Origin of the sequence: Salegentibacter flavus, from assembly GCF_900115145.1 — a bacterium.
Taxonomy (GTDB): domain Bacteria; phylum Bacteroidota; class Bacteroidia; order Flavobacteriales; family Flavobacteriaceae; genus Salegentibacter; species Salegentibacter flavus.
On the sequence record NZ_FOVL01000004.1, the window covers coordinates 1 to 51,082 of the forward strand.

The window sequence follows — 51,082 nt, forward strand, 5'->3', positions numbered from 1 at the left end:
AAGGGTCATCGCAGAGACCTCGTAGCTTGTAAACTGGTAACGCTGAAAAAAGGCGATGTATTTAGTAATGGTGTTGCGTGATAAACCCAAACTTGAACTTATCTGGCGTTTACTGACGCCCTGGCTGTACAACCTAAAAATCTGTTTTATTTTTCGCATATCTATCTGTTTGTTGGCCATGGTCTTTTTTACAAAAAAAGACATTTGGCTTCTTACAAATAGAATCGATTTTTTAGTGGCTCAATTTACTCCGGCTAAAGTGGTTCACTTTGTCCCGGCCAAGGTGGTTCACTTTAATCCGGCCAGGGTGGTATACTATGACCGTTTTTTGCATCTTTGGTAAGCAAAATGATTGAATCTGCATATGCTAATGCAGCAAGATTTTCTGCTAAAGTTGTTTTATAATAATAGGCTCGAGCTTTTTCAAGATTATTGTTTTCTAAGGTAGCTTTTTTTAAATGTATTTTGATCAGCATTCCTAAAGCTGCACTGTCTTCTTCTTCTAACGCATCATATTCCAAATCCTGGATTTCTTCATAGGATAATTTTGTCGTTACTCTTTCTTTACTCATACTAGGCATATCCTGTGAATAGCCATAAAAAGGAATGGCTTCACTTAATGCTATTATTAAATAGACAATGATTGATTTATATGTTGTCGGAATTAGTGCCATACTTAAAATATATTAGGTTGTCCATAGCTGTCGGAACTGGTAAAAAACCCGCTCAAGTAATGTCACTTCCTCAAGTACTATTTCTGCTGTCCCTATTAATTCCTGATGGAGAATCAATTCTTTTCCATAAGAAGTTATTAAACTATCCACATTTAAATAAACAACGTAAGCTGGTACTGTCGCCCTGCTAGGCACCTCTGATATCGAGTTAACACTGGCCTTTATCATTCCCCATTCCCTGTAAGGGTAATTGTCTAATTTTAGATATACCTTTTGGCCTCTAATAATCTGTCCCGAATTTTGAACAGGAACGATACATTTGCCTAACAGATCATTCCTGGTAAATGGAACAATAGTGAATACAACCTCACCTTCTAGAATATTCTGATGTTCACCCCAAACCTGATTAATAGAAAGTCTTCCTGCAACAGGACTTTTTATGATATTTTCATCTTCCCATTCAGTAATACCGTTAAGAAGATTCTGCCTGGCAAAAACCAATTCCGCTTCCTGTATGCTTAATTTCCTTTCTTCCGAAGTCCTTAGGATATCAAGATCACCTTTTGCCTTGCTCTTGTTAGCTTGGATTTGGATCAACTGTTGTTTAAGTAAAGAGTATTGCCGATTTTTCTCTGTATATTCCAACTCCATCTTTTCTAAATCAAATTTTGAGATCACTCCTTTTTCATATAATTGACGATGGCGGTTTATGTTCTCTGCTGAAATAGAAAGACTGCTTTCCATTAAGTGAAACTCCTCTTCTTTAGAATTTAGAATTGATCCCTGGCTAAAAATATTTAGTAGCAACTGTTGCTCTATTGCTTCCTTCTGGCCGATTGTACTTTCTAAAATAAGGGTGTGATACTCTTCTAAAAACCTATTATAAGCTGCCTGCAAGGATGTTCCTAAATTTAAGGTTACCGGAAATTCTGTTATTAATGCTTCCAGAGATAATATCTCTGGAAAATCCTCCATTAATCTTTCTTTTAAGAAAGCAACATCTCTTTGGTTTGCTGGATTATCAAGAACTGCAACAATATCTCCTACTGCTATGGAATCTCCAGGTTTATAAAAAATAGCAGAAAACTTTCCGTCCCTTTTTGCTTTAATTTCAACAGGTGGATTCTTTGAAGTAACCGTTACAGTACCTTCTACTACCTGATTGAAAGAAATTATTCCAGCCAGAAGAAGTACCAGAAAGAAAAATAAAAACATATAGACTGTACCGTGGCGCAGTAAATAACCAGGTTCAATATCTAAAGGATTACTCCCCTTCTTATGATATTCTCTACTTTCCCTCATCTCAAATCTTTAATTGGTTTTTGATCAGGTTATGGTAAACTCCTTTATTTAAAATTAAATCCTGGTGATTACCACTTTCCACAATCTGCCCTTTATTCATAACCAGTATTTGATCAGCATTCATTACGGTTGATAGCCTATGGGCTATAATTACAACCGTTCTGTTTTTATAAAAAGAAGTAAGGTTTTCAGTAATTAATATCTCGTTTTCCGAATCTAATGAGCTGGTGGCTTCGTCCAGGAATAAGTAATCCGGATTTTTGTAAATTGCCCTAGCCAGTAAAATCCTTTGTCTTTCTCCGCCACTAAGGAGCTGTCCATTTTCACCAATCCGTGTCTGATAACCAAGAGGCAGTTTCTCAATGAATTCACTTAGGTTAACCATTTCCGCAGCTTTGCGTAACGACATACGGTCTACGGGAATATCTGGTTTTGATTCCGTAATATTCCTCTCAATTGTATCATTAAAAAGACTTCCGTCCTGCATTACAACTCCACATCTACTCCTCCACAGGGATGTATTAATATCTCTAAGATCTTCTTCTCCAACTCTCAGATAACCTTTCCAGGGTTTATAAAATTTTAGAAGCAATTTTAACAAAGTTGTCTTTCCTGAACCACTAGAACCCACAACTGCAGTGATCTTTCCTTTTGGAATTGTTATATTGAGATCATTTAGTAAGGGTGACAATGAAGGGTTTCCATATCCAAAACTAAGATTCCTTAGATGAAGATCGCCTTCGGGTTTAAAATTGTCGTACCTTCTCTTACTATCTTCAGGTATTTGATTATGTACCTCAGACAATCTGTTAAAAGAGAGTCTGGCACTCTGGTAATCTGTAAGAAAATTAATGATATTGGAAATAGGCAAGGAAAGACTTCCTATAATAAATTGAATGGCCAACATAGCCCCTAAAGTGATTTGACCTGTGATCACGGCTTTTGCAGACCAGAAAATTATCAAAATGTTGGTTAATTCATTTAGGAATAGCCCACCTTTGATTTGTGTCTGCCCTACACCTAAAATCTTTGACTTTAACTTAAAAAGACTATTTTGATTAATTTCCCACTCCCTCTTCCTCCTGTTTTCAGAATTATTTAATTTAATTTCTGAAACTGCTAGTATTATCTGTAGAAATAGAGATTGGTCTTTCCTGTTAAGATCGAAAAGCTGGTTATCCAGAAGTTCCTTTTTCTTCATAAATAACAGGGACCACCCGAAAAATAAAGAAGTTCCTGTAAAAAATATAAGTGCTATATAGGGATGGAAGTAGAACAAAACTATTCCAAATACAACAATAGAAAAGATATCAAAAGGGATATTTAATCCACGTCCGTTTAGAAAATCGTCTATCCTTTGATGATCATAAATTCTTTGCATAAAATCTCCTGTGGTTTTTGATTCAAAATATGCTATAGGAAGTTTCATTAATTTTCCCAAAAAATCTGAAAGCATTTGAATATTTACACGAGTACTTATATACAGCAGAATCCAATCTCTAATTACTTCTGATATTGAACGAGTTAAAAACAAAAAGAACTGTGATAATAAAATAAGGTTGATGAAACCAAAATCTTCATAATTTATTCCATAATCCACCAGACTCTGTGTAAGGAAAGGAAGCATTAATTGAATAGTGGCCGCAATTATTAAACCGAGGAGTAACTGGTTTATATATGCCTTATAAGGTTTGAGATATTCAAGAAGGAATCCTAAACCATCTTTCTTCTCCATTTCCGGAGGTTCCTCGTCTAAGAAATGATCAGTGGGCTCTACAAGAAGAAGGACACCCTGTTCATTTTCAGCCTCTGCCCATTTCCCGATGAATGCACTATGCCGGTATTTCAACCTGCCATAAGCCGGGTCAGAAACATAAATAAACTTGTTGCTAACTTTATAGATAATTATAAAGTGATTCCCCTCCCAATGGGCAATAGCAGGAAGAGGTACTTCTGAAATTAATTCCTGAAAATCTGCTTTTATTCCGACAGATTCTATTCCCAATTTACTTAATGCTTCAGAAAGCCCTTCCATAGAAGCCCCATCCCTTTGTAGAAAAGAGATTTGTCGTAAATATTCCAGATCATATTTCTTCCCGAAGAATTCCGTGAGCATCTTTATACATGATGGCCCACAATCCATCTGATCCAGTTGACGATATACAGGAAAATCGACAGTCCTAAACATAACAAATAAAACTAATTACACTTAAATTTAATTTGGAATTGAATAGGATTTATCTCAAATAAAAGCCGATTTATAAATCACGTTCTTTTGGAAAAGAATTAGGGGTGTATTCTTTTCTTTAATGTTGCCAAGGGTAGGTTAAATTAACCTTGAACAAATATTTGAATCCTCCAATCACTTGGGCTGCAGAAATTTAAGAAATAAAATTTAATATTTATAAAAAAAATCATCATCAAAAAGAGAAATTTTGAAACAATTAATATTTGAAAAATGGGGGTAAAATTAATATCGATTTCACCCCCTTATTTTCTGGTTATTCAAGATGCTGCATTCGGATTTTGAGAAGTATTTACTTCTTTCCTTTGTTTAATAATTCCTTTTAAAGCATTCATATCCTGACTCACCTTGTTTTCCAAAACTCTGGCATAAATTTGGGTTGTTGAAATTTTTGTATGTCCTAAAAGTCTGGAAACCGTTTCAATAGGCACCCCATTACTTAAAGTTACGGTGGTTGCAAATGTATGCCTGGCCATATGGAAGGTGAGATTCTTTTTTAAGCCACATAGAATAGCAACTTCTTTTAGATAGACATTTAATTTCTCATTAGTAATTACAGGTAATAGCGTACCAGAGACCATTGTCATAGGATGGTTTTCATATTTCTTTATCAGCTCTAAAGCAGGGTCAAGTAATGGAATCCTAATAGGTGTTTTAGTCTTCTGTCGCTGTGTAACAATCCAATTATTGCGGTCTATCCCAATAGAAATATGATCTAATGTGAGTTTCATTATATCAACATAACTTATTCCGGTATAACAGCTAAAGACAAAAAGGTCTCGTACACGTTCTAACCTTTCAACCGGAAATTCATAGGTTTCCAAATTTGATAATTCATTAGCTGATAAAAATTCGCGTTTCGTATTCTCAAAGGTGTTTTTCCAACGTCTAAAAGGATCTTTATCTATCCACTCCATATTATAAGCTAGCGTAACCATTTTTCGCAACCGCTGAATATGCTTCATAACGGTATTATGCTTCATGGCTTTTGGGTGACCTTTGGGATAATAGGAATTAAGAAAATTTTCAAAATCACATAGGAACTTATAATCAAGTTCTCTAAGATATACATCAGAAGTCTTTCTATCCACCTTTAAGAATTTTTGGATATATCCTTCAGTTATTTTGAAATTCTTGATAGTTCCCTGAGCTAAAGTATGTTCTGTTTTCCTGGAATGGTAGTCTATAAGGTTTTGAAGTGATTTAGATTCCTCAACTTCTCCCAGGTAGGTAGCCTTGATTAACTTTGCCGTAATTAGCTTACCCTTAAACAATAAATCCTGATAGCATTGGAAAAGCCTGGATTGAACTTGGTCCAAATACTGGTTTAATTGCTTTGCTTCAGTAGATTTTCCCCGTGCCCTTTTTTTTACGGGATCCCATAAATGAAAAGAAATTTTCCTTTTTAAACTGATGGTGGATCTTTTTTGGTTTACCGTAATTCTAACATATATAATTACCTTATCACCGATAATTTTTTTAGGGTTAACCAAAAATAGAATTGAAAATGTGTTTGACGTACTCATAGTTGTCATCTTTTTTAATTAAACAATTAATATTCAGATGAAGTCAAATCAACTATATAGTCCAACAAAAAATTTTCTCCAAAAGACACCTAAGGTGTCTTTTAAAAATTCAGGTGTCTTTTAGCTATCTTTTTAATTCAAATTACATCAAATTAAATGAATGCCCGAAACCTAAAAAACCACGCTAATCCTAAGATTTGCGTGGTTTTGATAAGATTTGTTAATCTTAAGAGTGACCTTGCCAGGATTCAAACCTGGAACCTCCTGAGCCGTAATCAGGTGCGCTATTCAGTTGCGCCACAAGGCCTTTTAATATTGCTTTTCCTACTTGGTTAAGCGGCTGCAAATATATTGTTTATTTTAAATTCTAAAAAAGAAACTATAAGTTTTTTTAAACTAAATTATCTCCGCGCTCAGTCCGGCATCAAGCAACTTGGAACATCGCGGTTTTAGATCTTCATATGATCCCGTTTTTACGGTACATTTCCCTTTGTAATGAACAAGTAGAGAACATTGTTCAGCTTGCTCAGGGGTATGATCACAGGCGTAAATGAGAGTTTCTATAACGTGATCGAAAGTATTATAATCATCATTATACAAAACGATCTCATTCTGCTTTTTCTTTTCAGATTTTCTAACAACTTTTTCTAAAACTTCTTCCTTAGTACTCATCATCATCAAATTTTAGGACCTCAAAGGTAATAAAAATCTCATTTAGAAAACTTTACCGCTACCCAGTTATTTCTCTCGAGATGCTCCACATATTTTAAACCAAGCTCCTCGCAGGATTTCCTGATAGCCGATACATCCTCCTCATAAAATCCACTTAGAAATAATTCCCCATTAGCTTCCAGGGATGCTACATAGACGGGAAGATCGCGTAACAGGATATTCCTGTTAATATTAGCCAGAATTATGTGGTATTTACGACCTTCCAGCAATTCGGCACCCCCTTCTTCCACACTAACATTATCGCAATTATTGCGTTCAACATTTTCCAGACTGTTTTGGTAGCACCAGTTATCAATATCGATGGCATCTACGATATGTGCCCCTTTCATACTGGCCAAAATGGCAAGTACTCCTGTACCACACCCCATATCCAGCACATTTTTATCGGTGAAGTCATTCTTCAGGATATGCTGTATCATCAAGTGGGTGGTTGCATGGTGACCTGTACCAAAAGACATCTTAGGATCTATTACGATCTCATATTCGGTTTCTGCGGAAGGGTGAAAAGTAGCCCGTATACTACAACGATCGTCTATCACGATAGGTGTGAAATTCTTTTCCCACTCTTCGTTCCAATTTACTTTTTCAATCTCGTTCTTTGAATATGAGATCTCCACCTCATCAGATTGTAGGATATGCACCTGGGCAAGCAAATCTTCTTCATATTCTTCTACCGGAATATAAGCGGTCACACCATCTTCTTCTTCCACAAAACTTTCAAAACCCAGGTAACCCAATTCGGCAATAAGAATCTCTGAACCCGGCTGAAGCGGCTCAATTTTGAACCTGAATTCGAAGTAATTCCCAACCATCTTAGAATGAATTAACTATTTCTATAAAATCTAAGGCTTTTAGGCTGGCTCCACCTATAAGTCCGCCGTCCACATCTTCCTTAGCGAAAATCTCTTTGGCATTGGCCGGCTTAACACTTCCTCCATAAAGGATAGATACATTTTCCGCGATCTCATCATTAAAAGCCTCGGCAATATTCTTTCTTATGAAAGCATGCATTTCCTGGGCTTGCTCTGGGCTGGCTGTTTCTCCTGTTCCAATTGCCCAAACCGGCTCGTAAGCTAATACTATATTTTTCCAGTTCTCCTCAGAAATCTGGTAAAGGCTTTCTTTAAGTTGTTTCGCAACAAGATCAAAATGTTTTTCGCTTTTGCGATCTTCCAATTCTTCGCCAAAACAGAAGATCACACGCATTTCCTGTTCCATGGCAGCGTTCACTTTTTTTGCAAGAATCTCGTTTGTTTCGTGGAAATGTGCCCGACGTTCGCTATGACCAAGAATCACGGTATTAATCCCAATACTTTTTAGCATTTTTGCTGAAACTTCACCGGTAAAGGCTCCGCTTTCTGCCTCATGCATATTCTGGGCAGCCACAATTACAGGAGTATCCTTTAATACTCTAAAAGCCGTATATAAATTTGTAAATGCAGGGGCTACCATTACTTCTGCTTCAGGCTCTTTTACCATTTGCATTTTCAGGTGTCCTAAAAGTTCTTCCGTTTCGGACAGATCATTATTCATTTTCCAGTTTCCGGCAACTATATTTTTTCTCATAATTTCTTGTTTTTCCTCCAGGGGATATTTCACATTCATTTTCTTCGGAAGCAAAACTTCCGCATATCACAAATATATCCAATAGACAGCACATAGGGGTGATGCTCCTGCTTTAATGAGGAGTTTTTAGCATTTCCTTAAAAATTATAGAGAATAACTTATAATTTTATATCGGCAGCATCATACCAATGCTTCTTTTGAGTGATCGTGCCCTGTTCCAGGGTAAGAATTCCTGGATTGGAACGCACAATTGCCTTGAGCGCAGTTTCATCGGTTTGGTAAAAGTCAAAGTTTAGATCGTATCTTTCAATTAGTTTTCGCCGCTCATCTTTTCCAGAAGCAGACAAGCCTACCACGCGATAACCCTTTTTTAAGGCTTCTTCGCTAAGGCTTTTCACTGGCTTGTAACCGTCCCTTTCCGTCTTCCGAAGATCGTAAGCAATTATAAGCAAGACTTTGTCTTCAGCAAGGATCTCATCGGTAATATCCTCTCCATCATCCTCTATCTGAAAATCGGTAACTGGTGGCACATAACCTTCGCTAAGCTGCTTGGTTTCCACGTCGATAAATTCGCCATCAATCTGGGGATATTCACCTCTATTGGTAATAACAAGCTCTTCCCCATCCTGAACGAATTTCCATTTATATTCAAAAACAGCCTTTGGCGCATCTTCCGGAACTTCCATCTGTTCCTTGATGTTATTACCCACTTTATAGGCCCGGAAATCGAAAACCGGCAGGTGCATCAGTACATAATAGGCAAACATAAAACTCAGCATAAAAAACAGGAAGATGATCCACCTGTGAGAAACCGGTGCCAGCACAGGAGTAAGATATTTTATTTTTACGAAGAGGAATATGATAAGCACCAACAGGATCACATCTTTATAGAAAGACTGCCAGGGCGTAAGCGGAATCGCATCCCCAAAACAACCGCAATCGGTAACTTTATTGAAATAAGCCGAATAAAAGGTTAAAAAAGTAAAGAAGAGGATCATCAATAGAAGACTCCACATCGTAAATTTGGGCAAATAGCCTATGAGCAGCATAATCCCCAAAACGAGTTCAAATACTACCAAAATGATCGCGATTACCAGCGCAAAAGGAATGAGAAACTCGAGATTGAGCACGTTCTCACCAAAATATTCCTGAAGTTTAAATGAAAAACCTACTGGATCATTGAGTTTAATAAATCCTGAAAAAATAAATAAAACTCCAACCAGTACTCTGGCGATTCCAACAAGTAATTTCATATCGATCTGTTTTTAATTGATTAGTTCCTCCCCGGCTTCAGCAAATAGTATAAGCGCAAAAACTGAATAATTGATCATATCCTGGTAATTGGCATCAATGCCTTCGCTAACGATAGTTTGGCCTTTATTATTCTCAATTTGTTTTACGCGAAGCAGCTTCTGGATAATAAGATCGGTGAGGGAACTAATACGCATATCGCGCCAGGCCTCCCCGTAATCGTGATTCTTATTTTGCATTAGCTGCCGGGTTTCGGCAATTTTTTCGTCGTAAAGTTGTACAGCAGTTTCTGCATCAAGATCGGGTTGGGTAGCCACTCCTTTCTCCAGCTGAATCAAAGCCATCACCGAATAATTAATGATGCCTATAAACTCAGATTTCTCATCTTCATCTACCTTCTTGACATTCGACTCCTGGAGCTGGCGGATGCGCTGTGCTTTGATAAAAATCTGGTCGGTAAGAGACGGGAGCCTCAGGATACGCCAGGCGCTGCCGTAATCTTTCATCTTGTTGGCAAACAACGCACGGCAGGTATCGATCACCGCGTCGTATTGTTTTAAGGTATGCTGCATTTAGAAATTCTAATTTGCGTAAATTTCGACAAATAATTCAGATAGCCAAAATTTAATGAATAGCTCTGGAAAGAGTGTATTTATAAAAATACCAAAAACTTAATTATTAATGACGATAAACTGCAAAGGCAACCTCATAGATCTCTCTAAGCCAAAGGTGATGGGAATTCTCAACCTCACTCCTAATTCTTTCTATGCTGAAAGCAGAATCGCGGAAGAACCTGTCCTTCTCAAGAAAGCAGAAAAAATGCTGAAAGAGGGTGCAACCTTCATTGATATTGGTGGTTACAGCAGTCGCCCGGATGCCGATGATGTTTCCAAAGAGGAAGAACTTAATAGGGTACTTCCGGCCATTGACCTTCTTATTGAAAATTTTCCAGAGATCATAATATCCGTAGATACTTTTAGGGCAGAGGTTGCAGAGAAAAGCATTAAAGCAGGAGCGGCTATTATCAATGATATTTCTGCAGGCAGCCTGGATGAAGAGATGATGACTATCGCAGCAAAGCACCAGGTGCCTTATATTATGATGCATATGCGCGGCACGCCAAAGACAATGCAAAGCCTAACCGACTACAATGACCTTACCCGGGATATCATTTATTATTTTTCAGAAAAAATTAAGCTCGCCCACCAACACGGCATAAACGATATTATTACCGACCCCGGATTCGGTTTTGCCAAAACCACCTCGCAAAACTTTGAACTCTTTAAAAATCTGGAACTCTTTAAAAACCTTGATCAGCCCTTCCTGGTAGGTATTTCCCGGAAGTCTATGATCTACAAAAGCCTGGGTATTAACGCACAGGAAGCCCTCAATGGAACCACTGTACTTAACAGCCTGGCATTGTCCAAGGGAGCTTCTATTTTGCGGGTTCACGATGTAAAGGAAGCCGTAGAATGTGTAAAATTATACTCGCAGGTGTGCTAATACTCCTTAATTTTCTATTTTTACACAAAAGCCCTTTAATTTGGATATTCTAAATCTGCGCATTCTTGATATTGTAGATATCGTTCTTGTCGCACTCCTGTTGTTCTATCTTTACAAGCTTATTAAGGGAACTGTAGCAGTAAACATCTTTATTGGGATCGTAATTGTTCTGCTTTTTGGAATGGTCACCCAGTTGTTGCAGATGGAACTTTTAAGCAGCGTGCTTGGAGAGTTCATTGGCCTGGGAATGTTCGCCTTAATCGTAGTTTTTCAACAGGAGATCCGGAAATTCCTTTTAATGATTGGCTCCACCAATTTCACTCAGAGAGGAAAGTTTTTTAAGAATTTACGTTTCATCAAGGATGACCTTGAAACCAGCACCAATGTTGAGGCCATTGTAAGTGCCTGCGAAAGTATGGGGCGCACTTATACCGGGGCCCTAATGGTAATTCAGAAAAGCACCAACCTTGATTTTGTAAAGAATTCAGGAGATGATATGTATATCGAACTCAACCAACCCATCATTGAATCTATCTTTTACAAAAACTCACCCTTGCATGATGGTGCGATGATTATTGAAGATAACAGGATAACCGCGACCCGGGTGATTTTACCGGTATCCAACGATAGAGCAATTCCCCTGCGTTTTGGACTGAGACACCGTGCAGCGGTAGGCATTACCGAAAAAACCGATGCTCTGGCCCTGGTGGTTAGCGAGGAAACCGGGCAAATCTCTTACATAAAAGACGGAGAATTTGTGATGTTCGAAAACACCAAAGAACTCACAGAAAAAATTAAGGAAGACCTTAGTTAACCCAGAGGCTCCTCAGCCATAAACTGCACCTCATAAAGATTTCGGTAATAGCCCTTTTCCTTTTTAAGCAATTCGGAATGTGTGCCTATTTCCACAATTTCACCTTCATCCATCACGATAATTTTGTCAGCCTTTTTAATGGTCGCCAACCTGTGTGCGATGACGATTGAAGTACGTCCCTGGGTGATCTTATCAGTAGCTTTCTGGATGAGAATCTCGCTATAAGTGTCTACAGAAGAGGTAGCCTCATCCAATACCAGTATACTCGGATTACTCATATAAGCCCGCAGAAAAGAGATTAATTGCCGCTGGCCGGAGGAAAGCATTATCCCTCGTTCCTTTACGTTGTAATGATAGCCGCCCGGCAGCGTATTAATAAATTCGTGTATCCCGATCTGTTTTGCGGCGGTCACCACATCTTCTTCCGAAATTTTAGGGTCGTTCAGCGTGATATTGTGCAAAATGGTATCTGCAAATAAAAATACATTCTGAAGCACTACCGCAATTTGTGATCGCAGGGATTTAAGATTTATATCTCTGATATCGGTCCCGTCAACCAGGATCTTCCCGCTGTCTATTTCGTAAAACCGGTTTAGCAGGTTGATTATAGTAGATTTCCCAGCGCCGGTTGCACCAACAATCGCGACGGTTTCTCCGGGTTCAGCTTTAAAGGAGATACCTTTCAACACTTCTTCATCGTCAACATAACTAAAGCGAACATCTTTAAATTCGATCTCGCCACTAAGATTTGTCACTTCTATTTTCCCTTCATCCTTAATAGAAGATTCAGTATCCAAAATTCCGAAGACACGATTAGCAGCGACCATTCCCATTTGCAGGGTATTAAATTTGTCCGCGATTTGCCGCAGCGGCCTGAATAGCATCTGGGAAAGTTCAATAAAAGCAACGATAATACCCAGGGTAATCACATCGCCTTCTACAGCCCTTAAGCCTCCAAACCATACAATAAGACCAATGGTAATAGAAGTGGCCATCTCGGCGATTGGGAAGAAAATAGAGTTATACCATACGGTCTTCACCCAGGCATTACGATGTTTATCGTTAATTTCTTTAAAGTTTTCATATTCGGCTTTTTCACGGGTAAAAAGCTGTACGATCTTCATTCCGGTAATGCGTTCCTGTACGAAAGTGTTCAGGTTTGCCACTTCGGTGCGCACTTCTTCAAAAGCCACTTTCATCTTACGCTGAAACACCCTGGTGGCGTACATAATTATAGGCAAAACGGTGAGAACCAGCAAGGTTAACTGCCAGCTCTGGTAAAACATAAACGCGACAACCACCAGCATTTTAAGAATATCGCTAATAATCATAAACAGTCCCTGGCTAAAGATGCTGGCAATAGTTTCAATATCGCTTACCGCTCGCGTTACGAGTCGTCCTACCGCAGATTTATCGTAGTAAGCCATTTTAAACCGAAGCATATGCCTGAAAAGATTCACCCGGAGATCGCGAACAACTTCCTGCCCCAGCCAGTTTGCGTAGTAGATAAAGAGAAACTGAAAAATAACTTCCAAAAGAAGTATCCCGGCCATAAGAGATACAAAGAATACCAGGTTCTCATATTCAGCCGGCATAATTGCATCATCAATGGTAACCCTAAGCAGATATGGCCTGAGCACCGCAAAGAAAGAAAGCAATACAGCGGCAACTCCTACAAAATAAAAGGTTATCTTATAAGGGTTGGTGTATTTAAGCAGGCGCTTAAACAAATTAAAATCGAATGCATTTCCTGAATTAGATGCCATTTACTCTACTGCTATTTTTGGATAAGTAACTTCTGTAAGATAAAGAGCCTTTGCAGGCACCGAGGTACCGGCCTTACTCCTGTCTTCACTTTTAATTATTTCGTGCAAGTTATCCACCGAGGTTTTCCCCAATCCTATTTCAATTAAACTCCCAACGATGGCTCGCACCATATTCCGCAAAAACCTGTCGGCCGTGATACTGAATTTTAAAACACCTCCATCCCACTCCCAATGGGCCTGCTCAATTTTGCAATTATAAGTTTTTACATCGGTTCTCGACTTTGAAAAACACTTAAAGTTAGTATAAGTTTTCAAAATCTCTGCGGCTTCATTCATTTTATCTACATCAAGACTATTCTTAATAAAGTACGCGCGATCCATCAAAAAAGGATCTTTTTTATTAATTATAAGATACTCATAGCTTCGGCTTAAAGCATCAAACCGGGCGTGAGCCAAGGGCTTAACCTCAAAGATATCATATACAGCAATATCTTTAGGCAACATAGAATTGAGTTTATGCTGAAGCTGTTTTGTATCTATTCTTTCCTGAATATCGAAGTGGGCAAAGATCTGCTTTGCATGTACTCCGGCATCTGTCCTGCCTGCACCGATTATTTCTATTGTCTTTTGAAATAATTTAGCAAGGGCTGTTTCTACCTTCTCCTGTACCGAAGCTGCATCAGGTTGGTTTTGCCAGCCGTGATACATTTTTCCAAAATATGCCAATTCTATAAAATACCTCAAGTGAATGCGATTATTTTTCTATATTTTCGAACTGCAAAGATAAGGCAATTATCAGAAGCTGAAATCTTCCCCACCCGGGGATTTAAATAAGTTTAAACCAGAAAAAATAGTTTTGAAAAAAATCCTGCTTTTAAGCGACACTCATACGTATATTGACGAAAGAATCCTCCACTATGCCACCCAGGCCGACGAAATTTGGCACGCCGGAGATATTGGAACCCTTGCAGTAACCGATGCCTTGCAAAAACTTAAACCGCTGAAAGCTGTATATGGAAATATTGACGGAGCTGAGATAAGAAGAGAGTTTCCGCTTCACCAACGATTTATGTGTGAAGGAGTAGATGTTTGGATTACCCATATTGGAGGATACCCAGGAAAATATTCTCCGGCAATAAGGGAAGAAATTGGAGAAAACCCTCCTAAACTTTTTATCTGCGGACATTCCCATATTCTGAAGGTGATGAACGACAAACAATTAAACTTGCTTCACATGAATCCTGGCGCAGCCGGGAAACAGGGCTTTCATAAAAAAAGAACGATGCTGCGGTTTAAAATTGAAGGAGAAAATATTTCTGATTTGGAAGTGATCGAATTAGAATAGAAAAAGTTGGCAGTTAGAATTGGGTAGTTTCAAGAAGACCATAAAATTATTCAAAAAGCGCTATTTACTAAATTCAGTATTTTTTCTACTGTAGAGTAGAATGATTGAATCCTTTTGCCTCACTATGGTGAGATCCTGAATCGAGTTAAGGATAACAAAAGTAATTGTGAAGTGAACGTCATACCGGGCCTGACCCGGTATCTCATCCTCATGATACTATTTTGCCTCGTCCACAACAAATAGGCTTGATCCGTTTTTTAATGATTAGTCACAGTGGGCAATGAGCGGTTTTAGTGATTATTATAAACTAAAAAACCCGAAGCTTTCGCTCCGGGTTTTCACGCACTAATACTACTAAGATGATAGGCTTATCGTAATCGGTCCACAGATTTTACGAGATCTTCGTCCTTTTTAATGGACTTATTAGCCAAAACAAGAAAAACGATAGAAATTATTGGAAGAAACATCCCAATATCCTTCTTTGAGATTATCACCTCTCCGGATAAACTTAGCGACCAATAAACAAACACTCCTAGTAAAAAAAAGTTTAAAAGTATATTTAAACGCCCCAGCACAAACTGAAGCTTTCTGTTTTTGAACATAAAAATACTCACCAGCGATAGCAATGCCGAGGAAATGAACATGATAAAAATCATAAGTTCATTGTTAGCATACACGGGAGCACCCTCTGAATTTTCCCAAAGCGGAAATAAAAAAATCAATCCGCCACTAATGATAGCAGCCAGTAATAAGTAAACAGTCTGTATTCTTTGTAGCATATCGGGGTTACAATTCGCCACAAAAATAACAGATTCTTTAGAAAATTCCACTTTAAATATTAAAATAAAGTCGTATAATTGCAGAAACAAATCGTAACCGGTTCTAAACAGGTTACTTAAGTCTCCAAATTTTTTTCGATTCTTCCACGAGAAGTTTTAATCAACCCAAATACAATTTTATTCTTAATTATTCATGTTTGAAATTTCAGAATTAAAAGCTAAAAAGCTACCTGAACTTCAGGAAATCGCCAAGTCATTGAATGTTCCTAAGTTTAGAAGCCTTAAAAAATCAGATCTGGTTTATCAAATCTTAGATCACCAGGCTGCCAACCCTGCAATCGTTAAGGAAGTTCTGGCCGAGGAGCGCCCAAAAAGCTCCGAAACTTCAGAAAAACCACAAAAGAAAAAAACAGGAAAAATAGGCAGCGAGAAAAAACCGCCAAGACACAGTCAAAAAGACTCTTCTCCAAAAGAAGAAAAACCACGAGCTAAAGCCCAGCCCGAAAAAGAAAAACCTCAGGCCAGGGAAAACAAAAGACCTGATAACCGCTCTTCCAAAGACTCGAGAGACTCCAGGGATGATAATCGCGGGAATCAAAGAGAAAAACAAGATAGCCGTAGTAAAAGTACTTCGAGCCGTGACAATGGAAATCGCGATAACAACAGTCGTGACAATAGTCGCGACGCTGGAAACCGTGACAGTCGCAATCGCTATCGCGAGCCCGATTATGAATTTGATGCAATAATTGAAAGTGAAGGAGTATTGGATATTATGCAGGATAACTATGGTTTCCTGAGATCTTCAGATTATAATTACCTTACTTCTCCAGATGATATTTATGTATCACAATCTCAGATTAGGCTATTTGGTCTTAAAACCGGAGATACGGTTTTAGGGCAGATCCGCCCACCGAAAGAAGGTGAGAAATATTTCCCTTTAATAAAGATCAATAAGATCAACGGTCTGGATCCACAAGTGGTGAGAGACAGGGTTTCTTTTGAACACTTAACCCCACTTTTCCCAAAGGAAAAATTCAATATCGCAGAGAAGCAGAGCTCTATTTCCACAAGAATTATGGACCTCTTCTCTCCTATCGGAAAAGGACAGCGTGGAATGATCGTTTCCCAGCCTAAAACCGGTAAAACAATGTTGCTTAAGGATATCGCCAACGCAATTGCAGCGAATCATCCTGAAGTATACCAAATCGTTCTGCTTATTGATGAACGCCCTGAAGAGGTTACCGATATGCAGCGTAATGTTCGCGGGGAAGTTGTCGCTTCAACTTTTGATAAGGAAGCTCACGAACACGTTCGTGTAGCGAATATTGTATTAGAAAAAGCAAAGCGCCTGGTAGAATGCGGTCACGATGTTGTGATCCTTCTGGATTCTATTACCCGGCTTGCCCGAGCCTACAACACCGTACAACCTGCCAGTGGTAAGGTACTTAGTGGTGGTGTAGATGCCAATGCTCTGCACAAACCAAAGCGTTTCTTTGGTGCTGCCCGTAATATCGAAAATGGTGGTTCATTATCCATTATCGCAACGGCACTTACCGATACAGGTTCCAAAATGGACGAAGTTATCTTTGAAGAATTTAAAGGAACCGGTAATATGGAACTCCAACTGGACAGAAAGATTGCTAACAGGAGAATCTTCCCTGCAATTGATCTTACTTCTTCCAGCACACGTCGCGACGACTTGTTACTGGACGAAAATACTATTCAGCGTATGTGGGTGCTACGTAAATATCTGGCAGATATGAACCCAATTGAAGCGATGGAATTTATTGAGCAACGTTTCAAACAAACCAGGAATAACGAAGAATTCCTGATTTCGATGAATACATAATCTTCAAAAAAAATATAATTTTACAAAAACCGGGATCTTAATTAGATTCCGGTTTTTTTATTTGCCTTTAAGAATCCTCTTCTATCTTGAATAATAATCAATTTTGGATTGATTCAGGATTCAGTAAAAGTTGATTTTCAAAATGATAAATGCTAAAACCGGTTATTTTGAGATAATTTTCTGAGGAATTATGGATCTAAATTCCAGAATTATTTGGAAATTGTTTCCCATTAAGATTATATTTGCATTCGTAATGCGGGAGTAGCTCAGTTGGTAGAGCGTCAGCCTTCCAAGCTGAATGTCGCCGGTTCGAACCCGGTCTCCCGCTCTAAGAAAACCTCTACATATTTTGTGGAGGTTTTTTTGTTTTAAAAAAATTATTTACCGGGTGAGAAGCATGTCCTGAGTGAGCTTGAAAAGCGAATCGAAGGGAACCCGGTCTCCCGCTCTAAGAAACCTCTACATATTTTGTGGAGGTTTTTTTGGTTACCGGGTGAGAAGCATGTCCTGAGTGAGCTTGAAAAGCGAATCGAAGGGAATCCGGTCTCCCGCTCTAAGAAAACCTCTACATATTTTGTGGAGGTTTTTCTGACAAATAAAAAATTGGAAATCCCAAAAACCTCTGCGATACAACTAATCAAATCTACCTTCCGGGGCTTATGTTTTTTGTTTCATCCATTTAGAGAGCAAACTTCTATAAAGTCTTGTTAAATGCCCCTGAAAAAAGAAGTTTTTCTATCAAAATAACCTTATTTTTAGCTTAACAAATAAAAAACCACTATTCAGTATTATGAAAGATAAACCCGGAAAGATTCAGGATTTAATAGATGCAAAATTTTTAGAAAAACGCAAAGTATTCCTTTGGGGCGATGTGAACGACAAAACCGCTAAGCATGTGATCGATAGGCTTTTATACCTGGACATGGAAAGCGACAAGGAAATTCAGTTTTTTATAAATAGTCCTGGAGGTTTTGTAACCGATGGATTTGCGATCTATGATACTATGCAAAGTCTAAGAAGTCCGGTGTCCACCATTTGCTCAGGCCTGGCAGCTTCAATGGGATCTATCCTTTTATCTGGTGGCACCAAAGGAAGAAGGCTTATTCAACCTCATGGAAAAGTAATGATTCATCAACCTATGGGAGGCGCACGGGGCCAGGCTTCCAATATTGAAATACAGGCGGCCGAAATCCTTAAAATAAAAGAACTGAGCGCGCGCATCCTTTCAGAAAACTGTGGGCAGCCTATTGAAAAAGTAATGAAAGATTTTAACCGCGATTACTGGATGAATGCAGAGGAATCTATTGATTACGGAATCGTAGATGATATTTTAAAAAAATAATATGGATATTAAACATAAAGAAACCGAAACTCGGGGAATGTTTTATCTGGAAAACAATGATGGTGTATATGCCGAACTCACCTATACACATAAAGACAACGGTATTCTCACCATAGACCATACTGAAGTTATTCAAAATATGGAGGGACAGGGTATAGCAGGAAAACTGCTTAAAAGAACTGTGGAATATGCACGGAAACAAGGACTAAAAATAGACCCACTTTGCCCTTATGCCGAGGTACAGTTTGAACGAAATGAATCTTACCAGGACGTAAAAGCAGTTTAGTTTGGGAAGCCTATCCCCTATTTCCTGATTTATCGCTCCAAAATAACCTACATGAAAATTTTTAGATTTTTCTTCTACTTATCTCTGATTGCAATTCTTGCGGTATCCTGTAAGAATAACAACAAAGAGCCTGGGATAGAGACCATAAACGCTCCAGATACCGAAGAGGTTAAAAAACTTTCTTCGGCAACAAATATGGAAGAAAAAATTCAGCAATGGCAAAAGGAGACTGCTAATTCGGGTATTCAGCTGGAAAACATACGACTGGTTGATAGTTTTTATTCTCAGCAGGAATATCAGCCGGTATGGAGCAATCGGGAATTACGTGAAGATCTCTACCGAAGTATTGAGAACGCTCCAAACCACGGGCTCCGGTTTAAAGATTACCATGGGGACTACCTGGAAATGGCCTTATCTAATCTTGCTACCCTTGATCAAGAGGAAAAAGTCCTATTGGAACTTGTACTCACCGATGCTTTCTTCACCTACGGAAGGCATCTGAATTCAGGAAAATTAAATCCGAAAAAACTCTACACCATCTGGGATATTGATAGCAATAAGACCGACTTATTCCAGCTGTTCGAAAAAGCTATTTCAGAAAACAGTATTTCTACTACCCTGGAAGACCTGGCTCCAAAACATATAGTTTACAAAGGACTTCAAAAATCACTTAAGGATTATCGCGCTTTAATAGAAATGGAGGAAAACTCAACACAGGCCCAAAACGGAGAAAGCATTAAACCGGGAGACACCAGTTCAAGAATGGCATTGATTGCGCTGCGGCTGCAGGAACTGAATTTTATAGACAGCATTCCACCGAATTCAACCCATGAGTATAACAAGAATTTACAGGAAGCTATACGGAAGTTTCAGGAACACCACGGAATAGAAACCGATGCTGTAATAGGCAGAGGAACAATCTCAGAACTCAATAAAACTCACAAAGAGCGTTACGAACAGATATTAGTAAATATGGAGCGCTGGCGATGGCATCCTCAGGACCTCGGTGATCATTATATTATCGTAAATATTCCTAATTACAGGCTACACTTAGTCAAAGGAAAAGATACGATTAGCAGTAACCGTGTGATGGTGGGAACTGAAGCTCGTAAAACCCCTGTTTTTTCAGATAAAATAGAACACATAGTCTACAACCCTACCTGGACCATCCCTCCTACAATAAAAAAGAATGATGTAATCCCGGCAGCGAAAAGAAACATTTCCTATCTCACCAGTAGAAATATGTCCGTTTTTGACGGGAGTGGCCGCAAATTAAATCCTTCAGAAATAAACTGGAATAGCCGGGAGGTGATGAATTATACCTACCGGCAGGAAGCCGGACCTGCCAATCCATTGGGGAAAGTCAAGATAATTTACCCTAACAGGTATTCTATTTACCTGCACGACACGCCGTCTAAAAAGCTTTTTGAGAAAAACTCCAGGGCTCAGAGCTCAGGTTGTGTTAGAGTTGAAGGAGTATTAGACCTGGCCGAATATTTATTGAACGACCAGGAAAAGTATACTTCAGAAAAAATTCAGGAGATTCTGGATTCAGGAAGAACCACGACCATCAAGATAACCAAGGATTTAAAAGTTTATCATCTTTACTGGACGGCCTGGCGTGAAGGCGATGAAACCCGATTTGCCGAGGACATTTACAAACAGGATAAAGAAATCATGCAGCTGCTTATGAATTAAGCAACTGGGAATTTTCCAGGTAATTTTTATCTTCTTTGTGAATGTAAATTACAGACTCTCCCTTAATTCTTTCAATAAGGGTTTTGGCAATAGTATTTGGAACCGCAGGGCAACCATAACTTCTACCTAAACGCCCAATCCTGTCTATGAAAGATGGCTCGGCATAATCTGCACCGTGAATCACAACATAGCGTTTTCTGGCGTTATGATTAAAACCTTTTTCCTGCCCGTCTAAATAAAGGGAAAGTCCGTTTTTCCCATAATAAGTTTTTCCGGTTACATAAAATCCAAGAGAACTTTGCAGGGAATTAACCGTATTAGAAAATTTAGTGGCAAATTCGCCCCCTGTATTTTTTCCGTGAGAAACGTAAGTGTGAAATACTACATTTTTGGTAGTCATATCAAGAATCCACATTCTTTTTGTGGTAGAAGAAAGACCAAAATCGATAACGGTTAGTAGTTGATTATCTACTTTACCTTTTTCCTCCAGTTTTGAATATCCTGTCATTGCTCTCTCAAATACATTTAAAGCAGGCATGCTTGCACTGTTTTCAGCAAATTCACCATAAACTGTTGCTACCTTTTCAGAAAAAGTTTCAATTTCATCGGAAGCCAATGCTGCGGAAGCAGGAGCTTCAGTATTGGAGTCTAAAGTTGTGGGTAAATTAGAGGAAGTTGTAAATGCGAAGGAAAATAGAAGTATTCCGGTAATGGTTAAGATCTTATGAATCATAGGCGAAATATAAAGTTTTTGTTGTTCTGTTAATTTATTCCAAATGATATGCCAAGCAAGGCATTTTTCGCGTTAATTGGCGTAAACAAAGCCTGAGAAGAAAATTTTAACATAATTAAGCAATATCAAGCTAATTTTCAATCAATTATAAGCCACTGTGTTAACACCTACAACGCAAAATAAAGAGATGTAGTATGAAAATCACTAAGTTATTTTGTTAAAAATTTATTTCAATTTTTTAAGTTATGAAAAGAGGTGGTAGTTTTTTAAGAATCATTATTGGACTTGGGATAGTGATCTTTGGCGTTGTGAAATTTTGTTCTTCCGCAGAAGAAAATCCATATATCGGCGAAACTCAATATGTAGATCTTAGTGCAGAAGAAGAAATGGCGCTTGGAGAAGAAAGCACCCCTGCGATGATCCAGCAATACGGAGGCTTGCATCCCGATGAAGCTGAACAAAGAAAAATTCGGAAAATAGGACAAAAACTGGTTCAAAATAGCATTGCCAACGCCTCCCCGTATGAATATGAATTCTACCTCCTGGCCGATGCGAAAACCATAAACGCATTTGCACTTCCCGGAGGCCCTGTTTTTATTACTTATGCCCTTTATTCAAAATTAGAGAGTGAAGATCAATTAGCGGGAATACTTGGTCACGAGATAGGGCACGTAATAGGCCGGCACTCCGCCGAACGAATAGCAAAACAGGGATTCACCAATTCAGTAATAACCGGTGTGGCTGTAGGTTCCGGGAGCCAGGAGGCCAGCCAGGCAGCAGCTGTGATCGGGAACCTGGTAAATATGAAATATGGCCGTGGTGATGAATTAGAAAGTGATAACCTGGGAGTAAAAATAATGATCGATGCCGGCTATAATCCGGAAGAGATGTTGGGAGTAATGCAAATTTTAAAAGAATCTGCAGGACCTAACAGCACGCCCGAATTTCAAAGCACCCACCCCGATCCCGAAAATAGGATGGAAAAAATAAGAAAAGCTATAGAACAACATCAATAGATTTAATGAAACATTAGTCGACGATGCTTAGCGAAGGCTAAAATTTGTTTTTATCTTTATAGCCAAAATTTAATTATGTTATGAATAAGAAAGTTTTACTGATGATCCTGGACGGATGGGGAATTACCCAGGACCCTAAAGTCTCTGCAATCGCACAAGCTAATACTCCATTTATGGATTCGGTTATAAAAGATTACCCACATGCAGAATTGCGTACCGACGGGCTGAATGTAGGTTTACCTGAAGGCCAGATGGGAAATAGTGAAGTAGGACATATGAATCTTGGTGCGGGTAGAATTGTATACCAGGACCTGGTTAAAATCAACATGGCGGTAGAGAAAAACACCTTAAAAGACGAACCGGTACTTGAGGAAGCCTTTTCTTATGCCATAAAAAATAAGAGACCTATCCATTTTATGGGACTATTAAGTGATGGCGGGGTTCACTCCCACATCAACCACTTAAAAGGTCTTCTCACTGCAGCAGAAGAATTTGGAGTTAAAGAAAAATACGTACACGCCTTTACCGATGGCCGGGATGTAGACCCGCATTCAGGAAAAGGATTCATAACAGAAATTGAAGAACACCTAAAAAAGACCAACGGGAAACTAGCTTCGGTAATAGGAAGATATTTTGCTATGGACCGTGATAGACGTTGGGAACGGGTGAAAAAAGCTTATGACCTAATTACTAAAGGCGAGGGTTATAAAACCACCAATGCTGCTGAAACTATTGAAAACAGCTACAAAAATAATGTAAGCGATGAGTTTATAGAACCTATAGTTCTTACTAACGAGGCTGGCGAACCGGTAGCTAAGTTAAATGAGAAAGACGTAGTTATTTTTTTCAATTTCAGAACAGATCGCGGGAGACAGCTTACCCAAGCCCTTACACAGGAAGATTTTCCTGAATATAATATGAAAAAAATGCTGTTATACTATGTAACCCTTACTAAGTATGACGATAATTTTCAAGGGATTAATGTTGTTTTCAAAAAAGATAATATCAAATCGACCCTTGGGGAAGTTCTGGAATACACAGGAAAAAAACAGATCAGGATCGCTGAGACTGAGAAATACCCTCACGTTACCTTTTTCTTTTCAGGAGGACGTGAAAAACCCTTTAAGGGAGAGAAAAGAATAATGTGCAATTCTCCAAAAGTGGCTACCTACGACCTGCAACCGGAGATGAGCGCTTATGAGTTAAGAGATAAGATCATTCCGGAGCTCAAGGAACGTTCGGCCGATTTTATCTGCCTGAATTTTGCAAATCCCGATATGGTTGGGCATACAGGAGTATTCGATGCCGCAGTGAAAGCCTGCGAAACCGTAGATTCCTGTGCCAAAGATGTAGCTGAAGCCGCCCGCGAAAATGATTATACGGTAATAATAATAGCAGATCACGGGAATAGCGAAACCATGATTAATGCAGACGGCAGTCCTAATACAGCTCATACCACTAACCCGGTACCGCTCATATTAATGGATAGCGATGTAAAAAAGATCAGAAGTGGTAAACTTGGGGATATTGCCCCTACCATATTAAAACTTATGGGGATAGACCAACCCGATGTAATGACCCAGGACCCTCTAATTTAAGACAATGACAAGTAAAATATTACTAATAATTCTCAGCTTGTTTTTAAGCGGGAATATTTCAGAAGAAGAAACCAAAAAGCAATCAGAAGAGGATGTTCAGGAGCAATATCTTCTTGGGGAATTTCAGCGACAAGAACTGGAACAAAATCCTTATTCATATTGGTTTAACAGCGGATACAGCAACTACCACCCTGAACAAGAACATATGAAGGTTATAAAAGAGAATATCTCAGATTATGAGATAGTCCTTTTTATGGGTACCTGGTGTGCTGATAGCCAGTTGGAAGTTCCCAAGCTCTATAAAATCCTAGACCAGGCCGGTTACGATTATTCCAAACTAACGAATATAGCAGTAGATCCCTATAAGGAAACCCCCAATAATATTGAAGAAGATTACGAGGTCACCCTGGTCCCTACAATTATCTTCTGTAAAGATGGTGTAGAGGTAAACCGATTCGTGGAATTTGCATTAGAGACTTTTGAAGAGGATCTGGCCGATATTGTAAGTCAAAAAGATTACCAGAACCCATATGCCGATTTTTAAAAACAGAAACCCAATTATAGTTTAATCTTTCTAATTTTGTATTATGCCTAAATCCCTTACAATAGCCGTAGATTTTGATGGAACTATTGTAGAGAACAAATATCCTGAAATTGGCAAACCTATGCTTTTTGCTTTCGAATCTTTGCAAAAGCTACAGGAAGAAGGCCATTTGTTAATCCTCTGGACTTACCGGTATGGCGAAAAACTAGAGGAGGCAGTAGAATTCTGCCAAATGCGGGGTATCGAGTTTTATGCCGTAAACAAAAGCTATCCCGAAGAAGATTTCGATGATGGGATAAGCAGAAAAATCCTTGCGGATATCTTTATTGATGACAGAAATATAGGAGGAATGTTAGGTTGGGGAGAAATCTACCAGAAACTTACCAACGGAAACGAAAAACCGCAGAAAAAGAAATACGGTTTTTTAACCGCTTTTAAAAAATAAAAATGATTATACCTAAAACAAAAGAAGAGATAGAATTGCTAAGGGAAAGCGCCCTGATAGTATCAAAAACCCTTGGTATGCTTGCCGCTGAAATAAAACCCGGTGTCACTACCCTTCATTTGGATAAAATGGCCGAAGAATTCATCAGGGATCACGGTGCAGAACCAGGATTTTTGGGAATGTATGATTTCCCAAACTCCCTTTGTATGAGCCCCAACGCCCAGGTAGTCCATGGAATACCAAATGACACTCCTTTACAGGAAGGAGATATTATTTCTATAGATTGTGGAGCACTTAAAAATGAATTCTACGGCGACCACGCATACACTTTTGAGATAGGGGAAGTTTTACCGGAAATAAAAGAACTGCTAAAAGTAACCAAGGAATCCTTATATGTGGGAATAAGAGAATTTAAAGCAGGTAACCGCGTGGGTGATGTTGGCTATGCAATTCAGCAGTATACAGAGAGTCGCGGTTATGGTGTAGTAAGGGAGCTTGTAGGACATGGTCTTGGAAAAAAGATGCACGAAGACCCCGAAATGCCAAATTATGGTAAACGCGGAAGAGGTAAAAAATTCGTAGAAGGAATGGTGGTGGCCATAGAGCCTATGATTAATCTGGGAACCAGAAGAATCAAACAATTGCCGGATGGCTGGACGATTTTGACGGCAGATAACAAACCCAGTGCACATTTTGAACATGATGTGGCCCTGGTGAACGGAAAACCAGAATTGTTATCTACATTTAAATATATTTATGAAGCTTTAGGAATGGAGAGTGATGAGGAAGTCGAATTCAGAGCGCAAGTATATGATTAAAAATTTTAGACAGGAGCGGTGGGAAACCTTACATAAGGAGGAATGGCAGGAGAGATTTGTCTATAAAGTTTCCAATTTTGGACGTTTGATCAGTTTTCTTAGAAATCCTGAGGGGGAACTGGTTAAAGGAGGTAAAATAGGCGGCTACCTCAATTTTTCGGTAAAATTAAAAACCGGCAAATCCAAAAGCTACTATATTCATCGAATAGTAGCCGAATTATTTTTGAAGAAAAAAGAGAACGACAAATATGTTGTCCACAAGAATTTTCAGAAAGACGACAACCGGGCCACTAACCTTGCCTGGATGACCCAGGAAGAATGGGTGCAACATCAATACAACAGCCCCAAGGTTAAGGAAAACAAACACAAAAGAAAATTACGCAAAGTGGTTTCCTATTCGAAGCTCACCTATGCCCAGGCGGTTATTCTTAAAAAGAAATTGCTTGACCCTAACCGAAAAACCCGGATCAGAGTGCTGGCCAAGCAATTTGGAGTTTCTGAAATGCAATTGTACCGCATCAAATCGGGTGAAAACTGGGGAGATATCGAAGTTTGAGAGAAAGACTCAAGCAGAATTGTAAATTAAATGAAGAAAGTTTTTAAGCTAATCCTCAATGCATTACCCAGGCCGCTATTAATTCGTTTTAGTTATCTCGCCAGACCATTTCTGAAGTTAGCGCTACGCGGGAATAAATATACAGATCCCATTGATGGTAGTAGTTTCAATAAATTTCTTCCCTATGGCTACGTAAAGCAGCGGGAGAATGTACTCTCCCCTTCTACCCTTTCCCTGGAACGCCACCGTTTGCTTTGGCTTTATTTAAAAAATGAAACCGACTTCTTTACCCGAAATTTAAAGGTCCTTCATTTCGCCCCGGAACAGGCCTTTTATAAGCGTTTCAGGAAACTAAAGAACCTCGATTACACCACTACAGATCTCAATTCTCCCCTGGCCGATGTAAAAGCTGATATCTGCGATCTGCTATTTTCAGATAACGAATTCGATTTTATCCTCTGTAACCATGTGCTGGAACACATTCCGGATGATACCAAAGCTATGCAGGAGCTCTATCGAATTTTAAAACCCGGCGGCACGGCTATTCTTCAAATCCCACAGGATCTGGATCGCGCAAAAACATTCGAGGATGATTCAATTACCGATAAAAAAGAGCGGGAAAAGATCTTTGGCCAGTATGACCATGTGAGAGTGTATGGGAGAGATTATTTTGATAAACTAAGAAATATCGGTTTCAGAGTAGAAGAAGTTGATTATACCCGTAAGTTATCCTCAGAAGAAATAGATAAATACCGTTTGGCAAAAGGAGAGATTATTCCGGTTTGCTATAAATAATTATTCCCTTAGTGCCTTTTTAAATCCTTCGGAAGCATAGACTTCAGGCTCTCCGTTATTCACATAGATAAAATAGGCATCAACATTATCAAGCTCTTCCAGTAGAACTACAGCCTTTTCAAAACCCATAGCCATGAATGCAGAAGCATAACCATCAGCAAGCGTGCAGTTTTCAGCTAATACCGAAGCGCTTAACAGATCGTTCTTTTCGGCAAGGCCGGTTAGGGGATTAATGGTATGTACAAAGGTATTCCCGGAGGAATCTGTTTTGAATTTCCGGTAATTCCCAGAAGTTGCCATTGCCCTGTCCTTTAGAGCAAGGATAGTTTGAAAGGTTCTCTCTCCTTCGATCTGTTCAGGGTCATCTATAGCCACAATCCAATCAGAATCCTTTTGTTTATTTCTTCCTTTAGCCACAAGCTCACCGCCTAACTCGATAAGATAATCAGAAACATCATTTTCATCAAAATATTCAGCAATAACATCAATGGCATAACCTTTAGCAATAGCATTAAAATCGATATAAATTCCGGGATCTTCCTTTATTATGCGATTATCTTCACTGAGTTGGAGTTTATCAAAACCCACCAGGCGATGAAGAGAGTCAAGAAAAACTTCATTAGGTTGTTCAGGCTTCTTTTCAGGACCAAATCCATACGCATTTACCAGATTGCCGACTGTGGGGTCAAAAAAGCCTTTGCTTTCCTTATAGATCTTCTGTGAAGCTTTAAAGACTTTTACAAAATGTTCATCTACCACAACGTTTGTATCCCCATAGTTAATCCTGGAAATATCTGAGTCATTCTGATAAGTGCTCATGGAAGCATTAATAAAGTTGAATACAGAGTCCAGGGCAAACTCAACTTCTAATTCTTCGTCTGAAAAATATTTGATATTATAAGTAGTTCCTAAGGCACTACCGGAAACATTCTTTGCAGAATTTTCAGGTTGACACGAGAGTAGAAGACTCAGCGAAAGCAATAAAAATAAATGTTTTTTCATGTTCTTAGATTTCCTGCCAGCCTTCATAATTTACCACATAAGCTTCACCATGAGTAACTGGTTTCTCATAATCTAAAGAATTGGCAAGTCCAACGCCAGCGTAAAAGGTACGGGCATTAAACTTTTGTGCATGCTGCTTTATGGTTTCCAAAAACTGAATTTCAAACTCCCGGGGATTATGAGGATATTCTATAGCCCGAACAATTACAAAATGCAGCTTCTTATCTTTAAGAGCAACAAATTGAGGATCTTTTTGAATTTCACTATTCACCCCCAAAAATTCATAGCCCTTCTCCTCAAGGTCTTTACCCACGATATTCATCGCAAGGTTATGCAGTTCCTGGTCATTTAATTTAGCCATAGTGCAAAAATAAAAAAGACCGGCTTCACAGCCGGTCTTTTTTGCTTATTATTTAATTGAAGATTATCCTCCAAAGTCATCGAATCTGATATTCTCATCAGGAATACCGAAGTCTTCTCCCATTTTCTGAACGGCTTTGTTCATCAATGGAGGTCCACAGAAATATAATTCAATTTCTTCAGGCTCTTCGTGTTTGCTCAAATAGTTATCGATAACCACCTGGTGAATGAATCCTACGAATCCATCTCCTTCATCATCGAGATCTTTTTTCACTTTCCAGTTATCTTCTTCCATTGGTTCAGAAAGCGCCAGGAAGAATCTAAAGTTAGGGAAATCTCTTTCCAGGGCTCTAAAGTGTTCAGTATAGAACAATTCTCTTTTCGAACGGCCACCATACCAATAAGTCACTTTTCTACCCGTCTTTAGGGTACGGAAAAGGTGATAAAGGTGAGAACGCATTGGGGCCATTCCGGCTCCACCCCCAACATAAAGCATCTCTGAATCACTTGGGTTGATAAAGAATTCACCATAAGGTCCTGAAATGGTTACCTTATCTCCTTTTTTCCTTGAGAAAATATAAGATGAAGCAATACCTGGATTTACATTCATCCAGCCATCTTTCGCCCTATCCCAGGGTGGAGTGGCAACACGAACGTTAAGCATGATCTCACGACCTTCAGCAGGGTAAGAAGCCATAGAATAAGCTCTTTCCACTGTTTCGGAGTTTTTCATCACAAGAGGCCAAAGCTGGAATTTATCCCATTCTTCCTTAAATTTCTGAGGCTCACCAGGATGCTCATCGGGGTGGGCTGTGATATCCATATCGCTGAATTTCACTTCACATTTAGGGATCTCGATCTGGATATAACCACCGGCCTTATAATTCATATCTTCAGGGATTTCAACAACGAATTCCTTGATAAAAGAGGCTACGTTGTAGTTTCTAACTACAGTACCTTCCCATTTCTTGATTCCGAATACTTCCTCCGGAATCTGGATCTTCATATCTTCTTTTACTTTTACCTGGCAACCAAGGCGCCATCCCTGCGCGATCTCTTTACGTGTAAAATGTGGCTCCTCGGTTGGAAGAATGGCTCCTCCTCCTTCAGAAACAATACATTTACACTGAACACAGGTACCACCACCTCCACAGGCAGATGGTAAAAATAATTTATTATCACCTAAGGTAGAAAGCAAGGTTCCTCCTGAACCTACCTCCATATCTTTTTCTCCGTTGATATTAATTGTAACCGGTCCTGATGGTGCCAGTTTAGCTTTGGCTCCAAGCAAAATGGAAACCAATAACAGGATCAATACTAAAAATACTACTACACTTGCTATTACAACTGTCATAATCCTACTTTTTCGATTATATTTTAATTCCCATAAAACTCATAAAGCCAAGAGCCATTAGACCGGTAATAATAAATGTTATTCCCAGGCCTTTTAACGGAGCCGGTATGTTTGAGTATGCAATTTTCTCACGGATTGCGGCAATTCCAAGAATCGCCAGAAACCAGCCTACACCACTTCCAAACCCATAAGTAATGGCTTCCGTGATGGCGCCAAAGTCCTTTTGCTGCATAAACAACGACCCACCAAGGATGGCACAGTTTACAGCAATAAGAGGAAGAAATATACCCAAAGCACCATAGAGGGCAGGAGCAAATTTCTCAACGATCATTTCTACCAGTTGCACCATAGAGGCGATTACCGCAATAAACATGATAAAGCTCAAAAAGCTAAGGTCTACATCGGCATACTCGGCTCCAAGCCATTGCAGGGCACCGGGTCTTAACAGGTAATTGTCCAGCAAGAAGTTAATAGGTACTGTAATAGAAAGTACAAATATTACAGCAGCACCTAAACCAACAGCTGTTTTAACGGTTTTGGATACCGCCAGGTATGAACACATCCCCAGGAAGTAAGCAAAAACCATATTTTCTATGAAAATACTTCTTACAAATAAGTTTACATATTCCATTATAATTCTTTTTTAACTGTTAGTTGGTTTCTTCAATCAGTTTGCGGTTACGTGCTCGCTGTACCCAAATTATAAGCCCTACCACAATAAGAGCCATTGGAGACAGAAGCATTAATCCGTTGTTTTCGTATCCGAAAGCATACAGGCCAGAAGATTCTGCAAGTGTTGCGCCTTTATGACCCAAAACCTCAAATCCAAATAATTTACCTGAACCTAAAAGTTCGCGGAAAAAAGCTACAATTATGAGGATAAGTCCATAACCGGCAGCATTTCCAACACCATCCAGGAAAGATTTGTACACCCCGTTACCAAGGGCAAAAGCCTCCAGGCGTCCCATTACAATACAGTTAGTAATAATAAGCCCGATAAATACTGAAAGCTGTTTACTTACATCATAAGCATAAGCCTTTAAAATCTGGTCTACCAGAACCACCAGGGAAGCAACAACAACAAGTTGTACAATAATCCTGATTCGGCTTGGAATCATATTACGTAACATAGATATAATCATGTTACTAAATGCCATTACAGCCACAACCGCAATTGCCATTACCACAGCCGGTTCCAACTGCACGGTGATCGCAAGTGCCGAACAAATACCCAATACCTGTACGGTAATAGGGTTATTATCGTCTAACGGATCAGACAACAATTTTCTGTTCCCCTTCGATAGGAAATGTTCCTTCTCTTCTGAATTAGACATGAAGAGAATCATTTCGTTTTTCTTTGCTTCCTTTTCTTCGGAAGTCATTTTCTTCTCGTTAGCCATAATTATTGAATTGCTACTTTAATTTCCTGCTCCTTTTTAAAATAAGGCAGGTAACGTTTAAGTCTTTCAGAAATCATATCTGAAACCCCGTCACCGGTAATAGTGGCTCCTGATATTGCATCTACCTGATTATCGTCTTTATCTGAAGGATCTATATCGCCTTTCACAACAGATACTCCTACAAGATTTCCGCTTTCGTCAAAAATCTTTTCATCGGTAAATCTTTCTTTGAAAAACTCCTTAGTGATCTCGGCTCCAAGTCCCGGAGTTTCTCCAAGGTGGTCAAAAGTGGCGCCGGCAATGGTATTCACATCATCCCGTAAGGCAATATATCCAAAGATCGCATTCCATAAACCGTTACCTCTTAGAGGAACGATGTAGAATTTTTCTCCATCCACTTCGGCGATGTATAAAGGAAAAACCTGATCTGCTGCGGGCTTCTTAAGCTCCTTGGCCAGATCTACCTGGAAAGCATCTATATCCTCATCTTCAGTTCCATCTTCGCGAAGGCTAAGCTCTTCGGTGATGTATTGATCATATAGTTCTTCAGCTCCTGCCCTATCGGTTTCAATACCAATAGTGGCCAGAATACTCTGCATCTTTTCCTGTCTTACGTTTTCTCTTTGCGTAGGCTGCAGGGAAGTTGCGGTAAAAGCTAATACGGTTGCTACTACTACTACCATAATAATAGCGAACATAAAAGTATAGCCGTTACTGTTAGTCTTATTTACTGATTTCTCTTCCATAACTAAACTGCTGTTTTAACCTGCCCGGTGGCAGTTTTAATTCTTTTTCGTCTGCGTTTAATGTTAGCCTGAATTACATAGTGATCTATGGTAGGAGCAAACACATTCATCAACAGAATTGCCAGCATCACCCCTTCAGGATAAGCCGGGTTAAACACCCTGATCATTATCGAGAAGAAACCGATTAGGAATCCGTAGATCCACATTCCCTTCAGGGTTTGTGCAGCAGATACCGGATCGGTAGCCATAAACACAATCCCGAAAGCTAAACCTCCAATTAACAGGTGATTTACCCAATAGAAATTTGTCAACTCATTTCCTGCAACTCCCAGCGAAGGAAGTGCATTAAAAATTAAAGCCATTACTGCGGCTCCTATAAACCCACTCAGAATAATTCTCCAGTTCCCAACCTTTGTTAGAATTAGAAGAAGTGCTCCAGCAAGGATAAACAATGTTGAAGTCTCTGCTACAGATCCAGGGATCACTCCGTAGAACATATCCCACATACTGTGAGACACATCGTCCCCGGCTGCAAGCGAACCAAGAATTGTTTCTCCTGAAACAGCTTCTACATTACTTGCTTCACTAACCCAAACCTTGTTTCCAGACATATAAGTAGGGTATGCAAAGAAAGCGAAGGCCCTAGCCGTTAAGGCAGGGTTCAGGATATTCATCCCTGTGCCTCCAAAGGCTTCTTTTCCTATTAATACTGCAAATACTACTGAAAGAGCCAACATCCAAAGTGGAAGATCAATTGGCATAATCATAGGGATAAGTAAACCGGTTACCAGGTATCCCTCATTAACGTCGTGACCTCTGAAAATCGCAAACGCAAATTCAATTCCGAGTCCCACTGCATAAGACACCACGATCATAGGAACAATCTTCAAGGCGCCGTGCCCAAGTGCATCCCAAAAAGTAAATGCTTCCCCTAATTGACTGTAGTATTGATACCCTGCATTCCACATTCCGAAGAGAAGGGCTGGGATCAAAGCGATAACCACAGTAATCATCACTCTTTTCAAATCGACAGCATCTCTAATATGAGCCCCCTTTTTAGTTGTGTGATTTGGTGTAAACAGGAAAGTATCTATCGCATTTACAGCGGGTGCATACTTCTCATATTTCTTACCCTTACCAAAAGGTTCACTTATTTTATCTAATTTTTGTCTAATCCATTCCATATTTTTCCTGCTTTTTAACCTACTTCAGTAATCATTAGATCCAGGCCTAAACGAATCACGTCCTGAATTTCAATCTTCGAGGTGTTTACATATTCTACCAAAGCGAAATCTTCAGGAGCAACTTCATAAATTCCGAGGTTCTCCATTTTTTCGATATCTCCGGCCATACATGCTTTTATAAGCTGCATCGGGAAAATATCCATTGGCAAAACTTCTTCCATTTCGCCGGTAACTACCAAAGCCCGCTCTTCTCCATTGAGATTAGTGGTAGGCTTGAATTTACGGTTAGGGAACAACCACGAAAGTGAAGTTCTGGAATTTGAATGAATGTTATTATAGGTAAAAGGCAACCAACCAAAAGCTCTGTATTGATTTCCTTCCGGAATTAGCGTCAACTCGTTATCCAGAAAACCAATGTACTGATTATTGGATACCTTGGTTCCCGTCAATACGTTTCCTGAAATAACACGAATATCATCGCTAACCTCTCCTATAAATTCAGAAACATTCGCACCAATTTTTGCACTGTAGTATTTTCGGTCTTTTGCTTCACTACCGGTTACCGCAATGGTTCGGTTTGCTTCGTAACGTCCGGTTAAGAAAAGCTTACCAATTATAGCTACATCCTCAGGATTAAGAGTCCATACTCTTTCTCCCTGGTTTATAGGATCGATCTTATGGATCTGCACTCCAACATTCCCTGCCGGATGCGGCCCGCTTACATTATGAAGCTCAGCACCTTTTATCCCTTTTAGGGAAGCTGCCGAAGAATCGTCTAAAGAAAGATGAACTTTTCCTGAAGTTAGTTTTTGAAGCGCGTTAATTCCTTCCTGGAATTCCGCTTGCTTATCTTTTAGGATGAAGCCCCAGTCTGGAGCCAAAGGAGCAGTACTTACCGCCGAGATAAAAATAGCTTTTGGGCTATCTTTAGGATCAGCTATAATATCATAAGGCCTTTGATTGATAAAAGCACCGCAGCCACTTTCAAGGATTCTGGTTTTGACAGCTTCAGCATCGGCTGAGGAAGCGTCCATTTTTCCAAATTCTTTATAAGCATCTTCGGGATCTGCTTCTATAATTATTTCCATAATGCGGCGTTTATCACCACGCTTAATTTCCTTAAGCATCCCACTAACAGGACTGGTAAAACGCACCTCATCGGTGTATTTTGAGTAGAAAAGCTCGTCACCGGCTAGCAGTTTCGCGCCTTCCTTTACAACCATTTTGGGTACTACGGTATGAAAATCTGGCGGTTTGACGGCATAGGTCTTAGACCTTGGAGCTTTTACCAGCTCTTTTTCCGCCTCCCCTTCTAATCGTAGAGATAATCCTTTTTTAATTCGAATGTCTTTTGACATAGGATGGAGTGTATGTTAAAAAATTTTTTTTAAGTCAGGCAAATTTAGGAATTTTAAACCCACATATCCCAATAAAAACAAGAATTTTACGTCTTTTAATCTGTTAAATTGAAATGTTAAAAAGTTCGGTATGAGAATTGTAATTATCTTTGAATATATTTACTTACAATGAAAATGATCCTCGTCATAATTTCCGTTATTTTTACCTTTTATGGCCTTAAGGCGCAAAATAAAAAGGAAACTCTGCCCCCAAATTATATTTATACCATCCAGTTTGATGGTAGCTCTAACCAAAATGGGAATCCGATATTAAAACAGGGAGAAAAGCTTAGATTGCGGTTTGATGATATCATAGGAGATGAAGCCAATTATTATTACACGATCGAACATTACAATTATGATTGGACCCCTTCTCAACTCTCAAAATCAGAGTATATGGAAGGCTTTGACGACATCAGGATCTTTAACTATAAAAATTCCTATAATACACTGCAGGGCTATTCTCATTATGAATTGGAAATACCCAATTCCAATACCCGCGGCCTGAAAGTTTCCGGGAATTATATGCTGAAGATTTTTAATGCAGAAAAAGAGCTTGTGTTTTCGCGTAAATTTATGGTTTATGAACCTATCGCACAGGTCTCGGTAAACATAAGGCGTTCGCGCGACCTGGCTTTTATTTCAGAGAAGCAAGTAGTGAATTTTTCAGTAGAAACACCCGATCTGATTCTGAAGAATCCCAATGAAACGGTTAAGGTGCTTATTCTCCAGAACCAGAATTTGAAAACTGCGTTAAAAAACATCCAACCCCAATATAACATTGGCAACGAACTAATCTACCGCTACGACCTGGAAACCGCATTCTTTGGAGGGAACGAGTACCTCCAGTTTGACAATAAAGACCTTCGCGCAAGTACGGTAGATATAAGTTACATTGAATTAAACGATCTTTACCATCATCACTTATTTCCAGACAGGGCCAGGGCTACTGAACCTTACACCTATCAACCCGATATTAATGGCGGCTTTGTAGTAAGAAGTCTGCAGGCCCGTGACCCGGAGATCGAAGCTGAATATTCCTGGGTGCATTTCAGGCTTCGGAATTACAGCGCCCTGGACGGTGGGGAAATTCACATCTATGGTAATTTTAATAATTTTGAAACCGATCAGACCACCAAATTAAGTTTGAATAAAGAAACCGATGTATACGAGGGCGCCAGGCTGTTTAAGCAAGGCTTTTACAATTACAAGTATGTACTAAAAAAACCAGATGGGAGTATTGACGAAGGTTTTTTTAGTGGTAACTTCTACGAAACCGAAAATGAATACCAGGTGCTGGTTTACTACCGAAGTCCGGGAGCCCGTTATGATAGGCTTATTGGATTAGGAAGCGCCAACTCCACTAATATCACCAACTAACCAACTCAAGCTTAAATGGAAGAAGAAAGAAACCATTTAAAGTATCGCGGAGAACGCTGTCTTAACTGCGGTCACAAACTTGACAAAAGCGATAAATACTGTCCGGCCTGCGGCCAGCTAAACAGCACAAAAAAACTTGCGCTTGACGATTTTTTTAATGAATTTTTTGCGGGGATTTTCGCTTACGATTCCCGATTTCGGCGCACCATTAAGGCATTACTCTTTAGTCCTGGTAAGATATCGAAAGATTATATTGTAGGAAAACGAATGCGCTATGCCAACCCATTCAGATTCTACCTAAGCGCTTCGATTATATTCTTTATTATCTGGGGATTTATAAATTCCTTTGAAATACAACCTGCTACCACAGATTTTAATTCCGAAGAGATCGAAACTAGTCAGAAAACTATCGATTCTCTTGATATTCCAAGGCCTCAAGTAGGAGGAAGAGAGTTTAAATTAGACTCCCTTATCAGATCGCAGCAGGCAAAAGACAGGGTGACTTACCAGAAGGTTTACAAAGATTGGGCAGCTTTGGACAGCCTGAGCTTAATTGAATCCAGCAGCAACCAATTTAATATTTATTCAAAGTATTACAAACAAACGGGGGTGCTCTCGGCGGAACAGGCTTTAGATAGCCTCCACCATCCTCAAAGCAATTTTAATCACTGGCTCTATAAAAAAGCCACCGACTGGAATATACTAAAAAACAATCCCCAGATATTCCTCAATTATTTTATCAATAAATTGCCGTTTATCATCTTCTTCTACCTTCCGGTTTTTGCCTTTTTCATCTGGCTGCTTTACTTACGTCGACCGTTTAATTATATGGAACATCTAATTTTTACTTTTCATGTGCAAACCACTTTTTTTGTTCTTTATGGTCTTGCAATTCTTATTGATCACATATTCAATACAAACTTAGGAATTACAATTGCAACCTTAATTTTCATCTTTTACCTGTATAAAGCGATGAGAAAGTTTTACGGGCAAAGTCATGTTAAAACCATTGTAAAATTTATGCTGCTCAATATTATATTTTTTACCTTAGCCATTATCGCAGGTGTGGTATCCATAATAGCATCTTTCGCGCTATACTAAGTGACAAATCAGTATGATTCAACAAGTTACAAGAGGTATTAAAATCTCGGTTGAGACCAGTTTTGAAGGTTCTGTTTTCAGAAGCTACAGGAAATTATTTGCCTTTGCTTACCGAATCACTATTGAAAATCAAAGTAACGATTCGGTGCAATTAAAGTCCCGATACTGGAGGATAAAAGATGCTTTAAATAATACCGAAATTGTAAAAGGAGACGGAGTAATTGGCAAAAAGCCCGTAATAAAGCCAGGGGAATCACATTCCTATAGCAGCGGTTGCCTGTTAACCTCACCTTTTGGCGCTATGAGTGGATATTATAAAATGGTTAATTTCACAACTACCAGAAAATTTAAGGTCCAGATTCCTTCTTTTAAACTTAGCGTGCCTTTCGCTTTAAACTAGGAGCTCCAGTTTTTTCTCTGTTATATCAGAAGTTTCCAAATCCCGGTACCAAAAATGTATTTCGGAAGGCCGGGCGACAATCTGGGAGATACTTTGAGTCCTTAAAAACCCCCGATCCATTACCAGATCCTGTTCCTTGTCCCCTGTTCCTGCGTTGTGATGAAAATCCAGAATATTTTCCGGGTTTAGGCTATCTCTGATTTCAGCGAACCACTCCTCCCTTCCTTTCTTAACCTCTTCAGAATATAAAGGAGAAGAAGACCAAATATGTGGTTTTAATTCCAGTTGTTTTATATGTTTAATTTTCTCGTCCCAAACCAATTCAAAAAATTTCAATTCATTTTTCCAGTCGGCCATAATAAGAGTGAAGGCCTCTACCCCGTTAAGATCATATTTTTCTATAGCTGAAAGTCCATCAATAGCTGCAAGAATATCTTTTACAATAATTCCGCGACTCAGGCGATATGGTTCATTTCTCTGATGCGGTTCAAACTCTCCGTTCATTAGGCAAACCACTCTTTTTTGTGTACTGCCTCCTATCCAGGTTCCACCTGCCTTTTTATCCTTAGGCATCAGCAGCGTGGAACCCTCAATTTTTTCAAATTCAGGCGGAAGAGTTTCCCTTACAACAGCTTCATCCCTGTTGGAGGTTAACACAAAGCTTTTTTTGTGTATACTTAAAGGAGCAAGACTGATGGTGCACATAGAATTTTCTTAAAAAATAACCTCAAAATACTAAAATAGTTAAGCTTTCGTGAAGTCGATTTCCTTATTGCCAAAAATCGCGTAATTTTTTTACCTTTAACACCAAGAATTAATAATAAGAAAAACTTAAATATAATATTATGGGAAAAGGATTTTTTCACGTTCCTGTGGCTGTAAATGAGCCAGTAAAATCGTACGAACCGGGATCACCGGAAAGAGAAGAAGTATTACTTACTTACAAAGATCTATATAATACCAAAATGGAGGTGCCATTATATATTGGCGACAAACAAATTAAGACCGGAAACACGGCTACTATGCACCCTCCTCATGATCACAAACATGATCTTGGTGTTTATCATAAGGCAGACAAAAAACACGTTCAACAGGCTATAGATTCAGCTCTCGAAGCCCGTAAAGAGTGGGCAAATTTAGAGTGGGAACAGCGCGCTGCAGTTTTCTTAAAAGCCGCCGATCTTATTGCCGGACCTTACCGAGCCAGGATCAATGCCGCTACAATGATTGGTCAGTCTAAAAATATTTATCAGGCTGAAATCGATGCAGCTTGCGAGCTTTGTGACTTTTTACGTTTCAACGTAGAGTATATGTCACAGATATACGATGAACAACCCGAATCTTCTGAAGGCAACTGGAACAGAGTAGAATACCGTCCTTTAGAAGGATTTGTTTACGCCATCACTCCATTTAACTTTACAGCTATTGCAGGGAATCTGCCTTCAAGTGCAGCCTTAATGGGGAATGTAGCAATCTGGAAACCTAGCGACAGTCAGGTATTTTCAGCACAAATTATTATGGAAGTATTCCGGGAAGCCGGATTACCCGATGGTGTTATCAATATGATCATGGGAGACCCGGTTATGATTACCGATATTCTTTTAGATAGTCCTGATTTTGCCGGAATTCATTTTACCGGTAGTACCACTGTTTTCAAATCATTATGGGGAATGATTGGATCAAGAATAGATAAGTATAAAACCTACCCAAGAATTGTTGGAGAAACAGGTGGAAAAGACTTTATCGTTGCTCACCCAACCGCTAATCCAAAACAGGTGGCAACAGCTATTTCAAGGGGTGCATTTGAATATCAGGGTCAAAAATGTAGCGCTGCATCAAGAGTTTATATCCCAAAAAGCATGTGGGCAGATGTTAAAGACTATGTAGCTGAAGATCTGAGTTCCTTTAAAATGGGATCTCCTGAAGATATGGGCAATTTTATTAACGCTGTAATTCATGAAGGAGCCTTCGATAAATTAGCAGGTTATATAGACCGTGCGAAAAAAGATAAAGATGCTGAAGTTGTAATAGGAGGTGGTTACGATAAATCTAAAGGCTATTTCATTGAACCAACCGTGATACTAACTACAGATCCTAAATACGTAACTATGGAAACCGAACTTTTCGGCCCCATTGTAACGGTATATGTTTATGACGACAAGAACTTCTCTGAGAAGAAATGGGAAGACCTTTTAGAATTAGTTGATAATACCAGTATCTATGGACTTACCGGCGCAGTTATATCTGGCGATCGATATGCTGCAACAAAAGCAACTAAAATGTTGCAGAATGCTGCCGGAAACTTCTATATCAACGATAAACCAACTGGTGCCGTTGTGGGCCAACAACCTTTTGGTGGAGCCCGTGCCAGTGGAACTAATGACAAGGCAGGTTCTAAGCAAAACTTGTTACGATGGATTTCCCCAAGATTAATTAAGGAAACCTTTGTAACTCCTACAGATTACAGATATCCATTTCTTGGAGAATAGTTAATTGTAAGAATTATTCCTACAAAAAGCCGCAGCATTCAAAATGTTGCGGCTTTTTTTGTTTTGTTGGTTTTTTAAGGCTCTAAGTAATAAACCACACCAGGCTTCATCAGGATAAGTCCATTGATTCACAGCAAAATATAACTTTTTATAAGTAAGAAAAGTCTAATATTCCTGCACTTTAGACGATTAATCAACCCGTTCAACGAAAAACAAAATCCTCCTTTAAAAAATTCCTTATATTTAATTGTTAATTGTCTTCGCCCCAATGGTTTAACCAACCATACCTCAGTTAACATAAAATTATCCCTACGTAATTTATTGATCCACCTAATGCATTACAATTATGGGAAAAAAATTACTCTCTATATTTTTTATACTTTCATTATTTTTGCTGAATTCTCTGGATGGGTTTGGGCAGTGTTCTGATGGCCCAAATCCAAATACTTCTGCTTCTATCACCCTGCAGGGTAGTTCTACCATTTGTTCAGATGAAACCATCTCCATTACCTCCACCATTAATCTGGATGGTGCAATAAATCAAACTTATCAATGGCAGGAAAAAATTGGAAGCGCCAACTGGAATGATATTACCGGAGAAACGGGAGAAGACCTTCTAAATTATTCCCCACAGAACAATTCCAGATTCAGGTTACTAATTTTGTTCTGTAAAGGTACTACCAATGAGGATTCTGTAGCGAGTAATATTTCAGGAACAATAACCGTAGTAGAGGTGACTACGGCTACAGCCAGTATTTCTTCAAACAAAACCCTTGTATGTCCCAGTGAATCCATAACCTTCTCAGCCAGTCTAACCAATCAGGGAAGCAGTCCCGGTTACAGCTGGCGAGTGAATGGCACTGAATTAAGCTCATCGGAAAATTTTAGTTATAACCAGTTTAGTGACGGAGACAATGTTCAGTTATTTATGACTTCTAATAAAGCTTGCGCAACTGATGGTGATGATACTGATGGAGATAATGCAGCAGAAAGTAATATTATAAGCATATCTGTAAAAGGAGCTATTCCCGATCAACCTGGAACCATATCAGGCCCTGTTAATTTATGCTCCAATACCGCTGCGACTTATAATATTACAGCAGTTGATAGGGCTGATTCATACCAATGGATATTACCAACAGGCTGGACCGGAACCAGTACTTCTACTAACATCAACATTACCTCTGGAAATGTAGGGAACGGACAGGTGATTAAGGTAAAAGCAATAAATGAATGCGGTGAAAGTACCGAGTCGACACTAACAGTAGATGTGGGACCGGGAATCCCTTCTAGTCCGGGAACGATTTCAGCACCATCACTTATTTGTCCTGGAGATAGCGTTACATTTTCAGTTACTCAAGATCCCAATGTTAATTCCTATACCTGGAGTCTACCTCTAAACTGGACTATTCAGGGAGCAGATGATGGCGCTTCTATAACAGCAATAGCCGGAGGCTCCAATGATGATGGTAACGTCCAGGTTTTTTCAACTAATGATTGCGAAAGCAGTAGTACCTCATCACTTTCAATAAACGTAAATGACCCTATTCCTGCCGATCCCGGGCCGATATCTGGACCAACAACCGTTTGTCCAAATACAGATGTTAGCTATTCTATTTCTAAAATTAATTACGCAGATGAGTATATCTGGTATTTAGATAACATAGAGCTGTCAGGCCAGAATGGAACCAGTATTAATATCAACTCCGGAGCCACAGGCACAAAAAACCTAAAGGTGATTGCAGTTAACGAATGTGTTGATCCTGCCGATTACACAAGTATTTCTGGACAAACACTTCAATTTACAGTGGACGATGGAACACCGGGAGAAACTTCAATCACTGAAAGTGAAGGATCCACAAATTTTTGCCCTGGAGAAACAGGCTTTATTTTCAGTGTTACTCAAGATGCCAGAATCGATAATTACAGCTGGACGGTTCCTTCCGGATGGACAATAACCGCCGGAGCGGGAACTCATGAGATCACAGTTACTTCCGGACAATTAGGTAATGATGGTAATATAGAATTTACCGGTACTAGTAATGATTGCGGAAGCGTTACTACAACTTATCCAGTGAATGTAAAAAATCCCGCCCCGGTTATCAATACTCAGACAATTTCGGGTGATGCAAAGGTTTGTCGTGACGCTACAGGCTTAACCTATACAATTCCAAATATTCAATATGCTGACAATTATGTATGGACCGTTCCAGGCAACTGGAGTATTACTAGCGGCCAGGGCACAAATTCAATTACTGTTTCGGCAGGATCTGATGATGGCAATATAGCCATGTATGCTGAAAATGATTGCGGAGAGACTTCAATTTTAAGTCTTGCCGTGGAAAGTGTCGATGCAGCTCCAGCTCAACCCGGCACCATCTCTTCAATAGCTGAATTTGAAGCCGACCCTAAAATTTGTCCACCCCTAAACCCCCTATTCTTATCAGTGCCTTATGTCTCTGATGAAATTTCCTATAACTGGATCTTACCAGAAGGATGGGAAATTATTGGTGATGAAACCTCTTATGAAATAAACGTGAATGTTACAGCTGGCGGAAACTATAATGATACCGAAACAGTTCAGGTGACAGCAACTAATGGATGTTTTACCAGTGCTGCTACCACATCATTTCCAATGACCATTTCCGATTATATTATTACCGATCTTGGCGATGACCAAACAGTTTGTTCCACTACAAACCAAATTACCATTCCAGGTAAAATCGCCTTTGGAAATTCAAAAAAATTCAATCCTACCTACACTGCAGTTAATGGTAACGGTACAGATGTAACTGGTAACTTATCAGGATTACCTACAAGTTTCAATAATTACCCAAATACATTTAACATAACATATAATGCTACCGAAGCCGATAAGGCAAGCGGTTCAGTAAAAGTAAGTGTTCAGGTTCCTCCGCCGGCAACTACCGGACAAGACCCCGATGCCTGTGGAACGGGATATGCAGAAATGAGCATTTTCTTTAGACCTGAACCTACGGCAAGCATTGCAGCAACAGAGGAAATTTGTGAAGGGCAAACTGGAGAAGTAATTTTTACAGCTACACCTAATACGACCATTACATATAATATTAATTCAGGAAGTAATCAAACAATTCAAATTGGTGAAACCGGGGAATCAACAATAACTTCGGAAGCATTATCTGGCGACACTACTTATTCTCTTACAAGTATTCAGTATACTGATGCCCCTAATTGTTCTACAACAATAAGCGAATCTGCAGACATTATTGTAAATCCAAGCCCAAGAGTAGAAATATCTTATGCCGATCATTGCAGCTCTGAAACCACTCCCGCAACGGTAAGTTATACAAATGAAATCGGAGCCTGGGAAACCGGTATTTTTTCAGCGACCGGAGCTTTAGGAAGTGAGATCCAAACCGATGGAACATTTATACCTGCTAATGTTACACCCGGCACATATACCGTCACTTATAAAATCCAAGGAAGTGGGGGCTGTGAAAATGTATCAGTAACTACAGATGTAACGATTTATGAAAAGGTATCTATTACTCAAGAACCTTTAGACCAAAGAACCTGTGAGAGCGGGAATGCAGAATTTCGGATAGATGCCACCGGCGAAGGCTTGAGTTATCAGTGGTATAAAGACTCAGCCTCAGCAGGAAATGAAATACCCGGGGCTACAGGAAATATTCTTAGTTTGACCAATGTTACTGCATCTGATGCGGGAGATTATGTGGTTGTTATTAGCGGAAAAGACCCCTGTTCTCCGGAAACCTCAACCATTGCAAATCTTACAGTAGACCAGAATATCAATATAGATACACAGCCTGCAGGTCTTACAGTTTGTGAAGGAGAAGACACTTCTCTTACTTTTTCAGCATCTGTTGGCGGAGTTACTTTGGACAATACTTTCTCATACCAGTGGTTCAAGGGAAATCCCGGAAGTGGAACAGAAATTTCTGGAATGAATTCGGCTACACTCCCTTTAAACTCAGTTATTCCGGATGATTCCGGCAGTTATTATGTAGAAATCACAGGTCCTGCAGAATATGAATGTTCTAAAATAGTTTCTGAAGCAGCCATTCTTGATGTAAGAGCAACACCAACTGTTGAGATAAGTGGAGACACCTCTATATGTAGTGGTGGCAGTACTGAAATCATTTTCTTCGGTGGAATTCCAGGAACAATAGTTACTTACAGGCTTAATGGAGATAATAATAATCAGTCAACCGTAACCTTAGACAGTAATGGCGAAGCAACGCTTGAAACTGGAGCACTGCAGGCCACCAATGATACTGACACTCCTTTTGTTTATGAAATAGTCTCTGTAAATTATACCGATTCTCCTTCCTGTACTCAGAATTATACAGCGGCCCTACCCTCTGCGACAGTAACAGTTGCGGCTAATCCAGATGCGACTATTTCTTTTACCAATGATCAGATAGAATTCTGTACTGCTGATAATTCTGAATACACTCCTTTATTAACAGGTCCAGGAGAATTTTCAGGAGGAATCTGGAGTGCAAATGGTATTAATATTAATTCATCAACAGGAGCATTTACACCAGGTGCTGGAACCGCTGGAGATTACACAATAACATACACTATCCCTGCCTACGGAGGTTGTGCAGAAGAAACAACTACGCTCGACATATCTATTTATGAAGAAGTAGTTATAACTTCGCAACCCACTAACCTCGGGATCTGCTCCACGAATGATGCTGAATTTTTTGTAGGAGCTTCAGGGGACGGGCTTACCTACCAATGGTATAAAAATGGAAATCCAGTTGAAGGAGCCACGGCTGCTACCCTATCACTTCCAGTTGCAACTTCAAAAGATGCAGGCGACTATTATGCGGTGGTAAGCGGAACAAATGCCTGTACGCCTGATGAGAATTCTCAGGTTCAGTCAGAAAGCGTTACCCTAAATGTAGATGAAGACATTGTTATAATAGAACCCGCAGATGACGTGAGAGTTTGTGATGATACAAATGCTTCAGTAGAATTTAAGTTTGTTGCTCATGCCAATGGTGATCCATTAATCTTTGAATGGATATATGCAGATGGTTCACTGGTAAATCCCGCAAACCAAACTAATATGCAGAGTAGCCTTATCGAAAGGGACCCCACAGCAGAAGAATTAGCAAATTTCCCAGAAATACAGGGTATTCAGGTTTACGAAGGGACACTAACAATTAGTAACATAACGTCTGCAGATCAGGCTTCCTATGCTGTTAGAATAGATGGTAGTGCTAATAACTTTAACTGCCCGGAAGCCATTTCCAATTCTTTTAACCTGGATGTAGATCCTCTACCGGATGCACCTACAGCCACTTCTCCAATTGAATATTGTCTTGGAGAAACAGCAACGGAACTTACGGTTTCAGGAGAGGCCGGAGCTACTTTCACCTGGTATGACAGCAACAACAATGAATTATCCGAAGCTCCTACACCTGATACCAGTACTCCCGGCGATATTACATATTATGTTACTCAAAAAGATACTTATTGTGAAAGTCCACAAACTACCGTAACAGTTACCATATTTGACACACCTGCAGCTCCCGTGCTTACAGATGAAGAAAAACTGATTACATACTGTTTGGGAGATACAGCTACGCCACTTTCGGTAGATCTTAATGGTGCTGCTTCTGCAAATTGGTATGATTCAGCATCATCAACCACACCTCTTGGAGAAGCTCCAACTCCTCAAACCAGTGCAGCAGGAGATATAAATTACTGGGTGAGTTTAGTGGATAATAATGGCTGTGAAAGTGAAAAAGCTATGATCACCGTTCACACCAGTAAATTACCCGATATAATTCTGCCAGATGATCAAGAAATTTGTGAAGGAGATAATTTTCAGGTTACAGCTAGTGATAATAATGAGATAATTGAAAATACAACCACCTATTACTGGAATTGGGATGGTAATACTGGCGATCCGCTTACAGGGGCACAACAAGATCTTGATCCTGTAGAAACAACTACTTATACTTTAACTGCTACTAATGAGAATGGTTGTACTAATACAGCACAAATCACCATTAAAGTAGATTTGCAACCTGTGGCTGGAGCCTTGGAAGGACCTGAGAGTGTATGTGTTACAAGCCCTAATGGAGAATTGAATCTCACCGATTATGCGGGCACAATAGACAGGTGGGAATACAGAAATGCATCCTCTACCTCGTGGACCGCAATTAATGAAGAGACACCCGATGCAGACTATCAGTTTAGCGGATTAACTGAAGACACTTCTTATAGAGTAGTGGTAACTAATGGTGTGTGTAGTGAAGTATTTTCGAATGAATGGAATATAATTGTTGATCCCGAACCTGTAGCCGGGGGCTTACTTTTTAGAGGTACAGACAGGGTATTCATGATGTGTGAATTTCCCACAGACGATTATCTGGTGCCATTGCAAACTTCAGGTAATTATGTTGGGGAAATTGTAGCATGGCAATACCGGAGGAATTCTGCTACTGCCTGGGCAACCATTCTGGAAAATGGTGAGCCTTTTACTGGAAGCACCCTCTCCGGGCAACAAGTGATTGCTGCCAGTAATAACGAATCCACCATTTTCAGGGTAGAAGTTCAAAGTGGTGCCTGTTCCCCAAATGTTTTATCTGAAACCGCAACTTTAAGTATAATTCCATCAGATATTGCTCCTAATCCGGTCACCGCTTCTCCCGGAGAAATTTGTCTGGGAGATATAGTCACCTTGAACGCCGGCACGGGATATGGAGGTAATGGCGTTTTTGAAGGTGGTGCTTTTGATAACTCCTCGATTGCCAACCATGGTTGGAGGGTAAAACGTTTTGATAGCGATACCGAATACACCTTTGAATCTGCAGCGGATAACACCCGACCAGATCGTTGGATGAGGACAAATCCTCATGATTTCATAATGGCTAACCCTAATGGATCAGGCACCACATATCAAAGGTTCGATTCGAGTTCAGGAGATGAAGGTAATAAAGGATTTGCCATCGTCTCAGGTAACAACCCTTCCACCCTGGAAACGCCGGTATTCAACACCTATGCCATGGATAATCCAACATTGACCTTTGATCAGGCTTACAATTTGACACCCGGGGATACCATTAAGGTTCAAATCTCACTTGACGGAGGTAATACATACGTTGATGAACCTCTTTTTGTAGTAGGAGGTCCAGCTATAAGTGGAAATTACGATCGATTTGGAGATGAAGGACTTGGGGTACCCAATAATATGGTTATAGATTTAAGTGCTTATGCGGGCTTGAATAATTTGAGAATAAGATGGTTGTACGACGGGTCCACCGGTGGAATTTACACCATTGATGACATAGGTATTCCTCAGGATCCCGATAACGTGCAACTAATCTGGTACTATGATGACGATCTTGATAATCCTAATAACGATCTGGAGCAAATAGGAGAAATCAACCAGGGTACAGTAACCTATACTCCCGAAAAAATAGGATGGAATTATTTTGAAGTACAGACTGCCCTTGTTTTTGACACCAATGGAGACCCCTGTCAAAGTGCAGAGAACAAAGCAACCATTCAGGTCTATGTTTTCGATACCTACACTTCAACTGCTACAGCGGATATTGGAACCTGTGGTGATAATAGTGTTCAACTAACGGGAGTAATTAGTGGAGCCTTCCAGGGTGTAATTACTGAATTCCCAGATGAGGATGAATCCACAGTGGCCTGGGAAGTATTGGAGAGTCCGGAGACATATACCTTTGCAGAAGAACATTTTACTCCCTCCATCAACGACCCCAATGCCATTTTTGATCCGGGAATGGGAGGGAATTTTACCCTTCAATATACCATCACTCCTGATGAAGACTCACCCTGTGAACCCACTCAGACTCCTGTGCAATTTGAGATCCTGGACTGCACCACCCTGGATTTCGATGGGGTTGATGATTATGTAGATTTGGGTCTAGGCTCTTATGCAGGAACCAGCAGTATCGAAGCATGGATTTATCCCGAAGCCAGCGAAGGAACCATTATTTCCTTACCAAATATTGAAATAAATATGAGTAACCTTCCAGCTGGAGTAACTCCAAACACAAGATGGTATCATATTGCCGTTACTGGCGGAGAATTATTTGTGGATGGAATCTCAATGGGAAATTCCGGGACCGGAAATGGTGGAGCGAGAGCTCTAATAGGTGCTAAATGGAATGAATCAGAGAAAAAGGCTGAAAATCACTTTTCTGGTTGGATCGAGGAAGTGAGGATTTGGAATAAAGCTCTTACCGAAGACCAGATTCGGTTTATGATGAACCAACATCTTCAAAATGCCGGAAATATGGGCGTGGAAATTCCTATGCCGGTACCGGGTAGTTTAACTTATGCTGATCTTGCAGGCTACTACCGACTGATTTCCGCAGAACCGGATCCGCTTTTACCTGGTGGTCCGATTACTTACGATCCTGCATTGATGCCTCAAAACGGCTTAACACCCGATTTAGGAATTAATCAGATTCCCGGCAGGTTACATAATATGACCACACATCAGCAAAATACCGCCCCTCTGCCCTATCTTTCGAAACAAGATGGCGATTGGACCGAAATTAATACCTGGTTAAGACCTGAGGTTTGGGATATACCTAACTCTACCGGGATAAGCGGCGCCCCGATTGAGTGGAATATTGTAAGAACCTTCGATAATATCACTTCAGATGCTAAAGATGTCACCGTTCTCGGTTTAAAATCTGAAACAGTAGACAAATTGATTACCATGGCGAATCCTGGTGGTAATATGGATGAAACCAATAGCGGACAAATGATGAGGGTTACCCATTACTTGTTATTAGATGGAAATATGGATTTGGTTGGGGAATCCCAATTACTTCAAGATTCAGGAAGTATTCTGGACAATGCGAGTAAAGGCTGGCTGGAACGGGACCAACAAGGAAAAAGAAACAGTTTTGTGTATAACTATTGGACTTCCCCCGTGAGTGCCCAGGGAAAAGACAATAATGTTGCATACTCGGTTAGGGAAATTCTACGGGATGGAACTACAGCCTCTAATCCTCAAACAATCAATTTTCAGGGTACCTATTGGGCAGCTGATGGAGGTAAATCTAATCCTATCACCATTAGCACCTACTGGATTTGGGGCTTCTCGCCTGCAACCGCTAATCTTTATGCAGAATGGGATCACGTAGAAGCTGACGGCTTATTAAAAACCGGGGAAGGCTACACTATGAAAGGTTCCGATGGTACGGCTGGTATTGGAGCTGAACAGAATTACGTTTTTAAAGGAAAACCACATAACGGAGATTTTGAGTTACCGATAGCTACTGGACAGAATTATCTTATCGGCAACCCTTATCCCTCAGCAATTGATGGACATCAGTTTATTAGAGATAATGGTGGAGGAAATGGCGTTTTCGATGGCACTATATATTTCTGGGATCATTTTATCGAAGTAGATCATATACTGGCAGAGTATATTGGAGGTTATGCCTATTTGAATTTAAGTTCCCCAACCGGGGTAAGTGCAATTTCCAATGACGATAGAATTAATGCTAATGATGCCACCAGCAGCAAAAAACCCGGACAATTCATCCCGGTTAGTCAGGGATTTATGATAAATACCACTGGATCCCTGGGAGGAGATATAAAATTTAAAAATAGTCAACGGGTATATGAAAGAGAAACTGGTTCAGGAAGTAACTCTTTATTCCTGAGCCAGGAAAAACGAGAAAAAACCACAAAAAATTCAGAGGATGAACCACCTCGCATCAGGCTTAATTTCAGGTCTCCTACAGGATATCACAGGCAGATTCTGGCTGCAGCGATTCCTACAACTACCAATGGTTTTGACTGGGGTTATGATGCCCTCCTACGGGATAACAGCGTAGAAGATATGTTTTGGTTGATCGATGAAGAAAAATACGTTATTCAGGCAGTACCCGATTTTAACGAGGACCAGGTTTTACCGCTCGGTGTAAGAATTAAAGGAGAATCTGAATTCACTTTTAAAATCGACACTCTGGAGAACTGGCCTGCCGATAAACCGTTGTACCTGAAGGATCATTTAAATGATAGTATTCACGATTTAAGAAAAGCAGAATACAAGGGAACTTCAGAAGCCGGGGAGATATTAGACCGCTTTGAGATCGTATTCCATAAAGAACCGGATGCAGTAATCCCTGAGGAACCAAATCCTGAGGCAGAGTTAACCAATATCCAGATACGTTACCTTCACGACAGTAGAGAATTGATTATAATGAACCCGGATTTAATTCAAATTAATGAGGTAATGATTTTTGATCTGGTTGGAAAACGTATACAGGATTTTGAAGATATTCCTAATCAAAAAGAAATAATACTGAATACCAGACCTATAGGCTCTAGTGTCTATATTGTTAAATTGCTTACTCCTTCAGGAATTAAAAATATAAAGTTCCTGATGAAGTAATTGACATTTATTTTGAAAGTTAATTCCTACAAATTATTAAAATTGAATCTTAAAAATTGCTTTTTATCTGGTTTTTAATGGTTTAAATCGGAAATTTATCCTTAAAAACTTGTAAGTCTTAACTTTTTATATGTAATTTTACTCTTTATTTTAAGAAGAACGCCTATGGGTAAAATTACTTCATCGGTGAGAACCGGAGGACTTTTAGTTTCTCTTATTGTTTTCACGTTTAGCTTTATTTTAGCTTCTACAAAGCATTCTGCAGCAGAACTTACAGTAACTACTGATGAGACCACTGCTGTTTCCTGCTTCGGTGGAAACGATGGGGCTATAAAAATTTCAGTGACCGGAGGTAACTTAGATTATACATTTGACTGGTCTGGGCCTAGCACCTATAGTTCTTCCTTTGAAGACATCAATGGCTTATATGCGGGTACTTATACCTTAAAAGTAACTGATACCGACGGAAATTCGGGTGATTTGACTATTGTGATTGACCAACCCGATGCCCTTACTATGGCAACACCAGGTTCCACTCCAGTTAGCTGTAATGGAGGAAATGATGGAACTGCAACCGCAAGAACTGTTTCAGGCGGCAACAGCGGGTACCAATATAAACTGGATGCAGGTACTTATGGAACATCAGATACTTTTAGCGGATTAACTGCGGGTACT

The 51,082-nt window shown here is 39.6% G+C and carries 43 protein-coding genes and 2 tRNA genes; 21 read left to right on the forward strand and 24 right to left on the reverse strand.

Features of this window, described 5'->3' with window-relative positions:
- The 11 genes from BM266_RS04520 to BM266_RS04570 form a co-directional block, all read right to left on the reverse strand.
- Nucleotides 1-204 (reverse strand): helix-turn-helix domain-containing protein (locus BM266_RS04520; RefSeq protein WP_317040950.1); only part of this gene is annotated, 204 nt, incomplete at its 3' end.
- A gap of 89 nt (nucleotides 205-293) precedes the next feature.
- Nucleotides 294-674, reverse strand: coding sequence for a hypothetical protein (locus BM266_RS04525; RefSeq protein ID WP_093406452.1), 381 nt, complete (start codon nucleotides 672-674; stop codon nucleotides 294-296).
- 12 nt (nucleotides 675-686) lie between these two features.
- Nucleotides 687-1,976, reverse strand: a complete 1,290-nt coding sequence (locus BM266_RS04530; protein ID WP_093406455.1) for an HlyD family secretion protein — start codon at nucleotides 1,974-1,976, stop codon at nucleotides 687-689.
- Between the two features lies 1 nt (nucleotide 1,977).
- A complete protein-coding gene (locus tag BM266_RS04535) occupies nucleotides 1,978-4,164 on the reverse strand; it encodes a peptidase domain-containing ABC transporter (RefSeq protein ID WP_093406458.1) in 2,187 nt (728 codons plus the stop codon).
- 317 nt (nucleotides 4,165-4,481) lie between these two features.
- Nucleotides 4,482-5,747 carry a site-specific integrase gene (locus BM266_RS04540; RefSeq protein WP_175494753.1) on the reverse strand — a complete coding sequence of 422 codons (1,266 nt, stop codon included), beginning with the start codon at nucleotides 5,745-5,747 and terminating at the stop codon, nucleotides 4,482-4,484.
- Nucleotides 5,748-5,980: 233 nt separating this feature from the next.
- Nucleotides 5,981-6,054, reverse strand: a tRNA-Arg gene (locus tag BM266_RS04545).
- Between the two features lie 89 nt (nucleotides 6,055-6,143).
- Nucleotides 6,144-6,419: an ATP-dependent Clp protease adaptor ClpS gene (locus BM266_RS04550; RefSeq protein WP_093406819.1), complete on the reverse strand. Its 276-nt coding sequence runs from the start codon at nucleotides 6,417-6,419 to the stop codon at nucleotides 6,144-6,146.
- Nucleotides 6,420-6,457: 38 nt separating this feature from the next.
- Nucleotides 6,458-7,291, reverse strand: coding sequence for a 50S ribosomal protein L11 methyltransferase (gene prmA, locus BM266_RS04555; RefSeq protein WP_093406463.1), 834 nt, complete (start codon nucleotides 7,289-7,291; stop codon nucleotides 6,458-6,460).
- Between the two features lies 1 nt (nucleotide 7,292).
- A complete protein-coding gene (tpiA, locus tag BM266_RS04560; RefSeq protein ID WP_093406822.1) occupies nucleotides 7,293-8,045 on the reverse strand; it encodes a triose-phosphate isomerase in 753 nt (250 codons plus the stop codon).
- A 158-nt stretch (nucleotides 8,046-8,203) separates the two neighbouring features.
- Nucleotides 8,204-9,298 carry a BT_3928 family protein gene (locus BM266_RS04565; RefSeq protein WP_093406465.1) on the reverse strand — a complete coding sequence of 365 codons (1,095 nt, stop codon included), beginning with the start codon at nucleotides 9,296-9,298 and terminating at the stop codon, nucleotides 8,204-8,206.
- A 12-nt stretch (nucleotides 9,299-9,310) separates the two neighbouring features.
- Nucleotides 9,311-9,868 (reverse strand): DUF1599 domain-containing protein, encoded by a 558-nt coding sequence (locus tag BM266_RS04570; RefSeq protein ID WP_093406468.1) that lies wholly within the window; start codon nucleotides 9,866-9,868, stop codon nucleotides 9,311-9,313.
- A 109-nt stretch (nucleotides 9,869-9,977) separates the two neighbouring features.
- Between BM266_RS04570 and folP the strand changes: the two genes are divergently transcribed.
- On the forward strand, nucleotides 9,978-10,799 hold the full coding sequence (folP, locus tag BM266_RS04575) for a dihydropteroate synthase (RefSeq protein ID WP_093406470.1): 822 nt from the start codon (nucleotides 9,978-9,980) through the stop codon (nucleotides 10,797-10,799).
- A 40-nt stretch (nucleotides 10,800-10,839) separates the two neighbouring features.
- Nucleotides 10,840-11,613, forward strand: a complete 774-nt coding sequence (gene cdaA, locus BM266_RS04580) for a diadenylate cyclase CdaA (RefSeq protein WP_093406473.1) — start codon at nucleotides 10,840-10,842, stop codon at nucleotides 11,611-11,613.
- Here cdaA and BM266_RS04585 read toward each other — a convergent pair.
- Both BM266_RS04585 and truA read right to left on the reverse strand, forming a co-directional pair.
- Nucleotides 11,610-13,379, reverse strand: coding sequence for an ABC transporter ATP-binding protein (locus tag BM266_RS04585; RefSeq protein WP_093406475.1), 1,770 nt, complete (start codon nucleotides 13,377-13,379; stop codon nucleotides 11,610-11,612). The genes cdaA and BM266_RS04585 overlap by 4 nt on opposite strands.
- Nucleotides 13,380-14,123, reverse strand: coding sequence for a tRNA pseudouridine(38-40) synthase TruA (gene truA / locus BM266_RS04590; protein WP_093406477.1), 744 nt, complete (start codon nucleotides 14,121-14,123; stop codon nucleotides 13,380-13,382). It abuts the gene before it with no gap.
- A gap of 112 nt (nucleotides 14,124-14,235) precedes the next feature.
- Here truA and BM266_RS04595 point away from each other — a divergent pair, with 112 nt between their 5' ends.
- Entirely contained in the window at nucleotides 14,236-14,724 is a 489-nt protein-coding gene (locus BM266_RS04595) for a metallophosphoesterase family protein (protein WP_093406480.1), read from the forward strand.
- 368 nt (nucleotides 14,725-15,092) lie between these two features.
- Here the strand turns inward: BM266_RS04595 and BM266_RS04600 are convergent, their stop codons facing one another.
- The gene (locus BM266_RS04600) at nucleotides 15,093-15,503 is read right to left on the reverse strand and encodes a DUF4293 domain-containing protein (protein WP_093406824.1); all 411 of its coding nucleotides are present in this window, start codon (nucleotides 15,501-15,503) and stop codon (nucleotides 15,093-15,095) included.
- 193 nt (nucleotides 15,504-15,696) lie between these two features.
- On the opposite strand from BM266_RS04600, the gene rho reads away from it, so the two are divergent.
- From rho to BM266_RS04625, 5 genes are all read left to right on the forward strand, one after another.
- The gene (gene rho / locus BM266_RS04605) at nucleotides 15,697-17,352 is read left to right on the forward strand and encodes a transcription termination factor Rho (RefSeq protein ID WP_093406484.1); all 1,656 of its coding nucleotides are present in this window, start codon (nucleotides 15,697-15,699) and stop codon (nucleotides 17,350-17,352) included.
- A gap of 255 nt (nucleotides 17,353-17,607) precedes the next feature.
- A tRNA-Gly gene (locus BM266_RS04610) sits at nucleotides 17,608-17,680 on the forward strand.
- Nucleotides 17,681-18,142: 462 nt separating this feature from the next.
- Nucleotides 18,143-18,694 (forward strand): ClpP family protease, encoded by a 552-nt coding sequence (locus BM266_RS04615; protein WP_093406487.1) that lies wholly within the window; start codon nucleotides 18,143-18,145, stop codon nucleotides 18,692-18,694.
- Nucleotide 18,695: 1 nt separating this feature from the next.
- Nucleotides 18,696-18,980 (forward strand): GNAT family N-acetyltransferase, encoded by a 285-nt coding sequence (locus tag BM266_RS04620; protein WP_093406489.1) that lies wholly within the window; start codon nucleotides 18,696-18,698, stop codon nucleotides 18,978-18,980.
- A 51-nt stretch (nucleotides 18,981-19,031) separates the two neighbouring features.
- Nucleotides 19,032-20,678 (forward strand): L,D-transpeptidase family protein, encoded by a 1,647-nt coding sequence (locus BM266_RS04625; RefSeq protein WP_093406492.1) that lies wholly within the window; start codon nucleotides 19,032-19,034, stop codon nucleotides 20,676-20,678.
- On the opposite strand, the gene BM266_RS04630 is transcribed toward BM266_RS04625, so the two are convergent.
- Entirely contained in the window at nucleotides 20,668-21,411 is a 744-nt protein-coding gene (locus BM266_RS04630; RefSeq protein ID WP_093406494.1) for a murein L,D-transpeptidase catalytic domain family protein, read from the reverse strand. The two genes, BM266_RS04625 and BM266_RS04630, sit on opposite strands and share 11 nt — an antisense overlap.
- A gap of 245 nt (nucleotides 21,412-21,656) precedes the next feature.
- Here BM266_RS04630 and BM266_RS04635 point away from each other — a divergent pair, with 245 nt between their 5' ends.
- The 7 genes from BM266_RS04635 to BM266_RS04665 all read left to right on the forward strand — a co-directional run bounded on the left by BM266_RS04635 (nucleotide 21,657) and on the right by BM266_RS04665 (nucleotide 27,183).
- Nucleotides 21,657-22,427, forward strand: coding sequence for a M48 family metalloprotease (locus tag BM266_RS04635; protein ID WP_093406497.1), 771 nt, complete (start codon nucleotides 21,657-21,659; stop codon nucleotides 22,425-22,427).
- 80 nt (nucleotides 22,428-22,507) lie between these two features.
- The gene (gene gpmI / locus BM266_RS04640) at nucleotides 22,508-24,025 is read left to right on the forward strand and encodes a 2,3-bisphosphoglycerate-independent phosphoglycerate mutase (protein ID WP_093406500.1); all 1,518 of its coding nucleotides are present in this window, start codon (nucleotides 22,508-22,510) and stop codon (nucleotides 24,023-24,025) included.
- Nucleotides 24,026-24,029: 4 nt separating this feature from the next.
- Nucleotides 24,030-24,569: a TlpA family protein disulfide reductase gene (locus BM266_RS04645; RefSeq protein WP_093406502.1), complete on the forward strand. Its 540-nt coding sequence runs from the start codon at nucleotides 24,030-24,032 to the stop codon at nucleotides 24,567-24,569.
- Between the two features lie 43 nt (nucleotides 24,570-24,612).
- Complete coding sequence (locus BM266_RS04650) at nucleotides 24,613-25,014, forward strand: BT0820 family HAD-type phosphatase (protein WP_093406505.1); 402 nt, start codon at nucleotides 24,613-24,615, stop codon at nucleotides 25,012-25,014.
- Between the two features lie 2 nt (nucleotides 25,015-25,016).
- Nucleotides 25,017-25,832, forward strand: coding sequence for a type I methionyl aminopeptidase (map, locus tag BM266_RS04655; RefSeq protein WP_093406509.1), 816 nt, complete (start codon nucleotides 25,017-25,019; stop codon nucleotides 25,830-25,832).
- Nucleotides 25,825-26,388, forward strand: coding sequence for an HNH endonuclease (locus tag BM266_RS04660; RefSeq protein ID WP_093406512.1), 564 nt, complete (start codon nucleotides 25,825-25,827; stop codon nucleotides 26,386-26,388). The genes map and BM266_RS04660 overlap by 8 nt, the downstream gene beginning before the upstream one ends.
- A gap of 30 nt (nucleotides 26,389-26,418) precedes the next feature.
- Nucleotides 26,419-27,183, forward strand: a complete 765-nt coding sequence (locus BM266_RS04665) for a class I SAM-dependent methyltransferase (RefSeq protein WP_093406514.1) — start codon at nucleotides 26,419-26,421, stop codon at nucleotides 27,181-27,183.
- Here BM266_RS04665 and BM266_RS04670 read toward each other — a convergent pair whose 3' ends face one another.
- From BM266_RS04670 to BM266_RS04705, 8 genes are all read right to left on the reverse strand, one after another.
- Complete coding sequence (locus BM266_RS04670) at nucleotides 27,184-28,185, reverse strand: FAD:protein FMN transferase (RefSeq protein WP_093406517.1); 1,002 nt, start codon at nucleotides 28,183-28,185, stop codon at nucleotides 27,184-27,186.
- 4 nt (nucleotides 28,186-28,189) lie between these two features.
- The gene (locus BM266_RS04675) at nucleotides 28,190-28,546 is read right to left on the reverse strand and encodes a Na(+)-translocating NADH-quinone reductase subunit F (RefSeq protein ID WP_093406519.1); all 357 of its coding nucleotides are present in this window, start codon (nucleotides 28,544-28,546) and stop codon (nucleotides 28,190-28,192) included.
- 63 nt (nucleotides 28,547-28,609) lie between these two features.
- The gene (gene nqrF, locus BM266_RS04680; protein WP_093406522.1) at nucleotides 28,610-29,899 is read right to left on the reverse strand and encodes an NADH:ubiquinone reductase (Na(+)-transporting) subunit F; all 1,290 of its coding nucleotides are present in this window, start codon (nucleotides 29,897-29,899) and stop codon (nucleotides 28,610-28,612) included.
- Nucleotides 29,900-29,915: 16 nt separating this feature from the next.
- Complete coding sequence (gene nqrE, locus BM266_RS04685) at nucleotides 29,916-30,530, reverse strand: NADH:ubiquinone reductase (Na(+)-transporting) subunit E (protein WP_093406524.1); 615 nt, start codon at nucleotides 30,528-30,530, stop codon at nucleotides 29,916-29,918.
- Between the two features lie 19 nt (nucleotides 30,531-30,549).
- The gene (locus tag BM266_RS04690) at nucleotides 30,550-31,299 is read right to left on the reverse strand and encodes an NADH:ubiquinone reductase (Na(+)-transporting) subunit D (RefSeq protein ID WP_093406527.1); all 750 of its coding nucleotides are present in this window, start codon (nucleotides 31,297-31,299) and stop codon (nucleotides 30,550-30,552) included.
- A gap of 2 nt (nucleotides 31,300-31,301) precedes the next feature.
- Nucleotides 31,302-32,045 carry a Na(+)-translocating NADH-quinone reductase subunit C gene (locus BM266_RS04695; protein WP_093406529.1) on the reverse strand — a complete coding sequence of 248 codons (744 nt, stop codon included), beginning with the start codon at nucleotides 32,043-32,045 and terminating at the stop codon, nucleotides 31,302-31,304.
- A gap of 2 nt (nucleotides 32,046-32,047) precedes the next feature.
- Entirely contained in the window at nucleotides 32,048-33,229 is a 1,182-nt protein-coding gene (locus tag BM266_RS04700) for an NADH:ubiquinone reductase (Na(+)-transporting) subunit B (RefSeq protein ID WP_093406532.1), read from the reverse strand.
- A 14-nt stretch (nucleotides 33,230-33,243) separates the two neighbouring features.
- Nucleotides 33,244-34,587: a Na(+)-translocating NADH-quinone reductase subunit A gene (locus BM266_RS04705; protein WP_093406536.1), complete on the reverse strand. Its 1,344-nt coding sequence runs from the start codon at nucleotides 34,585-34,587 to the stop codon at nucleotides 33,244-33,246.
- Nucleotides 34,588-34,755: 168 nt separating this feature from the next.
- Between BM266_RS04705 and BM266_RS04710 the strand changes: the two genes are divergently transcribed.
- The 3 genes from BM266_RS04710 to apaG are packed head-to-tail and all read left to right on the forward strand — an operon-like array spanning nucleotide 34,756 to nucleotide 37,507.
- Entirely contained in the window at nucleotides 34,756-36,006 is a 1,251-nt protein-coding gene (locus BM266_RS04710; RefSeq protein ID WP_093406538.1) for a type IX secretion system plug protein, read from the forward strand.
- 15 nt (nucleotides 36,007-36,021) lie between these two features.
- On the forward strand, nucleotides 36,022-37,107 hold the full coding sequence (locus BM266_RS04715) for a DUF3667 domain-containing protein (RefSeq protein WP_093406541.1): 1,086 nt from the start codon (nucleotides 36,022-36,024) through the stop codon (nucleotides 37,105-37,107).
- 13 nt (nucleotides 37,108-37,120) lie between these two features.
- Nucleotides 37,121-37,507 carry a Co2+/Mg2+ efflux protein ApaG gene (apaG, locus tag BM266_RS04720; RefSeq protein ID WP_093406543.1) on the forward strand — a complete coding sequence of 129 codons (387 nt, stop codon included), beginning with the start codon at nucleotides 37,121-37,123 and terminating at the stop codon, nucleotides 37,505-37,507.
- Here apaG and BM266_RS04725 read toward each other — a convergent pair.
- The gene (locus BM266_RS04725; protein ID WP_093406546.1) at nucleotides 37,499-38,212 is read right to left on the reverse strand and encodes an NRDE family protein; all 714 of its coding nucleotides are present in this window, start codon (nucleotides 38,210-38,212) and stop codon (nucleotides 37,499-37,501) included. The genes apaG and BM266_RS04725 overlap by 9 nt on opposite strands.
- A gap of 140 nt (nucleotides 38,213-38,352) precedes the next feature.
- Here BM266_RS04725 and pruA point away from each other — a divergent pair, with 140 nt between their 5' ends.
- The 3 genes from pruA to BM266_RS17020 all read left to right on the forward strand — a co-directional run.
- A complete protein-coding gene (gene pruA, locus BM266_RS04730) occupies nucleotides 38,353-39,996 on the forward strand; it encodes an L-glutamate gamma-semialdehyde dehydrogenase (protein WP_093406548.1) in 1,644 nt (547 codons plus the stop codon).
- 346 nt (nucleotides 39,997-40,342) lie between these two features.
- Nucleotides 40,343-50,407, forward strand: coding sequence for an Ig-like domain-containing protein (locus BM266_RS04735; protein ID WP_093406551.1), 10,065 nt, complete (start codon nucleotides 40,343-40,345; stop codon nucleotides 50,405-50,407).
- A gap of 165 nt (nucleotides 50,408-50,572) precedes the next feature.
- The coding region (locus BM266_RS17020; RefSeq protein ID WP_175494754.1) for a SprB repeat-containing protein at nucleotides 50,573-51,082 on the forward strand (510 nt) is incomplete at its 3' end.

Bases quoted from the DNA above. Each gene is read 5' to 3' on its own strand.
- BM266_RS04525 (WP_093406452.1), bottom strand. From the start codon at position 674: ATGGCACTAATTCCGACAACATATAAATCAATCATTGTCTATTTAATA.
- BM266_RS04530 (WP_093406455.1), bottom strand. From the start codon at position 1,976: ATGAGGGAAAGTAGAGAATATCATAAGAAGGGGAGTAATCCTTTAGAT.
- BM266_RS04535 (WP_093406458.1), bottom strand. From the start codon at position 4,164: ATGTTTAGGACTGTCGATTTTCCTGTATATCGTCAACTGGATCAGATG.
- BM266_RS04540 (WP_175494753.1), bottom strand. From the start codon at position 5,747: ATGAGTACGTCAAACACATTTTCAATTCTATTTTTGGTTAACCCTAAA.
- BM266_RS04550 (WP_093406819.1), bottom strand. From the start codon at position 6,419: ATGAGTACTAAGGAAGAAGTTTTAGAAAAAGTTGTTAGAAAATCTGAA.
- prmA (WP_093406463.1), bottom strand. From the start codon at position 7,291: ATGGTTGGGAATTACTTCGAATTCAGGTTCAAAATTGAGCCGCTTCAG.
- tpiA (WP_093406822.1), bottom strand. From the start codon at position 8,045: ATGAGAAAAAATATAGTTGCCGGAAACTGGAAAATGAATAATGATCTG.
- BM266_RS04565 (WP_093406465.1), bottom strand. From the start codon at position 9,298: ATGAAATTACTTGTTGGAATCGCCAGAGTACTGGTTGGAGTTTTATTT.
- BM266_RS04570 (WP_093406468.1), bottom strand. From the start codon at position 9,868: ATGCAGCATACCTTAAAACAATACGACGCGGTGATCGATACCTGCCGT.
- folP (WP_093406470.1), top strand. From the start codon at position 9,978: ATGACGATAAACTGCAAAGGCAACCTCATAGATCTCTCTAAGCCAAAG.
- BM266_RS04585 (WP_093406475.1), bottom strand. From the start codon at position 13,379: ATGGCATCTAATTCAGGAAATGCATTCGATTTTAATTTGTTTAAGCGC.
- BM266_RS04600 (WP_093406824.1), bottom strand. From the start codon at position 15,503: ATGCTACAAAGAATACAGACTGTTTACTTATTACTGGCTGCTATCATT.
- rho (WP_093406484.1), top strand. From the start codon at position 15,697: ATGTTTGAAATTTCAGAATTAAAAGCTAAAAAGCTACCTGAACTTCAG.
- BM266_RS04615 (WP_093406487.1), top strand. From the start codon at position 18,143: ATGAAAGATAAACCCGGAAAGATTCAGGATTTAATAGATGCAAAATTT.
- BM266_RS04620 (WP_093406489.1), top strand. From the start codon at position 18,696: ATGGATATTAAACATAAAGAAACCGAAACTCGGGGAATGTTTTATCTG.
- BM266_RS04625 (WP_093406492.1), top strand. From the start codon at position 19,032: ATGAAAATTTTTAGATTTTTCTTCTACTTATCTCTGATTGCAATTCTT.
- BM266_RS04630 (WP_093406494.1), bottom strand. From the start codon at position 21,411: ATGATTCATAAGATCTTAACCATTACCGGAATACTTCTATTTTCCTTC.
- BM266_RS04635 (WP_093406497.1), top strand. From the start codon at position 21,657: ATGAAAAGAGGTGGTAGTTTTTTAAGAATCATTATTGGACTTGGGATA.
- gpmI (WP_093406500.1), top strand. From the start codon at position 22,508: ATGAATAAGAAAGTTTTACTGATGATCCTGGACGGATGGGGAATTACC.
- BM266_RS04645 (WP_093406502.1), top strand. From the start codon at position 24,030: ATGACAAGTAAAATATTACTAATAATTCTCAGCTTGTTTTTAAGCGGG.
- BM266_RS04650 (WP_093406505.1), top strand. From the start codon at position 24,613: ATGCCTAAATCCCTTACAATAGCCGTAGATTTTGATGGAACTATTGTA.
- map (WP_093406509.1), top strand. From the start codon at position 25,017: ATGATTATACCTAAAACAAAAGAAGAGATAGAATTGCTAAGGGAAAGC.
- BM266_RS04660 (WP_093406512.1), top strand. From the start codon at position 25,825: ATGATTAAAAATTTTAGACAGGAGCGGTGGGAAACCTTACATAAGGAG.
- BM266_RS04665 (WP_093406514.1), top strand. From the start codon at position 26,419: ATGAAGAAAGTTTTTAAGCTAATCCTCAATGCATTACCCAGGCCGCTA.
- BM266_RS04670 (WP_093406517.1), bottom strand. From the start codon at position 28,185: ATGAAAAAACATTTATTTTTATTGCTTTCGCTGAGTCTTCTACTCTCG.
- BM266_RS04675 (WP_093406519.1), bottom strand. From the start codon at position 28,546: ATGGCTAAATTAAATGACCAGGAACTGCATAACCTTGCGATGAATATC.
- nqrF (WP_093406522.1), bottom strand. From the start codon at position 29,899: ATGACAGTTGTAATAGCAAGTGTAGTAGTATTTTTAGTATTGATCCTG.
- nqrE (WP_093406524.1), bottom strand. From the start codon at position 30,530: ATGGAATATGTAAACTTATTTGTAAGAAGTATTTTCATAGAAAATATG.
- BM266_RS04690 (WP_093406527.1), bottom strand. From the start codon at position 31,299: ATGGCTAACGAGAAGAAAATGACTTCCGAAGAAAAGGAAGCAAAGAAA.
- BM266_RS04695 (WP_093406529.1), bottom strand. From the start codon at position 32,045: ATGGAAGAGAAATCAGTAAATAAGACTAACAGTAACGGCTATACTTTT.
- BM266_RS04700 (WP_093406532.1), bottom strand. From the start codon at position 33,229: ATGGAATGGATTAGACAAAAATTAGATAAAATAAGTGAACCTTTTGGT.
- BM266_RS04705 (WP_093406536.1), bottom strand. From the start codon at position 34,587: ATGTCAAAAGACATTCGAATTAAAAAAGGATTATCTCTACGATTAGAA.
- BM266_RS04710 (WP_093406538.1), top strand. From the start codon at position 34,756: ATGAAAATGATCCTCGTCATAATTTCCGTTATTTTTACCTTTTATGGC.
- BM266_RS04715 (WP_093406541.1), top strand. From the start codon at position 36,022: ATGGAAGAAGAAAGAAACCATTTAAAGTATCGCGGAGAACGCTGTCTT.
- apaG (WP_093406543.1), top strand. From the start codon at position 37,121: ATGATTCAACAAGTTACAAGAGGTATTAAAATCTCGGTTGAGACCAGT.
- BM266_RS04725 (WP_093406546.1), bottom strand. From the start codon at position 38,212: ATGTGCACCATCAGTCTTGCTCCTTTAAGTATACACAAAAAAAGCTTT.
- pruA (WP_093406548.1), top strand. From the start codon at position 38,353: ATGGGAAAAGGATTTTTTCACGTTCCTGTGGCTGTAAATGAGCCAGTA.
- BM266_RS04735 (WP_093406551.1), top strand. From the start codon at position 40,343: ATGGGAAAAAAATTACTCTCTATATTTTTTATACTTTCATTATTTTTG.